Here is a 55975-nt window from a genome sequence, read left to right as displayed (position 1 = left end):
GGACGGTCCTGCCGGTCCTGGTGGGCGACGGGGGCGCCACGATCGCGCCGATGGCCTTCTTCTCGGCGGTGGCCCTGCTGGTGGTGACGGTCCGCAACACCCGCAAGGAGGCCCGGCGGGCGGTCATCGCCGAGCAGGAGGTGACGGCGGTCGAGCGGGACCGGCGGACGCTGCTGGAGGAGCGGACGACCATCGCGCGGGAGTTGCACGACGTGGTCGCGCACCACATGTCGGTGGTGGCGATCCAGGCGGAGGCGGCGCCGTACCGGGTGAAGAACCCGCCGCCGGAACTGGAGGCGGCCTTCGCCACCATCCGGGAGAACGCGGTGGCGGCCCTGACGGAGCTGCGGCGGGTGCTGGGGGTGGTGCGGTCCGCGGACTACGAGGCCCCGGACGCCCCGCAGCCGACGCTGGCCGACCTGGACGGGCTGCTGGCCAACGTCCGGGAGGCGGGGCTGAGTGTGGACAAGACCGTCACGGGTGCGGTGCGCGAGCTGCCGCAGGGCGTGGAGCTGTCGGCGTACCGGATCATTCAGGAGGCGCTGAGCAACAGCCTGCGGCACGCTCCGGGCGCGCCGGCCGGGGTGGAGGTCTCGTACGTGCTCGGCGGCCTGGGGATACGGGTGGTCAACGGTCCGGCGGCGGGGGACGTCCGGCCTTCGCCGGGGGCCGGGCACGGGATCACCGGGATGCGGGAGCGGGTGGCGATGCTGGAGGGGGAGATGACGGCCGGGGAGACCGCCGCGGGCGGGTACGAGGTGGCGGTGTTCATACCGGTGCGCAGCCGGCCGCAGCCCGAGGAGGAGCCGGCATGACGATCCGGGTGCTGATCGTCGACGACCAGATGATGGTCCGCGAGGGTTTCTCCGTCCTGCTGAACGCGATGGAGGGCATCGAGGTCGTCGGGGAGGCCGTCGACGGCAGGCAGGCCCTCGCCCAGGTGGCGGCGCTGAGGCCGGACGTGGTGCTGATGGACATCCGGATGCCGGAGATGAACGGCCTGGAGGCGACACGGCGGATCGTGGCGGCGGACACGGACGCGAAGGTGCTGGTCCTGACGACCTTCGACCTCGACGAGTACGTGTACCAGGCGCTGCGGGCGGGGGCGTCCGGGTTCCTGCTGAAGGACGCCTCCGCCCGGCAGCTGGCGGAGGGGGTGCGGGTGGTGGCGGCCGGGGAGGCGCTGCTGGCCCCGTCGGTGACGAAGCGGCTGATCGTGGAGTTCTCGAAGCTGTCGGATGTGCAGCGGACGACCGACCCGTCGGGGGTGGCCGAGCTGACGGAGCGGGAGACGGAGGTGTTGGTGCTGATCGCGCAAGGCCTGTCCAACGCGGAGATGGCCGACCGGCTGCTGGTGGCGGAGTCCACGATCAAGACGCACGTGAGCCGGATCCTGGTGAAGCTGGGGCTGCGCGACCGGACCCAGGCGGCGGTGTACGCATACGAGACGCGGCTGGTGACACCTGGTTAGGAAGAGGCACGCCCGGCCCGGGCAGCGCCTGCCGTGCCGGCCGCCCCGACCCGGTGAGCCTTCGCGGTCACCGGACTAGGGTGCTGGGATGCGCTTTGATCCTTGGGATGCCGCTTTCGTCGCCGATCCGTACCCCGCCTACCGGGAGTTGCGCGAGCAGGGGCGGGCCGTGTGGTGCGGGGCGACGGGGCAGTGGCTGGTGCCGCACTACGCCGATGTGAGCGCGCTGCTGCGGGACCGGCGGCTGGGGCGGACCTACCTCCACCGGTTCAGCCACGAGGAGTTCGGGCGGGAGGCGCCGCCGCCGGAGCACGAGCCCTTCCACGTGCTCAACGGGAACGGCCTGCTGGACCTGGAGGATCCCGCGCACGCCCGGGTGCGGCGGCTGGTGTCGAAGGCGTTCACGCCGCGGATGGTGGAGCGGCTCGCGCCGTCGGTGGAGCGGCTGGCCCGGGAGCTGGCCGGCGCGCTGCGGGACGCCGGGGGCGGGGACCTGCTGACCGCCGTCGCCGAACCGCTGCCGGTGGCGGTGATCGCGGAGCTGCTGGGTGTCCCGGAGGCGGACCGGGGGCTGCTGAGGCCCTGGTCGGCGGACATCTGCGGGATGTTCGAGCTGCGGCCGGACGCGGAGACGGCGCGGCGTGCGGTGACGGCGAGCGTGGAGTTCAGCGCCTACCTGCGGGAGCTGATCGCCGAGCGGCGCAAGGATCCCGGCGCGGATTTGATCTCCGCGCTGATCGCCGCCCACGATGAGGAGGGCCGGCTCAGCGAGCAGGAGATGATCTCCACCTGCGTCCTCCTGCTGAACGCGGGGCACGAGGCGACCGTGAACACCACGGTCAACGGCTGGTGGGCCCTGTTCCGCAATCCCGGGCAGCTCGCCGCCCTGCGCGCGGACCGGCCCGGACCGGCGGGCGCGGAAAAGTTGTCCACAGCTGTGGATGAACTGATGCGCTACGACACGCCCCTCCAGATGTTCGAGCGCTGGGTGCTCGACGACATCGAGATCGGGGGCACGGTCATCCCCCGCGGGGCCGAGATGGCGCTGCTCTTCGGGTCCGCGAACCGGGACCCCGCGCGCTTCACGAACCCGGACGTACTGGACATCGACCGGTCGGACAATCCGCACCTGACCTTCGGTGCGGGCATCCACTACTGCCTGGGCGCGCCCCTGGCCCGGCTGGAGCTGGCGGCTTCCTTCGCGGCGCTGCTCGACCTCCCGGGCCCGCCGATGCGGCTCGTGCGGGAGCCGCAGTGGCAGGAGGGCTACGTGATCCGGGGCCTGCGGGAGCTGCTGGTCGAGTTCTAGGCGGCCCCGGCGGCCGGGTTTGCGTCCGGTGGCGGGGGTGGCCGGTCCTGCCTAGCGTGAACCGAACGCAGCCCCCGCCCCACCGCGAGAAGAGGCATGCCCCCATGTCCGAGAAGCCCGCCGTCGTCCTGGTCCACGGATTCTGGGGCGGCGCCGCCCACTGGTCCAAGGTCATCATCGAGCTGCACCGTCGCGGCTTCCGCGATGTCCACGCGGTGGAGAACCCGCTGACCTCGCTGGCCGACGACGCCGAACGCACCCGCAAGATGGTCCGGCAGATCGACGGGCCCGTGGTCTTGGTGGGCCACTCGTACGGGGGCGCGGTCATCAGCGAGGCCGGCGACCTGCCGAACGTCTGCGGGCTGGTCTACGTCGCGGCCTTCGCGCCCGACGCCGGGGAAAGCCCGGGCGCGATCACCGAGCAGCACCCCCCGGCGGCGTTCGCGAACATCGCGCCGGACTCGGACGGCTACCTGTGGCTCCGGCAGGACAAGTTCCACGAGAGCTTCGCGCAGGACGTGACTCCGGACGAGGCCCTGGTCATGGCCGTGACGCAGAAGGCCCCGCTGGCATCCACCTTCGGTGACGCCGTCACCTCGCCGGCCTGGCGCGCGAAGCCGTCCTGGTATCAAGTGTCCACCCAGGACCACATGATCCACCCGGAGAACCAGCGGCGGATGGCCGAGCGGATGAACCCCCGCAAGACGATCGAGCTGGACTCCTCGCACGCCTCCCTGGCCTCCCAGCCGGGCCCCGTCTGCGACCTGATCGAAGCCGCCGCGAACGAAGCGACCGGCTCGTAGCCGACGGGCCCCCGCGGATGCGGGGCCGACGGGGCCCACCGGCCCCGCCCGCCCCGCCCCGGGGTCCTCACCGGGGCAGCGTCAGCGACCACGCCCCCCGCCGCACCGTCCACGTACGCCGCCGCACCGGACCGGCCAGGGCGTGGTCGGCGCGGTAGCGGAAGTCCTCGCCGGACGCCCCCGCGCAGCCGGACACCCCGGACACGGTGACCGCCTCGGCGGACCCCGTCAGCGGCGGCGCGCCGGACAGCCGGACGACCACCTCCGCCGGCCCCGCCCCGCCCCCGGCGGTCCGTACGGCGACGTCCTCCACAGGGCGGTCGCCGTCCGCCAGCACGACCCCGTCGACCTCCACCCGCAGCCGGTGCGCCGGCCACACCGGCGCCGCCGGGCCCGGCAGCAGCGTCCGCAGCAGCGAGCGGTAGCCCCCGCCGCGCCGGACGGCCGACACCGGCGGGCTGATCCGCAAGCCCCCCAGCACCACGCCGCCACCGTCGTCCACCAGCAGGTCCCGGGGCCGGGGCACCCCGTCCCGCGCCGCCCGGGCCGCGAGCACCGCCGACAGCGGCACCCCGAGCGAGCGGGCCAGCGCGAGCGACCCCGGCGGGCCCACCGGGACCAGCGCGACCACCCCGTCGCCCGCCTCCCGCTCCGGCCCCGGCCCCCGCTCCCGGTGCAGCAGCCCCACGGCCCGCACCAGCGCCCGGTCGTCGCCCACGATCACCGGCCGCCGATGACCCCGGCGGGCGAACGCCCGCGCGAATTCCTCCTGCGAATCCGGGAGGCAGATTTTCGCCTCTGCTCCCGCTGACAAGACATCCTTCGCGATTCGCACGGACTCGCCGTCAAGACGGCGGGCGACCGGGTCGACGAGCACGAGCAGGCCGCCTACCGGCGCGCCCGCATGGCTCATGGCGGGCTCTGGAGCCGACACCTCGGTCCTTCCTCGGGTAGCATCTTTGTGCAAGAGGCCCTTGCGCTATTGCGCCAGGGCCTTCGTCTATTCCGGGGCACCGGTCCGACGGCTCAGCCTGCGGTGTACATCGTCGTACGCCCCCTGACCTTGGACATGCCCCATCCGGAAGAGGTGTACGCCTGTGCCCGCTCTTGTGCTGCTCGGAGCTCAGTGGGGTGACGAGGGCAAGGGAAAGGCCACCGACCTGCTCGGTGGATCCGTTGACTATGTAGTGCGCTACCAGGGTGGCAACAACGCCGGCCACACGGTGGTCGTAGGCGACCAGAAGTACGCGCTGCACCTGCTCCCTTCCGGCATCCTCTCCCCCGGATGCACCCCGGTCATCGGCAACGGTGTCGTCGTCGACCCGGCCGTCCTGCTCTCCGAGCTGCGCGGCCTGAACGAGCGCGGCATCGACACCTCCAAGCTGCTCATCAGCGGCAACGCGCACCTGATCACGCCGTACAACGTCACCCTCGACAAGGTCGGCGAGCGCTTCCTCGGCAAGCGCAAGATCGGCACCACGGGCCGCGGCATCGGCCCGACCTACGCCGACAAGATCAACCGCATCGGCATCCGGGTCCAGGACCTCTACGACGAGTCGATCCTCACCCAGAAGGTCGAAGCGGCCCTCGAGGGCAAGAACCAGCTGCTCGCGAAGCTCTACAACCGCCGCGCCATCGAGGCCGCCGCGATCGTCGAGGAGATGCTGCAGTACGCCGAGCAGATCAAGCCGTACGTCGCCGACACCACCCTGATCCTCAACAACGCGCTGGACGACGACAAGGTCGTGCTCTTCGAGGGCGGCCAGGGCACCCTGCTCGACGTCGACCACGGCACGTACCCCTTCGTCACCTCCTCGAACCCGACCGCCGGCGGCGCCTGCACCGGCACCGGCGTGGGCCCGACGAAGATCAGCCGCGTCATCGGCATCCTCAAGGCCTACACGACCCGCGTCGGCGCCGGCCCGTTCCCGACGGAGCTCTTCGACGAGGACGGCGAGGCCCTGCGCCGCATCGGCGGCGAGCGCGGTGTGACCACCGGCCGTGACCGCCGCTGCGGCTGGTTCGACGCCCCGATCGCCCGCTACGCGACCCGCGTGAACGGCCTCACGGACTTCTTCCTCACCAAGCTGGACGTGCTGACCGGCTGGGAGGAGATCCCGGTCTGCGTCGCGTACGAGATCGACGGCAAGCGCGTCGAGGAGCTCCCCTACTCGCAGACGGACTTCCACCACGCGAAGCCGATCTACGAAACCCTCCCGGGCTGGTCCGAGGACATCACCAAGGCCAAGACCTTCTCCGACCTGCCGAAGAACGCGCAGAACTACGTGAAGGCGCTGGAGGAGATGTCGGGCGCCCCGATCTCCGCGATCGGCGTCGGCCCCGGCCGCACCGAGACGATCGAGATCAACTCGTTCCTCTAGTCCCGGCGACGGGTACGGCAGGCACACGCCCGGAGGGGCGGGGAGCGCACCGCGCCCCCGCCCCTCCGGCGCGTCCGGCCCGGGCGCGGCCGGCCTGTACCCGGCCGCGTGACCGCCGGAAAAGAAAGTTCTCCGGAGCTGTCACATCTCCCCGCTCCCCCGGGTCAGTGCTGTGAAGACACCGAGCAAGGAGAACAGACATGACGAACAGCACCTCGATCTCCCGGATGCCCAACCCCGGCGAGTTCGTGCCCGAGCTGGCCGACATCAGCGCCGCCCTGTTCCGCGCCACCGGCAACCGCTCGGTGCCGCGCACCACGATGAGCCTCGTCCACCTGCGCGCCGGCCAGATCGTCCACAACACCTACCTGACCGTCCTGAACACCGCCTTCCTCCGCAAGGCCGGCGAGACCGAGGAGCGGATCACCGCCGTCTCCTCCTGGCAGGACGCCCCGTACTTCACCGACGCCGAGCGCGCCGCCCTCGCCCTGGTGGAGGCCACCCTCCAGCCCGCCCCGCACGGCCGGGAACGGGTCACGGACGAGCTGTACGCCGAGGTGGCGAAGCACTACGACGAGAAGGCTCTGGCCACCCTGACCATCGCCATCGGCCAGATCAACTTCTTCATCGCCCTGGCCGTCATCGGCAAGCCGCAGCCGGTCGCCTCCCTCGCCGACGAGCAGTGGGACTGACGGGGCGGCGGCACCCGGTCAGGACACCAGGGTCTGCTCCTCCAGTTCGGTCAGCCGGACGGTGGTCAGCCCGCCCCGCTCGGTCGTCACGTCCGTCACCTTCAGCTGCGTACCCGGGGAGAGGATGAACTCCTCCTCCTCGGTGAACGCGGAGAAGTCGCGGATGCCCACCGCCCGGGCCGGGACCACCTCGAACAGCGTCCGCTTGCCGCGGCTGCCGAGGAACCCCCGGGCGACGCCGAGCTTGGGCGTGCAGGAGGACACGCCCCACCAGGTGACGGTGCGGCCCAGCGGGTACTGCGCCCGCAGGTCCAGCGCCACGCCCCGGTACAGCGGCTCGGTACGGGCGGGCAGCCCGGATACGGCCGAGAACAGCAGCCGCAGGTACGGCAGGTACGGGACGAGCCGGGAGCGGTCCGGGGAGCGGAGGACCGCGTTGATCTCGCGGTAGAACGCGGACTCGCAGGTGTAGAGGTACAGGGCGGACACCGCGTCGGCGGAGAGCCCGCCGGCCGCTCCTGCCGCCCGCGTCCTGCCGAACTCGTACGACCGGTCGACGTGCCTGCCGAGACCGGACAGCAGCTCCGCGACCGGCGCGACGGCGTCCCGGAACTCCACGAGCGGGGTGTCGAACACCCCGGTGATCGCGGGCAGGACGAGGCCCTCGTCCTTGACGCTGGAGAGGCGCTCCAGATACAGCTGGTGCAGCTCCATCGTGGACGCGATGAAGGCACCCATGCGCGCGGCCACCTCCTCGCGGCCCGGACCGCCCGCACCGCTCTGCTGTGCCGCGGCCTCGTTCCACCCCTTGGCCGGCAGCCAGTCGACCGGCTCCGCGCCCAGCGAGGCGAGGGCGTCGTTGACCGTGGCGAAGTGGTCGCCGTCGCAGAAGATGTCGCCCTGCGCAGCCGGATTGGCGTGGTCGATGTGCCGGACGTCGACCCCGGGGTACTTCTTCTGGAGTTCGAGGACGATCTTCTTCAGGCTGCGTGCGTGCGCCCCCCACCAGGCGAAGACGACCCCCCGGTCCTCCTCGTCGGCGTCCTGCTTGGCCTTGAGGATCTCCTCGACGATCCGCTCGGCGACCGGCCGCCAGAACGCGGTGTGCGGATCGGCCCCGCCCCGCGTGCCGTCGCTGCTCGCGGTGAGCGCGGCGTTCAGCAGGAGGACGCCCTGGGTGAGCATCGCCTGGAACCATTCCGGCGGCTGGACCGTTTCCCGCGTCTTCAGAAGCGCGCGTATGTCGGCGATCGGGGTCTTCTTCGGAATTCCGTACTTCCACATCGCCGCCGCCTTGATGATGCAGCGAATACTGACGACGCGGCCGAACTGGCTGTCCTTCCAGTCGTGGAAGGTGTTGTCGAACATGGCGATGCCGGTGGCGCTTTCCGGCCTCGGATAGGGGTTCTGCCCGAAGACGACGACCTTCCATTTGTGCGGCGGATTCGGTTTGAGCGCCTGGAAGGTCAGTTCGCGGACCGGTACGACCTCCTGTCCGCGGCCCGGACCTATGTACGCGGCGGCGTTCGGCTGCGCCTCGATGACCGGCTTGAGCAGCGGGAACCACGGCTCGCCGCCGCCCTTGAACAATTCGGCGAGAGCCAGCGGGTCATTCGGGTCGGGCTGCGCGGGAACGGCCGGGGAGTTGGCTTCGCTCATGGGGGAACTCCGAAATGTCGAACCGGACTTCGAATCTGATCGCAGGCTAACAGCGGCCACTGACAACGCTGATCCGTCGTCATGGACGGTCCGTCCGGGGCCGATTGTCAGTGGCCCCCGCTAGCGTGGTGAGTGGTCGGAAATGACCGTGACCGATTGGAGTGGATGATGTCCGAGGACCGCGCACTGCCCGCGCTCAGGGTCGTACTGACCGACGTCAACGCCGATGTGGTGAATTCCTGGCGGGCCGCCTTCGCCGACACCCCCGGGATCGAGATCCGCCAGGGGTCGATCCTCGACGAGGACGTCGACGCGTGGGTGAGCCCGACCAACTCGCGGGGCCGGATGGACGGCGGGGTGGACGCGGCCGTCAAGCGCTTCCTGGGCGCCGGCATCCAGCTGCGCGTGCAGCGGGCCATACGCGACGGGTTCGCGGGCAGCCTCCCGGTGGGCAGCGCGGTGTGCGTGCCGTCCGGGGCGGTCACCCCGCGTTTCCTGATCTCCACACCGACGATGGAGACGTCCTCGCAGAACGTCAGCCAGACGCTGAACGTGGCGCTGGCGTGCGCGGCCGCCTTCCAGGCGATCCACCAGCAGAACGAGAAGCAGCCCGGCAGCATCCGCTCGGTGGCACTGGTCGGCATGGGCGCCCGGACCGGCCGGGTGCCGGCGCGGGTGTGCGCGAACCTGATGTGGACGGGCCACACCCTCTTCAACGACCACCACTTCGCGGACTACGACGAGCTGCGCGCCACGATCACCGCGCAGCTGGACGACATAGAGCGGGCCCCCGCCGGGAAGCGGATACGCATCACCCCGCCGGCGCGGGCCGCGCGCGGCCGCTGACCCGCGGCTCCACGGCGGCGGACCTGCGGCGGCGGACCTGCGGCGGCGTCGCGTCACGGCGAATCGGCGCCGGGTCGGCGGCGGACCCGTGCTGCGGCGGCCGCGCACCGGCGGGTGTCACCAGGCCAGTTGGGAGATCTCCTCGGCGACGACCGCGCAGGCGTCGGCCGCCGGGTCGATCAGGGGGAAGTGGCCCACGCCCTCGACCAGGGTCAGGCCGACCATCTCGCCCGCCTTCGCCGCGGCGGCCACGTACGACTCCGCCACCGCCGGCGGGACCACGATGTCCTCCCGGCCGTGCACCACGGTCGTCGCGATGCCCGTCGGGAGCAGCGCCGCCGGATCGGCGGAGGGGAGCCGCGCCTCCCAGTGCTCCGGCCCGCCCAGCAGCTGCGCCGACGCGCCGCCGCACACGCCCAGCTCCTCGGCGACCTCGAAGTCGGCGATCGGGGCCAGCGCCACGACCCCGCGCAGCAGCGGCGGGGAGGCCAGCCGCCAGGGGGAGCCGTACGGGAGCACGTGCCGCGCCGCCGCCCACAGCGCGAGCTGTCCGCCCGCCGAGTGGCCGGTCACCACGGTCCGGCGGAAGTCGGCGGCGGGCAGGGCGGCGGAGACCAGGCGCGGCAGGGCGTCCATGGCGGCGGCCACGTCGTCGAAGGTCTCCGGCCAGCGCCCGGCCACCGGCCCCCCGGCGCCCTGGTGCGGCAGGGAACTGCCGCGCCGGTACTCGATGTTGGCGACGGCGAAACCCCGCCGGGCGAGGAAGTCCGCGAAAGGGGTGATGTGCTGACGGTCGTAGGGGGCCCGCCAGGCCCCGCCGTGCAGGACCACGACCAGCGGGGCGGAGCCCGCCGTGGCCTCGCCGCGCGGGGCGTAGAAGTCGACGACCTGGTCGGGGTGGTCCCCGTACGCGGCGCTCGCGTCGGGCCCGACCGGGGGGTGGGCGAAGGCCGAGGCGGCCTCGGCGGCGTCCCGTTCGACTGCGGGGTCCGTCATGGCTCAACCTCTCGGTAACGCGTGTGACAGGGGGGACAGATGTTCCGGTGTTCCGACAGAGCGGGACCGTATCAGGCTGTCACCCGCCGCTCGCCGCCGGAACGAGCCGGCACGGAGGCGGGCGGAGCCGTAGCCCCGCCCGCCCCGTGCTGTGACGTTTCGCTACCGCGTCACCCGAAAATGTGACCCAGTGTGCGTGCCGCGTGCTCCACATCGGCGAAACCGACGTAGAGCGGGGTGAATCCGAACCGCAGGACGTCGGGCGCCCTGAAGTCGCCGACGACCCCCCGGGAGACGAGCTCCGCCATCACCTCGCGGGCGCCCTCGGCCCGCAGCGAGACCTGGCTGCCGCGCCGGGCGTGCTCGGCCGGGGTGACCGGCTCGGCCTTGCCGTCCGGTACGTACGCCGCCACGCATTCGAGGAAGAAGTCCGTCAGCGCGAGCGACTTGGCGCGGACCGCCTCGACGTCCACGTCCTCCCAGGCGTCGAGGGCCGACTCCAGGGCCAGCATCGACAGGATGTCCGGCGTCCCGACCCGCATCCGGCCCGCGCCCTGTGCCGGGACGTAGTCCGAGGTCATCGCGAAGGGCTCGGCGTGACCGTTCCAGCCGGGGAGCGGGGAGTCGAACGCGCCCTGGTGCCGTTCGGCGACGTAGATGTACGCCGGGGAGCCGGGCCCGCCGTTCAGGTACTTGTACGTGCAGCCCACCGCGAGGTCGACGGCGTGCGCGTCGAGACCGACGGGCAGCGCTCCGGCACTGTGGCACAGATCCCACACGATCAGCGCGCCCGCGTCGTGCGCGGCCCGCGTGAGCGCGGGCAGGTCGTGCAGCCGGCCGGTGCGGTAGTCGACGTGGTTGAGCAGTACCACGGCGGTGTCGTCGCCGAAGGCCCCGGCCGCGTCGGCGGGGTCGACGGGGACGAGTTCGAGGCCGGTCATCCGGGCGGCGGACGCGGCGATGTATCCGTCCGTCGGGAAGGTGGTGGCGTCGACCAGCATCCGGGTCCGGCCGGGTTCCGCCAGACGGGCGGCGCCGACCAGGGCCTTGAAGAGGTTGACGCTGGTGGAGTCGCCGACGGTCACCTGGCCGGGGGCGGCACCGATCAGCGGAGCGATGCGGTCGCCGATCCGCTGGGGTGCCGTCCACCAGCCGCTCTCGTCCCAGGAACGGATGAGGAGCTCGCCCCACTGGCGGTGCACGACATCGGCCACCGCGCCGGGGACGCCGGCCGGCAGCGCGCCCAGGGAGTTCCCGTCGAGGTAGACGACCCCGTCGGGCAGGGTGAAGCGCTCGCGGAGCCTTCCGAGGCCGTCCTCGGCGTCGAGGCGCGCGGCCCGCTCCTGGAGCTCCGGTATCGGGTTCGGGGCGGCGTCAGACATGGCTGCGGGCCGTCCAGAGCTCGGGGAAGACGTTCTTCGTGGCGCGCTTCTCCAGCCAGGTCACCCCGGCCGAGCCGCCCGTGCCCGTCTTCGCGCCCATGGCGCGGCGCGTCGCGACCAGGTGGTCGTTGCGCCAGCGCCAGACCAGCTCGGCGACGTCCGTCAGCACCTCGCCGAGGCGGTGCAGGTCGGAGTGCGGGCCGGACGGGTCCGCGTAGAGGGCCGTCCAGACCGCCTCGACCTCGGCGGAGGGCTCGTAGCGCAGGGCGAGGTCCCGGTCCAGGACCGCCTTGGGGACGGCCAGGCCGCGCCGGGCCAGCAGGCGCAGGGTCTCGTCGTACAGGCTGGGCTCGTGGAGGGCCTTCTCCAGCTCGGCGTGGACCCGCGGCGCGCCCCGGTGCGGGACCAGCATCGACGCGGACTTCTCGCCCAGCAGGAATTCCATCCGGCGGTACATCGCCGACTGGAAACCGGAACCTTCGCCGAGGGCGGCGCGGTACGAGTTGAACTGCGAGGGGGTGAGCTGGGCCAGCGGCCGCCAGGAGGCGTTCAGGGCCTCCAGCTCCCGGAGGGATCGTTTCAGCGCGTCCATCGCGACCGGGATGTCGTCCTCGCGCAGGGCGCGGGCCGCGGTCTCCCACTCGTGGACGATGACCGTGAACCACAGCTCCATGACCTGGGTGGTCACGAGGAACACCATCTCGCCGGGGTCTTCCGAGCGCGGGTGCTGGAGGTGGGTGAGGACGTCCGCCTGGACGTAGTCCTCGTACGGAGTCGTGCCGGCGAAGTCGAGGTTCGGGGTGTCCGAACCGGCTCCGGAGGCATCAAGGGCGTGCGACATTTCTGTCTCCTCGACACGTGCTTCCGGGTAGCGGTCCGCTCCTTCCGGTGAGGTAAGTGGAGCCCCGGTCCCCTGCTCCGCATCATAAGCAGGGGATCCGGGACCCCTCTAGGGCGCTCCTCGAGAGCGTTATGCGAGCGTGTCCGCCGCCGTCGGCGAGGAATCGCGCAGGAAGGTCGAGCAGCGCTCGTACTCCTCCTTCTCGCCGATGGCCCCGGCGGCCCGCGCCAGGGCGTGCAGTGCGCGCAGGAAACCGCGGTTCGGCTCGTGCTCCCACGGCACCGGGCCGTGGCCCTTCCAGCCGGCGCGGCGCAGCGCGTCGAGGCCGCGGTGGTAGCCGGTACGGGCGTACGCGTACGACTCGACGGTGCGGCCGGCGGCGAAGGCCTGGTCGGCGAGGGCGGCCCAGGCGAGGGAGGACGTCGGGTGCGCGGCGGCGACCTCGGCCGGGTCGGCCCCGGCGGCGAGGGCCTCACGGGGCGCGGGCTCGTCGGGCAGGTGGGTGGGGGCGGGGCCCCCGAGCAGGTTCTGGTGAATCGACATGGGATCAGTGTGGCCGAAGGGGACGGCGATCAGCGGCCCGGTGCGGTCTCCGCACGGCGGTCAGCGGGGCGACGCGGCCTCCGGACCACGCTCGGGGGACGGTACCTACTCCGCACGGCGGGTCAGCGCGCCGGTGCCGGCTCCGCACGGCGGGTCAGCGCGCCGGGACCGCCCCCGCACCGCGGCCGGGCGCCGGTGCCGGCTCCGGGCGGCCGTCCGGTGCCGGTCCCGTCGCCGGGTGGCGGGGGCCCGGCGGGACGGCGGGCGGGCGGGACACCGCGAGCTCGCGGCGCAGCACCGGCACGATCCGCTCGCCCAGCACGTCCACCTGCTCCAGGGCCGCCTTCAGCGGCAGCCCGCAGTGGTCCACCGCGAAGAGCTGGCGCTGGTAGTCCCCGTACGCCTCCCGGAAGCCGAGCACCTTCTCGATGACCTGGTCCGGGCTGCCCACGGCCAGCGGCGTCCGGGCCGCGCACTCCTCCAGCGAGTAGCGCCCGCCGTAGTGCCGGGACCGGTCGAAGTACGGCCGGAACTCCCGCACCGCGTCCTGCGAGCGCGCCCGTACGAAGACCTGCCCGCCGAGCCCCACCACCGCCTGCTGGGCGGTGCCGTGGCCGTGCTCCTCGTACCCGGCGCGGTACAGCTCCACCAGCCGGGCGTACTGCTCGACGGGGCCGCGGAGGTTGTCCGCGAAGAAGCCGTCGCCGTAGTACGCGGCCTGCTCCGCGATCTCCGGCGAGCGCACCGACGCGTGCCACACGAAGGGCGGTACGCCGTCCAGCGGGCGGGGCACGGACGTGAACCCGTCGAGGCGGGCCCGGAAACGGCCCTGCCAGTCGACGTCCTCCTCCCGCCACAGGCGGTGCAGCAGGGCGTAGTTCTCCCGGGCCAGCGCGATGCCCTGGCGCAGGTCCTGGCCGAACCAGGGGTAGCAGTTCGGGGTGTCGCCCCGGCCCGCCATCAGGTCGAGGCGGCCGCCCGCCAGGTGCTGGAGCAGCGCGTACTCCTCGGCGACGCGGACCGGGTCGTTCGTGGTGACCAGGGTGGTGGCGGTCGAGAGGATCAGCCGCCGCGTGCACGCGGCCAGGTACGCGAGCAGGGTCGGCGGCGAGGAGGTCACGTAGGGCGGGCTGTGGTGCTCGCCGGTGGCGAAGACGTCGAGGTCCGCCTCCTCCGCCCGCAGCGCGAGGGCGGTCATGGCCGCGATCCGCTCGTGCTCGGTCGGCGTGCGGCCGGTCGCCGGGTCGGGGACGACCTCGCCGAGGGAGAAGACGCCGAACTGCACCCCGCTCCTCCCCGTCGAGACCGCCACCGTGCGGGGAGCGGCACCGGGGGGCAGGCCCCGGCGCCGCGGCTCATGGGCCCCGCGACACAGGACCGTGCCCGATTCGCGGCGGTCCGGCCAGGTCCGCCCGGGCAGTCCGTCAAGTCTCCGGGGTGGTGACGGCCCCACCACCTTCCGGCGAAGTGCGGTGACCGGCGCACCTCCCCGTAGGAGGGGTCCTCGGCCGACGGTAGAGGTGCAGTGGACGCACGCCGAGGGGGCATGTCGTGAAAGCGGTCATGAGCAGCATCAACAGCAGCGGTACGGGCACGGGGACGAGCCCGGGAACGGGAACGGGAACGGGAACGGGAACGGGAACGGCGACGCTGGTCCGGCGGGACCCGGCCCGCGAGGCGGCGGACGACCTGTGCGCGGCCGTCCTGTCCTCGCTGCGCCGCAAGGACCAGCGGGAGAAGGGCCGGCAGTACGTCCAGGGGCTCCTCGCGCTGCCCGGCCGCAAGTCGATGCGCGGGATCGCGGGGCAGGTCGGGGGCGGAGCCGCCGAACAGAGCATGCACCACTTCATCTCCGGCTCCACCTGGGACTGGGAGCCGATCCGCGCCTCGCTCGCGGGGTTCCTCCAGGCCGCCTCCCCGCTGACGGCGTGGGTGGCGCAGCCGATGGCCATTCCGAAGGGCGGGGAGCATTCGGTGGGGGTGGCGAACCGCTTCGACCCCCACCAGGGGCAGATGTTCCGGGGGCAGCAGGCGTTCGGGACCTGGTTCGCCTCGGCCGGTCTGGTCACTCCGGTCGGCTGGCGCATGTACCTTCCGGAGGCCGACGCCCAGGACGCCCCCGGCTCCTTCGACCCGGCCGACAGCCAGGCCGCGTACGAGGAGTCCGCGGCGGCCGCCGTCATCGAGACCGTGCGGCGCACCGGCAACCGCCGCCCGGTGGTGCTGGACATCCAGCGCATCGGCACCCGGTCGACGATGAACCGCTTCGCGGAGGCCGGGCTGCCCGTCATCGCACGCGTCGGCGCTTCCACCCCGCTGCTGGTCACGGACCCTGCGATGCCCGGCCACGGCGCGGGGGCGCGGCCCGCGCGGGACGTCCTCCAGGCGGTGAAGGGGCTGGCCACCCCGGTGGAGTGGACCGACCCGGACCCCGGGGTCCCGGGCGGCCGCCACCGCAGCACCCTGGCGGTCGCGGTGCGGGTGATGATGCCCGACCCGTCGCCGGCCCGACGCCGCCACCTGCTGCTGGTCGGCGAGTGGACGGACCCGCGCCGCCCTCCGGCGCAGATGTGGGTGACGGACCTGGTACGGCTGCCCGTGGGCCCGCTGCTGCGGCTGACGAAGCAGGGCCGGCGGGTGGGCTTCGCCGCCGAGCACAGCGGCCAGGAGGCCGGCCTGCGCGACTTCGCCGGGCGCGGCCTGCCCGGCTGGCACCGGCACGTCACGCTGGCCTCCGTCGCGCACGCCGCCCGCGCCCTGACCGGCGCGGAGCACTGCGCGGCGGCGGCGGTGGCGTAGCCCGGACGGGCCACCGGCCACCGGACCGGCCACAGCCCACGGGCCACCGCTCACGGGCCACGGGCCACCGGACCGGCGTCGGCTACTCGGCGGGGCGGGAGCGGTCGGCGGCGGTGCGGCGGTCGTGGAGGACCATGCGGGCCTTGCGCAGCCGCAGGGCCATCTGGATCTCCAGCGCCCCGGCAGGCTTCTGCCAGTCGGGGCCGAGGAGTTCCGCGATGCGGTCCAGGCGGCGGGAGACGGTGTTGGGATGCACGTGCAGGGCGTCGGCGGCGTGGGTGGGGCTGGCGCCCGAGGCGAAGTACGCCTCCAGCGTGCGGGTGAGCTCCGTCAGCCGGTCCGCGTCGTACTCCAGCACGGGGCCGATGGTCGCGGCGACGAAGGACTCCACGTCGTGGTCGGCGGACAGCAGCATGCCGAGGAAGCCCAGTTCGCGCAGGGAGGCGGTGCCGCCCACCCCGTCGAGCGCGGTCAGCGCGTCCAGGCAGCGCACGGCCTCGGCGTAGACCCGTGCCACCTCGCCCGGGCCCCCGGTCGGTCCGGCGGCCCCGGTGGACACGGCGTGGCCGAGCAGCGGCGACAGCTCCCCGGAGGCGCGGTGGGCCGCGGCGGAGGCGTCGGTGCCGGGCAGGACCAGCACGATGCAGCCCCGGCGGACGCCCTTGAGCCCGCCCATCCGGTAGGCGTACGAGGAGGCCCAGGCCACGGCCTTGCCCAGTTCGCCGCCCTCGGGGCGGGCGACGACGACCACGTGGGGGCCGTCGAGGTCGATGCCGAGCCGGCGGGTGCGCTCCAGCAGGTGGAGGTCGACGGAGTGCGGGCGGTCGAGCAGGTCGGCGAGGAGTTCGTCGTGGACGGGCCCCTCGGCGGCGGCCGTGCCCCGCTGGATCAGCATCAGGGAGGCCACGGACTGGGCCGCCAGCTGGAGCAGCCGTACGTCCTCGTCGGCGAGCGGGGCGGAGGCGCTCAGCAGCAGCACCCCGAGGTCCTCGGCCCCCGCCAGGACGGGCGCCAGCCACAGGTCGCCGGGCAGCCGTACGGGACGCCGGTCGGTGAGGGCCTGGAGGGCGCCCTTGGTCACCGCGTCCTCGTCCAGACCGGGCAGTTCCCCGGTGGCGGTCAGCGGCCGCCCGCCGGGGTCCCGTACCTGGAGCACGCCGTCCAGCGCGTCGGCGGTGGCCCGGGCGAGGGTGGCCAGGCCGGCGCCGTCCAGGACCAGCCCGGCCAGCCGGGCGTGGCACTCCCACAGGTAGCGGACCCGGGTGAGGGCGGTGTGGGTGCGCGAGCCGAACGCCTCCAGCTCGGTGACCTCGTCGCGGGTCTGCTCCAGCAGCCGGGCCTTCTCGATGGCGACGGCGGCCAGGTCGGCGAGGGAGAGCATGATCCCGATCTCGTCGGGGGTGAACTCCCTCACGGCGCGGTCGGACCCGTAGAGCGCGCCGAGGGTGGAGTTCCCGCGCCGCAGCGGGACGGCGATGATCGCGTGCAGGCCCTCCGCCTCGACGACGGCGTCGATGCCGGGGGCGTGGGCGATGGAGTCGTCCGCGAGGTAGTCGGAGGTCCACACGGGCGAGCGGCGGGCCTGGGCGATGCTGCCGAGGCCCCGGCCGGTGCCGAGTTCGAGGCCGACGTTGAGCGCGGTGGTCTCGCCCTCGGAGGTGCGGACGTACGCCGATCCGTCCGGGCGGCTCAGCGACAGCCAGGCCATGTCGAAGCCGAGGAGGCGCCGGGCCCGACGGGTGATCAGGCGGAGCAGCCCGTCGATGTCGTACGGGGAGGTCAGGTCGTGGGCGGTGTCGACGAGGGCGGTGAGGGCCGCCTCGCGCTGCTTGCCGCTGCTGGCGCGGGCCCGTACCGAGCGGGCGAGTTCCACGGCCCGGGTGAGGCGCGCGAGTTCGGCTTCGTCGGCGCCGATGCCGCGGGCCTCGGCGAGCAGGGTCTCGTACCGGCTCTGCGGGGCGTCCTCCGCGAGCAGTTCCAGAACGGCCAGCGGCCCGTCCCCGTCGCCGCGCATACCGCTGCTCCCCCCACCCCGACCAGCTGTTTTCCGTCCCCTGCACCGAACCTAGGTTCCGCCGGGCGAGGGGTCAAGCAGGACGCCGGGGGCCGCGCGGGTCAGCCGCGGGCGGCGCCGGTCAGGGTGAGCCCGGGGGCCGGTCGGGCGGTCCGCAGGGCCGCGACGCGGGCCTCGGCGCGGAGCAGCCCCGCCAGGTAGGCGCCACCGGGGCGGTCGGCTCCGGCGCCGCGCAGGCCCGCGAGCGCGAGGCGCAGCTCGCGGTGGCGTCCGAGGGCGAGTTCGGCCTCGACCCACTGGCCGAGGACCGAGAGCCGGTCGGCGTCCAGGCAGGAGATGCGGCCGCGGAGCCAGGGGCCGGCGTCGATGCCGTCCAGGGCGGGTCCGGTCCACAGGTCCAGGGCCCGGCGGAGGCGGGCGGCGGCCTGTTCGAAGTCCCCCCGGCTCATGGCGCGGTAGCCGGCGCCCGCCTCGCGTTCGAACTCGCGGACGTCGCAGCGGCCGCCGGCGGTGTCGAGAAGATACCCGCCGGGCCTCGTGGAGAGCACGGTCTCGGGAGTTCGTACCGAGCCGGCCCCCAGCGCCTCCGCGAACCGCTCGCGGAGCCGGCGCACGGCGGTGTGGAGGGCGGCGTGGGCGTGCTCGGGCGGGGTGCGCCGGGTCAGCTCGTCCGCGAGGACGGAAACGGGCACGACCCGGTCGGGACAGGCGGCGAGGAGCGCCAGGACGTGCCGGGACTCCGGCGTGGGGGCCGTGATGGGCACACCGTTCTCGGTGACCCGTGGTGAGCCGAGTACCTCAATGTCCACAGTGATCTCCCTGGGCAGGCGAGCAGAAAAATAATACCCGGAAGGATCTTTCAGGGAAGGGGTGGGGCGGTCAGGTGTCAGGCGGATGCCACGGAGGCCTTCCCGGCGCCCTCGCGGGCCCTCTCCGGCACGCTGTGCGGCGCGCCTTCGACCGGCACGCCGTCCGGCACGCCTTCGACCGGAGCGCCTGCGACCGGCGCGGCTACGACCGGAGCGGCTTCCTCCCTCGGCGGCACCCCGCCCGCGCAGCCCTGCCGGCACTCGTGCGCGCCCTGCTGCCCGAACAGTGCCCGCGCCCCCCGCCCGGGGGCCGTGTCCAGCCGGATCGCCACCGCCGGGACCACCACGCTGGGCATCACGTGCGTGTAGAGCTCCGAGACCTGCGCGTCCAGGTCCAGCCCCAGGGTGTACGACATGGTGTTCAGACCGGCGAAGGCGCCCACGATCAGCCGGGCCGGCACCCACGGGTCCACGTTCGGCAGCAGTTCCCCGCGCCGCTGGGCCTCCTCCAGCAACGGGATGTGCAGCTCGATCCAGGTCTGGTAAGGGGTCGCCCGGTCCAGGCCCCGGCCCGCGTGGTCCAGCGTGAGGCGGGTGCTGGCCCGCATCAGCACGTCGTGCCGCAGCTGGTGCGAGAAGACCATGCCGACGTCCACGAACTCCTGCGCCTTGTACTGCTGCGGCGGCAGATGCGGCTGCGAGGCGTTCTGCGCGTCGATGACGGCCTGGGCCAGGCCCTCCTTGGAGTCGAAGTGGAAGTAGAGCGCGCCCTTGGTGACCTTCGCGATGTTGACGATGTCCGAGAGCTTGGCCGTGTCGTAGCCGTGCTCCTCGAACACCACGGCGGCCGCTTCCAGGATCGCCTGACGCGTGCGCACCGCCCGGTCCTGCTTCACCTGGGGTCGCTCTGTCTTCATCTCTGGCGTCGCCTCTCCTGGCCCGCCGGTTTACATCCCCACGGGTACGTTTCTCTCAACAGATTCCACACCATCGCCCGGCCGTGCGTCCACCGGCGTATGTCACCTCGGGCCGATCCCTCCCGAATCCACCACGGAGGCGCACGGAAAAGGGGGTCCGCCGGTCCGTGACGGACCGGCGGACCCCCTCGGGTCCTCGCGGACCCTTCCAGGTCCTCGCCGCTTACTTCAGCTTGGTGCCCGTGGAGCGCAGGTCGGCACAGGCCTGGGCGACGCGCTTGGCCATGCTCGCCTCGGCGAGCTTGCCCCAGGTGCGCGGGTCGTAGGTGGACTTCTTGCCGACCTCGCCGTCGACCTTCAGGACACCGTCGTAGTTGCGGAACATGTGGTCCGCGACCGGGCGGGTGAAGGCGTACTGGGTGTCGGTGTCGAGGTTCATCTTCACGACGCCGTTCTCCAGCGCGGTGGCGATCTCCTCGGGCGTGGAGCCGGAGCCGCCGTGGAAGACGAAGTCGAACGGGGAGGCCTTGCCGAACTTCTCGGCGACGCCCGCCTGGAGGTCCTTCAGCAGCTCGGGCCGCAGGACGACGTTGCCCGGCTTGTAGACGCCGTGCACGTTGCCGAAGGAGGCGGCGAGCAGGTAGCGGCCCTTCTCGCCCAGGCCCAGGGCCTCGGCGGTGCGGATCGCGTCCTCGACGGTGGTGTACAGCTCGTCGTTGATCTCGTGGCTGACGCCGTCCTCCTCGCCACCGGTCGGGGTGATCTCGACCTCGAGGATGATCTTCGCGGCGGCGGCCTTGGCGAGCAGCTCCTGGCCGATGGCCAGGTTGTCGGCCAGGGTCTCGGCGGAACCGTCCCACATGTGCGACTGGAAGAGCGGGTTCAGACCGCGGGCGACGCGCTCGGCGGACACCTCCAGGAGCGGACGTACGTAGCCGTCCAGCTTGTCCTTGGGGCAGTGGTCCGTGTGCAGCGCGACCGTGACGTCGTACTTGGCGGCGACGACGTGCGCGAACTCGGCCAGGGCGACCGCACCGGTCACCATGTCCTTGTTGTACTGGCCACCCAGGAACTCGGCACCGCCGGTGGAGATCTGGATGATGCCGTCGCTCTCGGCCTCCGCGAAGCCGCGCAGCGCAGCGTGCAGGGTCTGGGTCGAGGTGACGTTGATGGCCGGGTAGGCGAACTTGCCTGCCTTCGCCCGGTCGAGCATCTCGTTGTAGACCTCGGGGGTTGCGATGGGCATCTGTCCGCTCCTTGGATGTGCGGGGAGTGTGCTTATTGCGGGCCCTGACCTGGGGGCGACGTCGCCGTCGCGCCTATCTTTCCAGACTCGGCGCAACACTCCACCCCGCCTGTCACCCCCCGCTGAACGGGGCGGGCGGAGTGTTTCACGTGAAACACTCCGCCCCTCCGAAAAGCCGCAGGTCAGGACCGGAGCCTGCACAACCGGGACCTTGGTCACCAGTTGCCCTGCGTCCGGTCCCCGACCCCGCCGTCACCCCGCCCCGACCACGATCCGAGACGGCCCGGGGGCGCGAGGGGCGCGAGGGGCGGAAGGGGCGGAAGGGCGGAAGGGGCGGGTCAGGCGAGACCCAGGTCCCCGAGCCGGTAGCCGGTGAGGTAGGGCAGGCCCGCCTCGGCGATCGCGTCGGCGGCGCCACGGTCCACGATGGTGGCGACGGCGACGACCTCGCCGCCGGCCTCGCGGACCGCCTCGACGGCGGTCAGCGGGGAGCCGCCGGTGGTGGAGGTGTCCTCGACGACCAGGCAGCGCTTGCCCTTGACGTCGGTGCCCTCGATACGGCGCTGCATGCCGTGGGCCTTCTGCGCCTTGCGGACGACGAAGGCGTCCAGGCGCTCGCCGCGCGCGGCGGAGGCGTGCAGCATCGAGGTGGCGACCGGGTCGGCACCCAGGGTCAGGCCGCCGACGCAGTCGAACGCGAGGTCGGCGGTCAGATCCAGCATGACCTGGCCGACCAGCGGGGCGGCCTCGCCGTCGAGGGTGATCCGGCGGAGGTCGATGTAGTAGTCGGCTTCCTTGCCGGAGGAGAGCGTCACCTTGCCGTGCACGACGGCCTTGTCCTTGATCTGCTGCAGAAGCGCATCGCGTACGTCAGTCATGGCCCCGAGCTTAGTTGCGGGTCAGCCGAGCCGCCGCCACGTCCAGGTCGTGGAGACCTCCAGCGGGTCCACCGGCGTGACCAGGCGCGGGAGGGTGTTGAGACCGTTCGGCGGGCCGGACTGCGGCTCGACGCAGACGGCCTCGGGCTGCTCGTCGTACACGACCACCCATTCGGCGGGGCTGGTGACCTTCAGCTCCAGCTGACCGGGCCAGGTGAGGGTGACGTCGACCCCGTAGGGCATCCCGAAGCAGTCGTCCCAGGGGCCGGGGCGGGGGTCGACGCGGCGGCCGGTGGGGATGTGGTCGTCGTCCCGCTCCTCCTGCCAGGCCGGGTCGAAGTCGATCCGGGCCGGCTGCCCGCCGTCGGTCAGCACCCGGTTGAACCAGGGGTGCCAGCCGGCCTGCGCCGGGAAGGAGTCCTGGTACGTCTCCACGCCCAGCCGGATCGTCAGCGCGTCCCCGCCCAGCTCGAAGACCTGCGTCACCCGGCCGGTGTAGGGCCAGGGGTCGGCGAGATCGTAGGTGAAGGCCGCGGTGGTCCCGGTGACGGAGGCCGCCTTCCAGGCCGCGTCGCGGGCGAAGCCGTGGATGGCGTGCGGCGGATGGTTGAGCGGCAGCTGGTGGACGGCCGCACCGTCGTGGAACCGCCCGTCCGCCGTCCGCCCGCACCAGGGGACCATCGGGAAGGCCCCGAACTTCGGGCCCTGCCGCAGCAGCTCGACGCCGTCGACGAGCAGACCGCTGATCCGGCAGCCGTTTTCCTGATCGATGGTGAGTTCGGCGCCGCCGGCGCTCAGTCGCGTAGTCATACGGCGACCCTACGGCTCGTCAGCGACGGCGGCGCAACGCCCTTCCGACCACGACCGCCGAGGCGAGGGCCAGGGCCGCCGCCGGTGCGATCCAGCGCAGGCCGTTCTGCCCGCCGCCGTCGGAGGGGGCCGGGACCGGGGCGTAACGGCCGCGCGGGGGCGCGTGGTCGACCTCCTCGGCACTGCGGCCGATCATCGTGCGGCGGGCGTGCGCGGCCTCGGCCGGCGGACGGACACCGCCCGCGAGGCCGGCGTCCGGCTCCTCCTCCTTCTCCGCCCCGGCGAAGGCGGCGAAGTCGGCGAACTCGCCCTCCAGGAAGGGGTCGAGGGACGGGGGCGGCACCTCGGTGTCGAAGACCGAAGCGCCGGACTCCGCCTCCCCGGCCTCCGCCACGGGGTCGCCCTCCCCCTGCGGCGCGCTCGCGATGCCCGCCAGGTTCGCGGCGAAGCGGCCGAGCAGCCGCCCCGCGGCGGTGGCGGTGGCCTCCGGCTCGAAGGCGGCGGCCCGTCCGTCGGCGGTGGCCCCGCCGCTGAACTCCAGCAGGGTCCCGCCGTCGTGCGGGAGCAGACGCAGCACGAGCGCGAGGGTGACGGTGCCGCTGCCGCGCACCTCGGTGCCCCCGCCCTCCGCCGCGAAGTGGTCCGGGTCCCGCTCGGTCAGGGTGACGGCACCCCGGTAGGTCACGGTGTGGCCGCCGACCCGCACCTTGAGCCGCCCGGCCAGCGGCCCGGAGGCGGTGTCGGCGTCCTGCTGGAGCCCGGGCACGCAGCGGGCCACCCGGGCGGGGTCGCGCAGCACGGCGCGGACGTCTTCTGCCGGTACCGGAACGAACACCTGATGCTCCATGCGGCCGAGCCTACCGAGGGGATCCGCCCGTGCACACGGACACGACGCCCCGACTCAGGAGTAGCGCGGATGCGGCAGCGTGGACGGCGGGAGTCCGGGGAGCCGGGTCCGGGCGGCGTCACGGGCCGCGTCCTGTAGCCCCCGGGTGGACACGGCGCGCAGCGCGGGGGTGTCGCGGTCCACCCGCAGCTCGGGCACCCGGTCGCGGGCGGCGAGTACGAAGCCCCAGTCCTGCGGCGGCGCGTCGGCGGCGCCCAGGGTGCGGTCGGGCCCGGCGGCGAAGCCGGAGAGCCGGCCGCCGGTGCTGTACGGGGTGGTCAGCAGCCCCGCCGCGCGCAGGGTGGACTCGACGGTCCAGTACGCGCGCGGCCGCGTGGCGAGGGGTCCGGCGTGCACGGCGATGCGGCCGCCGGGCTTCAGCGCCCGCGCGGCCAGCCCGTAGAACTCCTGCGAGTACAGCTTCGTGCTCGGGGTGATCCCGGGGTCGGGAAGGTCGGAGACGATGACGTCGAAGCGGTCGCGCGAGGCGGGCCCCCGCAGCCAGCGGAAGGCGTCCTGGGTGACGACGCCCAGGCGCGGGTCCTCGTACGCGCGGGCGTTGAGCGCGGAGAGCATCGGGTCGGTGCGGGCGAGGCGGACCACGCCGGGGTCGAGCTCGACGACGGTCACGGAAGCGACGTCCCGGTAGCGCAGCACCTCGCGGGCGGCGAGCCCGTCACCGCCGCCCAGGACCAGGACGCGGGAGTGCGGGCCGGTCATCGCGGGGTGGACCAGGGCCTCGTGGTAGCGGTACTCGTCGTAGCCGCTGACCCGCAGTCGCCCGTCCAGGAAGAGGTCGAGGGAGCGCGGGGAGCCCGTGGCGGGGCCGGTCAGCACCAGTTCCTGCACCCCGGTCTGCGTGGCGACGCGCACCTCCGCGCCGTAGACGGCGGTGCGGGCGGCCCGCTCGAAGTCGTCCACGAGGAGGGTCGCCGCGGCGAGCAGGGCGAGGACGGTCGCGTTGGCGGTGACCAGCAGCCAGCGGCAGCGTCTGCTGAGGTCGTGGCGGAACAGCCACAGGACGAGTCCACCGCCGACGACGGCGTTGACCGTGCCGGTGACCATGGCGCCGGTGAGCTGGCCGAGCAGGGGGAGCAGCAGGAAGGGGAAGGCGAGCCCGCCGACCAGGGCGCCCACGTAGTCGGCGGCGAAGAGGTCGGCGACGGCCCCGCCCGCGTCCTGTCTGCGGATGCGCTGGATGAGGACCATCAGCAGCGGGATCTCCGCGCCGATGAGCACGCCGATGGCGAAGGAGAAGGCGACGAGCGCGGGCCTGGACTCGCCCAGCCAGGCGAAGCTCGCGTACAGGGCCATGGCGGAGAAGCCGCCGAGCAGGGCGAGGGCGGCCTCGATGGCGCCGAAGCCGAAGGCGGGCCGGTGGCGCAGGCGTTTGGCGAGGAGGGAGCCGACCCCCATGGCGAAGACCATGACGGACAGCACGACCGACGCCTGGGTGACGGAGTCGCCGATGAGGTACGAGCCGAGCGCGAGCAGTTCCAGCTCGTAGACGAGCCCGCAGGCGGCACAGACGAACACCGTGGCCAGCACGAGGAGTCGGCCGGTCCGTGGGCGTACGGGCAGGGCGGCCTGGACGGTCTGCACGCCCCGCGGCTCCGCCGCCGGGAGCACCCCGCGGGGGGCGGAACGGTCGATCATGCAGCGAACCGTACGTCACCGCCCACCGACACCCTGTCACCCACATGGGTGCAAGTGCCGTGCGTATCGGGCCAGTTGGCGTAATCGGGACCGGCGCTCCGCCCGGTACGGCCCGGAGGTACGGCCCACCCGAACGGCCGCGGGGAGCGGTCTGGGGAGCCACCCGGGGAGCCCCTAGACGGGAGCGCCCATGCGTACGCCCACCCGGGTGCGGGTGGCGACCAGCTGGCCCTCCTGCGGATACGCGTGCCAGGTGCGCCAGCGCACCTGCCCCTCGTGGCGCTGCGCGAGCATCGCGGTGAACGCGTGCGGGTCACCCGGAAAGGTGCCGGCTAGCCCGTTCGGGTGGTCCGCGACCAGCGCGAGCAGCTCCTGGGCCCGCCCCGCGAAGGAACCCCGCGAAAGGGTCTCGACCCGCGCGGCGAACTCGTACTCCCAGTCACCCACCCGCTTCGCCACGCCGAGCGGCAGCGGCGTGCTGCTGCCGGGCATACAGGCGACCGTCTCCGAGCAGAGCACCTCGCCTTCCTCCAGGAGCACCTGATGAGAGGCCCCGAGCAGGCGCAACTCCACCTTCGCGTCCGCGAGCTGGAGGTTCAGTACGGCCAGGGCGGGCAGCCGGTCGCGTCCCAGGGCCCAGGCGAGATCGGCGGCACGCGTGTCGGTGTAGGTGGTCTGGAGGGTCGTGAGCATGAGTCGGCTCCGCAAACGCGCGAGGGAGATGGGCCGGGGCCCGCCAGCGGTAGTCAACGGGTGGGGGGACACCGGCACGGGTCCACAGGAAGTCCCGGGAGGTCCGGGGACTGGTCTACTCAACCGAGGGAATCATGAAAGGCACGGCACTCACAGCGTTTTTACCCAACTTGACGGGGTTTACATCCCCCCGGGGGCTTCACGGTTCACGTGTTCAACACGACGCCGCCCGTACGCCGTAGTCCCGGCCCGAACAAGAAGACGCCCGAAGGAAGTTGTCCCCGCCGGGCGCCCTGTCCACACGGGATCGGCACGCGCTTCCGCCGTACCAGTGTCAGCTGGACCCGCAGCCTCCGCCACCGCAGGAGGACGAGGACCCGCACGACGAGGAGGAGGAACCGCAGGACGAGCCGACGGACGAGGAACCGCTGCTCGCCCACCAGCTGGAGCCGGAACCCGAGCCGGAACCGGAACCGGAGCCCGAACCGGAGCCCGAACCACCTGCGCCCGACTTGGCCAGACGCACCGCGAGGATCACGAACCCCACGACCACCACGACACCGACGACCACCAGGACGAGGGACACGGCCCCCACCCCCTTTCCCACACCCGGACGCCCGGGCCGCGGCACCCCCGTGGCCCGCGTGCAGGGGGGATGCCCGCAGGCCAACGCCTCGAAAGCACACTTGAGCAACTCCAGAGGTTCACCCCAGGATGGCGCTCATGAGCGCACCCGCGGGCAGCAGCCGCCCCCTCCTCAACCGCAGCCTGGCCTCGTTCGGCACCACGATCTTCGCGGAGATGTCGGCACTCGCCGCCCGCACCGGGTCGATCAACCTGGGCCAGGGCTTCCCCGACACCGACGGCCCCGCCGAGATCGCCGAAGCCGCCGTACGCGCGATCCGCGACGGCCGCGGCAACCAGTACCCGCCCGCACCCGGCATCCCCGAGCTGCGCACCGCGATCGCCGCCCACCAGCAGCGCTTCTACGGCCTGTCCTACGACCCGGACACCGAGGTCCTCGTCACCGCCGGGGCCACCGAGGCCATCGCCGCCGCCCTCCTCGCCCTCCTCGAACCGGGCGACGAGGTCATCGCCCTGGAGCCGTACTACGACTCCTACGCCGCCTGCATCGCCATGGCGGGCGCCACCCGCGTCCCCCTCACCCTGCGCGCCCCGGACTTCCGCCCCGACCTGGACGCCCTGCGCGCCGCCGTCACCCCCCGCACCCGGCTGCTGCTGCTCAACACCCCGCACAACCCGACGGGCACCGTCCTCACCCGCGAGGAACTGGCCGCCATCGCCGAACTCGTCGTGGAACGCGACCTCCTGGTCGTCACCGACGAGGTCTACGAACACCTCGTCTTCGAGGGCGGGCACGTGCCGCTGGCCTCCCTGCCCGGCATGCGCGAACGCACCGTCACCATCTCCTCCGCCGGCAAGACCTTCTCCTTCACCGGCTGGAAGGTCGGCTGGGTCACCGCCCCGCCCGCACTGGTCTCGGCGGTCCGCTCGGCCAAGCAGTTCCTGACGTACGTCTCCTCCGGCCCCTTCCAGTACGCCGTCGCCGAGGCCCTCGCCCTCCCCGACACCTACTTCGAGGACTTCCGCGCCGACCTCGCCGCCAAGCGCGACCTCCTCTCCGACGGACTCGCCGCCGCCGGCTTCGAGGTCTACCGCCCGCAGGGCACCTACTTCATCACCACCGACATCTCCCCTCTGGGCGAGGAGGACGGCCTCGCCTTCTGCCGCGCCCTGCCCGAGCGCTGCGGCGTGGTCGCCATCCCCAACCAGGTCTTCTACGACGACAAGCCGGCCGGCGCCACCCAGGTCCGCTGGGCCTTCTGCAAGCAGACCGGCGTGCTCCAGGAGGCAGTGGACCGCCTCCGCCGGCTCTGAGGCCCGGCATGGACGTGACGACGAGACGGACCCTGCCCGCGCCCGCGCGGACGGGACGAAGACAGGGAGCCCCGAAGGACCGGGGAGTCCCGGGCACGCGGGGGGCCGCCTGGTCGGCCGGGCTCGCGCTCGGGGTGTTCGCCTCCGTGCGCGGGATCGGGGCCCTGGTGGTCGCCGGCGGGGCCTGGTGGGCCGGACGGGATCCGGTCAAGGTGCTCGGCGGGTCCTGGGACTCCTTCTGGTACCTCTCCATCGCCGCCAACGGCTACGGCCGCACCCACATGTGGCCCGCCTCCGACTCCATCCAGAGCGACCACGCCTTCTTCCCGCTCTACCCGGTGCTGGTGCACTTCCTCGGCGGCGGCCCCGTCGCCGGCCTCGTCGTGGCCTGGACGGCCGCGGCGGCCGCCGCCGTCGGGGTGTACCGGATCGGGGAGCGGCTGCTCGGGGCGCGGGCGGGGGTGCTGCTCGTCGCGCTGTGGGCCTCGCTGCCGCACGCGGTGGTGCTGACCCTCGCCTACACGGAACCGCTGCTGTGCGCGCTGGCCGCCTGGTCCCTGTACGCGCTGCTGCGGGAGCGATGGCTGTGGGCGGCCTCCCTGGCGGCGCTCGCCGGGCTGACCCGGCCCACCGGGATCGCCGTCGCCGCCGCCGTGACCGTGACGGCCCTGCGGGAGCTGGTACGGGGCAACCGCACGCCCGCGGTGTGGGCGGCCGGGCTGCTCGCGCCCGCGGGCTGGGCCTCGTACGTCGTGGCCGTCGGGGTGCGCCGGGAGGACCCCTTCGGCTACTTCACCGTCCAGCGGCAGTGGGGCTCGCGCTTCGACTTCGGCGGCGGGACCCTGGAGACGGTCTGGAAGGTGCTCTCCGGCGGGCCCGTGACGATCCCGGTCGCGGTGACGATGGCCGTACTGGCCGCCGCCGGGCTGCTCACCGCGGCCGCCGTGCTCGACCGGACGCCGCTTCCGCTGCTGGTGTACGCGGGGACCCTGCTGGTGATCACCTTCGGCGGGGCGGGCTTCTTCGAGTCGAAGCCCCGGTTCCTGCTGCCCGCGTTCCCGCTGCTGCTGCCGGTGGCGGCCGTCATGGCGAGAGCCCGGCCGCGCACGGCGGTCGTACTGACCGCCTGCGCCGCCGGGCTCTCGTACGGCTACGGGGCGTACCTGCTCCTGATGGCCAAGGTGCCCCTGTGACCGCGGGGAGGGGGACGGCTACTCGCCGTCCTCCTCCTTCTTGTCCTCGCCCTCGGCGGAGTCGACGTCCTTCTCCAGGCCGAGCTGCTCCAGCAGCCACTTGTCGAACTCGATCGACGCGCGGACCCAGCTGACCGTGGAGGACACGAAGTGCTCCAGGCTGACGCCGGTGCCGATCAGCATCTGCGCCTCGCCGATGAGGCGGACGGAGCCGTCGTCGTGGGTGTGGCTGTAGACCTTGGGCCACAGGGTGCGGCGGTTCCAGTCGTCGATCGACTCCAGCAGCTGGGGCTTGTCGTCGAGGGCGTGGGGGCGGTCGTAGAAGGTCCGCACGGAGAAGACCTGCTGCTCGCCCTCGCCGCGGAACATGAAGTACGTGCGGAAGTCCTCCCACGGCGCCGCGAGGTCACCCTCGTCGTCGACGACGTACTTCAGCTCCATCTGGTCCAGGAGCTGCTTCACCAGGTCCTGGTCGGGGACGACGGGGCCCGCCGGTCCTTGGCCTTGCGGTTCGGGCTTACCCCCGAAGTTCGGAATCGAGGCCGGGTCGATGCTCACCGTGTACTTCCCTTCGTGCGGATACCGCCATCCTCCCCCATCGCGCCCACCCCGTGTCCAGCCCCGCACCCGCGATCCGCTCCGGGCGGACACGGGGGCGGGGCGACCCTTACGGGAAGGGGCTACAGGGCGCGGCCGACCAGCAGGTCCTCGCCGGCGACGTCGACCCGTACGGTGTCCCCCTCGCGGACCTCGCCGGAGAGGATCTCCTTGGCGAGCCGGTCCCCGACCGCCGTCTGGATCAGGCGGCGCAGCGGGCGGGCGCCGTACGCCGGGTCGTTGCCCTTGTCCGCCAGCCAGGCCAGGGCGTCGGGGGTGACGTCCAGGGTGAGCCGGCGGTCGGCGAGGCGCCTGGCGAGCCGGGCGATCTGGAGCTCGGCGATGTGCGCCAGCTCGTCGCGGGTCAGCGCGGAGAAGACCACGAGGTCGTCGAGGCGGTTGAGGAACTCCGGCTTGAAGCTCGCCCGGACCACCTCCAGGACCCGCTGCTTCTTCTCGTCCGCGCTGGTCAGCGGCTCCACCAGGAACTGGCTGCCCAGGTTCGAGGTGAGGATCAGGATGGTGTTGCGGAAGTCGACGGTGCGGCCCTGTCCGTCGGTGAGGCGGCCGTCGTCGAGGACCTGGAGCAGGATGTCGAAGACCTCGGGGTGGGCCTTCTCGACCTCGTCCAGCAGGACCACGCTGTACGGGCGGCGGCGGACGGCCTCGGTGAGCTGGCCGCCCTCCTCGTAGCCGACGTACCCGGGAGGGGCGCCGACGAGCCGGGCCACGCTGTGCTTCTCGGAGTACTCGGACATGTCGATGCGGACCATGGCCCGCTCGTCGTCGAAGAGGAAGTCCGCGAGGGCCTTGGCCAGCTCGGTCTTGCCCACGCCCGTCGGGCCCAGGAAGAGGAACGAGCCGGTCGGCCGGTCCGGGTCGGCGATGCCGGCGCGGGTGCGGCGTACGGCGTCCGCGACGGCGCGCACGGCCTCGGTCTGCCCGATCAGGCGGCGGCCCAGCTCGTCCTCCATCCGCAGGAGCTTCTGGGTCTCGCCCTCCAGGAGGCGGCCGGCCGGGATGCCGGTCCAGGCGCCGACCACGTCGGCGATGTCGTCGGGGCCGACCTCGTCCTTGACCATGGAGTTCTTGGACGCTCCGGCCTTCGAGGCCTCCGCCGCCGCCTCGGCCTCGGTGGCCTCGGCGAGCTCGCGCTCCAGCTGCGGGATCTCCCCGTAGAGCAGCTTGGAGGCGGTGTCGAAGTCCCCGTCGCGCTGGGCGCGCTCGGCCTGGCCGCGCAGGTCGTCCAGGCGCTCCTTGAGCTCGCCGACCCGGTTGAGGGACTGCTTCTCCTTCTCCCAGCGGGCGGTCAGGCCGCGCAGCTCCTCCTCCTTGTCGGCGAGGTCCTTGCGGATCTTGTCGAGGCGTTCGATCGAGGCCGGGTCGGACTCGTTCTTCAGCGCCAGCTCCTCCATCCGCAGCCGGTCGACGGAGCGCTGGAGCTCGTCGATCTCCACGGGCGAGGAGTCGATCTCCATGCGGAGCCGGGAGGCCGCCTCGTCGACGAGGTCGATGGCCTTGTCGGGCAGGAAGCGGGAGGTGATGTAGCGGTCGGAGAGGGTGGCGGCGGCGACGAGGGCGCTGTCGTTGATGACGACCTTGTGGTGGGCCTCGTAGCGGCCCTTCAGCCCGCGCAGGATCGCGATGGTGTCCTCGACGGTGGGCTCGGCCACCAGCACCTGCTGGAAGCGGCGCTCCAGGGCCGGGTCCTTCTCGATGCGCTCGCGGTACTCGTCCAGGGTGGTCGCGCCGACCATGCGCAGCTCGCCGCGGGCCAGCATGGGCTTGAGCATGTTGCCCGCGTCCATGGCGGAGTCCCCGCCGGCTCCCGCGCCGACGACGGTGTGCAGCTCGTCGATGAAGGTGATGATCTGGCCCTCGCTCGACTTGATCTCGGCGAGGACGGTCTTGAGCCGCTCCTCGAACTCGCCGCGGTACTTGGCGCCGGCCACCATCGCGCCGAGGTCGAGGGAGACGAGCCGCTTGCCCTTGAGGGACTCGGGGACGTCGCCCTTCACGATGCGCTGGGCCAGGCCCTCGACGACGGCGGTCTTGCCGACGCCGGGCTCGCCGATGAGCACCGGGTTGTTCTTGGTGCGGCGGGAGAGGACCTGGACGACGCGCCGGATCTCGTGGTCGCGGCCGATGACGGGGTCGAGCTTGCCGTCGCGGGCGGCGGCCGTGAAGTCGGTGCCGAACTTCTCCAGGGCCTTGTACTGGCCCTCGGGGTCGGGGGTGGTCACCCGCCGTGCTCCTCGTGCGTTCTGGAAGGCGTCGAGCAGCTTCTTCGCCGTCGCGCCCTGGGCGGAAAGGACCTCACCGGCCGGTCCGCCCTTGGCGGCGATGGCGATGAGGAGGTGTTCGGTGGAGAGGTACTCGTCGCCGAGGCGGCCGGCCTGGGAGTCGGCCTCGGCCAGGACGGCGAGCAGGTCGCGGCTGGGCTGCGGGGGCGCGACGGTGGAGCCGGTGACGCTGGGCAGGGCGGCGAGCAGCCGCTCCGCCCCGGTGCGGACGGCGGCCTGGTCCGCCTCGGTGGCGATCAGCAGGTCGATGACGTTCTCGTTGTCCTCGCCGGCGAGCAGGGCCAGCAGGAGGTGCGCGGGGGTCAGGTCGGCGTGGCCGTCCTTGACGGCCCTGCTCGTGGCCGCGTTCAGGGCGTCGCGGCTCTTGTTGGTCAGCTCGGCGTCCACTCTCGGTTTCTCCTCTCCGGCGGGTGTACGTGACCCGTGGCGCGCCAGGGTCGGCGCACTCACTCTGACAGATTCAGCATCTGCAAAGTTGAGTCTATTCCACTCAAGGCCGTTCTCCCGCCGGATCCGGGAGAACGCGGGCGTACGCTTCGGCCCATGGCCCATGACGTACTCAACCCGACGTCCGAGTACCTCGCCTTCTGGCGGGAGCGGCACGTCTGCACCCTGACCACCCCGCGCCCCGACGGCACCCCGCACGTGGTGCCCGTGGGCGTGACCTACGACCCGGAGGCGGGGGTGGCGCGGGTGATCAGCAACAAGCACAGCAAGAAGGTCCGCAACGTCCTGGCGGCGCCCGGCGGCGGCGCGCGGGCGGCGGTCTGCCAGATGGAGGGCCGGCGCTGGGCCACCCTGGAGGGGCGCGCGGTGATCCGTACGGACGAGGCCTCGGTCGCGGAGGCGGTGGCGCGCTACGCGGAGCGGTACGGGCGGACGCCCTCGCCCAACCCGGACCGGGTGGTCCTGGAGATCACCCTCGACCGGGCCATGGGCCGGGCCTGAGGCCGGGGACCTGGGGCCTGAGGCCATGGGCCGGGCCTGGAGCCGGGGACCCGAGGCGCGGGGCCGGGGACCCGAGGCGCGGGGCCGGGGGCGGCCCCGGCAGGCGATTGTCCGGTTCGGCCACTGGACGCGGACATCACAACGGCGCCATCGTGGTCAGGTCCACGATGGCGCCGTTGTGTGGGGGTAGCACCTGGAGCGATCTGCAACGACGGGGGAATCGCCTCAGGCACTGCGGGGGGTGGCGGTGGTGATATCGGGCTCGAACAGCTGGTGGTCCCGCTGGTCGAGGTTGACGAAGACCATGCCGTACCGCACTTCGCAGCGGACGGGCTGCGGTGCGCCCCGGGGGCGGCGCAGGCAGCGGTAGGCACGGACGTCCTCGTCCTCCTCGCGCACGACGACGATCGGCTGGCCGAAAAGAGTGACCATCAACGAGTCGCCGGCGTACGGAATCGCCGTGGCGAGATCGATGAACTGCCAGCCGGAGCGGTACGCGGAGGCCATTTCACGTCGGAAGTCGCGGTCGTCTGGGGTCATCAGGAGACCTGCGCAGGCGTGCTGTTCCAGCCGAAATCGCTCTCGGCCGTCGTCTTCGCCGACGAACCGGCACCAGCCTGAGCGCTTCCCGCGTCCCCGTTGGCGGCGACGGCCGCACCAAAGACCGCGACGGCGGAGAAAACAACGGCAAGCGCCGAGCGAAGCATTCTCTTATACATGGTCGGCTTCGTCCTCACTTGATGGAATCCTCTCCCCCGCACTGTCAGACGATGGCTCATTCAGGCACGTCAGTGCCACAGGGACGATGCATCATGTTCTTACATGTTCAGGACCCTGGGGGGTGGAGATTTGCCCAAGAGCGACATAAACCCGACACATCGCCACCCCGTCACCGAGATGTGCGCCGAAGGCGCCCGACTCTACGCGGCGGCCCTGAGCACCGGCCGCGTCGCCCGCGGCGAGGTGGCGAACGCCCCCTGCCTGCTCGAATTCGCCCTTCTGCGACCCGACCCGGATGACGCCAACCAACTGCGGGCGGTTCCCCCGTCCATCGCACTCGCCCAACGGCTCCATCCGCTCGAACGTGAGATCCAGGAACGCAGGCGCACCGCCGTAGATCTCACCGATGCATTCGAGCCGTTCCTCACCATCAGCGCCCAGAGCCCCGCCAACACCCACGCCATCACGGTGCTGGAGGGGTTCGACCAGATCAACGCCGCCATCGACCTGGCCACCTCCGAGTGCCACACCGAGGCCCTGACCATCCAGCCGGGTGGCGCCCGGCCGACGTTCGTCCTCAGCGAGTCCCTGGAGCGCGCCACCCCGATGATCGACCGCGGGGTGAGCATCCGGACGCTCTACCAGCACACCGTGCGGCACAGCCAGGGCACGCTCGCCTACGTGGACCGGATATCCGTCGGCAAGGTCGAGATACGCACGCTCGAGGAACTGATAGAGCGTCTCATGATCTTCGACCGCACCGTGGCCTTCATCCCCGCCAGCGACGACCGGCGGGTGGCCCTGGAGCTGCGGCACCCGGGCCTGGTGGACTACCTCATCAAGGTCTTCGAACAACTCTGGCGCAGGGCCGTGCCGCTGGGCGACGAGGTCACCTACGCGCACAGCGCGGACGGCATCTCCGGGGTGCAGCGTTCCATCGCGCAGCTGCTCATCGAGGGGCACGTGGACGAGGCCATCGCCCGCCGGCTGGGAATGAACGTACGCACCTGCCGCGCGCACATCGCGAAGCTGGCCGCCGCCCTGGGCAGCGGCAGCCGGGCCCAACTGGGCTACCTCATCGCCCAGTCCGGGATCCTGCACGGCCCGGGCCCGGCGGAGGCCCCGGAGGGCTGACGGGCCCCCGGAGGCCCGCAGGGCCCCGCAGCGGCCCCCGGAGGGCCCTGGAGGGGCCGGGACGCGCGGAAGGCCCCGTCCGGCCGCCTCCTGCGCGGGAGGGGCCGGACGGGGCCTTCACGGCGTACGCGGTCCGGTCAGTCGCCCGGGCGCTTGGTGGGCCGCCAGACGACCAGCGCGCTGCCCGGCACCGGCGGCTGGTACGGGACCAGGTCGCGGCGGTACGAGGCGTGCACCTGGGCCTCGCGGGCCTGGAGGGCGGCGGCCGCCCCGTCCACGGCCGCGGACAGCTCGGCGACGCGCTGCTGGAGCGCGGCCACCTGGTTCTCCAGTTCGATGATCCGCTTGATGCCCGCCAGGTTGATGCCCTCGTCCTGGGACAGCTGCTGCACCGTGCGGAGCAGTTCGATGTCCCTGGCCGAATACCGCCGGCCGCGGCCGGCCGTCCGGTCCGGGGAGACCAGGCCGAGGCGGTCGTACTGGCGCAGGGTCTGCGGATGCAGGCCCGAGAGCTGGGCGGCCACCGAGATCACGTAGACCGGGGTCTCGTCGGTGAGCTGGTACGCCCCCTCGCCGAAGCGGGGCTGTCGTCGGCGGCCGTCCATGTCATGCTCCCTTCGCGGACTCGAACAGGAGGGCGCGCGGGTCCTCGGACCCGGTCGCGTCCCGGTACATCTCCAGTGCCTCGCGGGCCTTGTCGGACAGCTCCGCCGGAACCGAGACCTCCACCGTGACGAGCAGGTCGCCTCGGGTGCCGTCCTTGCGGACCGCGCCCTTGCCCCGGGCCCGCATGGTGCGGCCGCCGGGGGTGCCCGGGGGCAGCTTCAGGGTGACCGCGGGCCCGCCGAGGGTCGGCACCTTGATGTCGGCGCCCAGGGCGGCCTCCGCGAAGGTCACCGGGACCGTCACCGTGAGGTTGTCGCCCTTGCGGCCGAACACCGGGTGCGTACCGACGTGGACCACCACGTACAGGTCGCCCGCCGGGCCGCCGCGCTCGCCCGGCGCGCCCTTGCCGCGCAGCCGGATCCGCTGGCCGTCGGAGACGCCCGCCGGGATCCGGACCTGCATGGTGCGGGAGCTGCGGGCGCGCCCGCTGCCCTTGCAGACCTCGCAGGGGTTCTCCGCGATCAGGCCGCGGCCCTTGCAGTCCGCGCAGGGGTCGGTCAGCGAGAAGCCGCCGCCGCTGCCCCGCGAGACCTGGCCGGTGCCGACGCAGGTCGGGCACACCCGGGGGGTGCCGTTCTTGTCGCCGGTGCCGGAACAGGCCTTGCAGGGGGCCTGCGAGGACATCCGCAGCGGGACGGTCGCGCCGTCGACGGCCTCCGTGAAGGAGAGCGTGACCTCCGACTCGACGTCCTGACCGCGGCGCGGCTGGGTGCGGGTGCCCGCACCGGCGCCGGCGCCGCGGTTGAACAGGCCGCCGAAGACGTCGCCGAGGCCGCCGCCGAAGCCGCCCTGGCCGCCCTGCTGCGTACCGCCGAACAGGTCGCCCAGGTCGAAGTTGAACGAGCCGCCGCCCGGGCCGGGGCGGAAGCCGCCGTTCCCGAACAGCGCGCGGGCCTCGTCGTACTCCTTGCGCTTCTTGGCGTCGCCGAGGACGTCGTTCGCCTCGGAGATCTCCTTGAAGCGCTCCTCCGCCGAGGCGTCGCCCTTGTTGGCGTCCGGGTGGAACTCGCGGGCGAGCTTCCGGTACGCCTTCTTGATCTCCGCCTCGGTGGCGTCCTTCGGGACACCGAGGACCTTGTAGTAGTCCTTCTCGACGAAGTCCTTCGTGCTCATCCCCGGTGTCCCTCCTCTCGGATCCCTACATGGTGTGCGTCAGCCCTTGTCGGGGGCATCCGTGTCCTTGTCGGACGGCGTGTCGCCGTCACCGGACTCGGACTTCGCGGCGGGCGCCGCGCCCGGCTGGGGCTCGGCCACCGCGACCCGCGCGGGACGGATCGTACGCTCGCCGATCCGGTACCCCGGCTGCAGGATCGCCACGCAGGTCGTCTCGGTGACGTCCGGCGCGTACGAGTGCATCAGGGCCTCGTGGATCGTCGGGTCGAAGGGCTCGCCCTCCTTGCCGAACTGCTGCAGCCCCATCTTGGCGGCGGCGGTCTCCAGCGACTCGGCCACCGACTTGAAGCCGCCGACCAGCTCGCCGTGCTCCCGCGCCCGGCCGATGTCGTCCAGGGTCGGGAGGAGCTCCGTCAGCAGGCTCGCGACCGCGATCTCCTTGACGGCGACCCGGTCCCGCTCCACGCGGCGACGGTAGTTCTGGTACTCGGCCTGAAGCCGCTGGAGGTCCGCGGTGCGCTCGCCGAGCGCGGTACGGGCCTGGTCCAGCTGGGCCAGCAGGGCCACATCCTGAGCCGCGTCCCCGGCCGGGGCCGCCTCGTCCTCCTTCTTGGAGGAGTCGGCGGCCTTCGGCTCCGCGTCGTCGCCGGCGCCGGTGGGGACTTCAGGCTTCTCGTCGAAACCCGGGGTCTCCTCCGACATCAGGCAGCGCCGCCCTTCGGCTTCTCGTCGTCGACGATCTCGGCGTCGACGACGTCGTCGTCGGCCTTCGCCTGGCCCGCGTCACCCGCGCCGCCGGCGGCCTGGGCGGCCTGGGCGTCGGCGTAGATGGCCTGGCCGAGCTTCTGGCTCACCGCGGCGAGCTTCTCGGTCGCGGTGCGGATCTCGGCGGTGTCCTCGCCCTTGAGCTTGTCCTTCAGCTCGGTGACGGCCGTCTCGACCTCGGTCTTGACCTCGGCCGGGACCTTCTCCGCGTTGTCCGCGAGGAACTTCTCCGTCTGGTAGACGAGCTGCTCGCCCTGGTTGCGGGACTCGGCCGCCTCCTTGCGGCGCAGGTCCTCCTCCGCGTACTGCTCGGCCTCCTGGCGCATGCGGTCGACCTCGTCCTTGCCGAGCGAGGAGCCGCCGGTGACGGTCATCTTCTGCTCCTTGCCCGTGCCAAGGTCCTTGGCCGTGACGTGCATGATGCCGTTGGCGTCGATGTCGAAGGAGACCTCGATCTGCGGGACGCCGCGCGGGGCCGGCGGCAGGCCCGTCAGCTCGAACATGCCGAGCTTCTTGTTGTACGCCGCGATCTCGCGCTCGCCCTGGTAGACCTGGATCTGCACGGACGGCTGGTTGTCCTCGGCCGTCGTGAAGATCTCCGACCGCTTGGTCGGGATGGTCGTGTTGCGCTCGATGAGCTTGGTCATGATGCCGCCCTTGGTCTCGATGCCGAGGGACAGCGGGGTCACGTCGAGGAGCAGGACGTCCTTGACCTCACCCTTGAGGACACCGGCCTGGAGGGTGGCGCCGATGGCGACGACCTCGTCCGGGTTGACGCCCTTGTTGGCGTCCTGACCGCCGGTGAGCTCCTTGACGAGCTCGGCGACGGCCGGCATGCGGGTGGAGCCGCCGACCAGGACCACGTGGTCGATCTCGGACAGCGCGATGCCGGCGTCCTTGATGACGTTGTGGAACGGGGTCTTGCAGCGGTCGAGCAGGTCCGCGGTGAGCTGCTGGAACTGCGAGCGCGTGAGCTTCTCGTCCAGGTGCAGCGGGCCCTCGGCGGAGGCCGTGATGTACGGCAGGTTGATCGTGGTCTCCGTGGAGGAGGACAGCTCGATCTTCGCCTTCTCGGCGGCCTCGCGCAGGCGCTGGAGCGCCATCTTGTCCTTGGACAGGTCGACGCCGTGGCCGTTGGCGAACTGCTTCACCAGGTAGTCGACGACGCGCTGGTCCCAGTCGTCGCCGCCGAGGTGGTTGTCACCGTTGGTGGCCTTGACCTCGACGACGCCGTCGCCGATCTCCAGGAGCGACACGTCGAAGGTGCCGCCACCGAGGTCGAAGACGAGAATGGTCTGGTCGTCCTTGTCGAGACCGTAGGCCAGGGCGGCGGCCGTCGGCTCGTTGACGATGCGCAGGACGTTCAGACCGGCGATCTCGCCGGCCTCCTTCGTCGCCTGGCGCTCGGAGTCGTTGAAGTACGCCGGGACGGTGATGACCGCGTCCGTGACCTTCTCGCCCAGGTACGCCTCGGCGTCGCGCTTCAGCTTCTGCAGGATGAAGGCGCTCATCTGCTGCGGGTTGAAGTCCTTGCCATCCAGGTTGATCTTCCAGTCAGTGCCCATGTGGCGCTTGACGGAGCGGATGGTCCGGTCAACGTTCGTGACCGCCTGGCGCTTGGCCACCTCGCCGACGAGGACCTCGCCGTTCTTGGCGAAGGCGACGACGGACGGCGTGGTCCTGGCACCCTCGGCGTTGGTGATGACGGTGGGCTCTCCGCCTTCGAGAACGCTGACGACGGAGTTAGTGGTGCCCAGGTCGATGCCGACCGCACGTGCCATTTCGATTCCTCCAGCTGACTTGAGTGGAACGGACTCAAGAATGCCGCAACGCCGCCACGGCGTCAACAGAGGTGAGTCGAGGGGGCTCAACCTTTAGGCGGCCCTTACGCTCAGGGCCGCACCCCGGGCCGCACCCCGGCCCGGATCGGGCGCTCCGCGCCCGCAGCCCGCCGGCCGGGCCGGGTTCACGGCGCGGCACCCGAACGGGTTCCCGGCACGAGGCGCGGCCGCGCGGCGCCCCGCCCTCGGGGCAGGCGTCCGGCAGCGTGCCGGACATGCCCCTCCTGCCAACCCACCCCGCCCGACCGGGGCCACGGTGCCGGACCAGGACCGGGACCGGACTCCGCATCCGGGTCCGGCTCCCGCTCCGGCCCCGGCTCCGGCCCCGGCCCCGGCTCCGGATGCCGGCACGATGGCCGGCCCGGCCGCCCGCCAAGCGGGTCTTCGACCTCGTCGGCGCGGCGGTCCTGCTGCCCCTGTGCGCCGGCCCGGCGCTCCTGGCGGCCGCCGCGCTGTACGGGGCCACCCGCGCGCGCGTCCTCGTACGCGAGCCCGCGCTCGGGCTCGGCGGCCGGCCGATCGGCGTCTGGCGGCTGCGCACCGAGGGCGCGGGGCGGACGGGGGCGCTGGTCCGGCGGTGCGCGCTGGAGGGGCTGCCGCAGCTGCTGGGCGTGGTGCGCGGGGAGATGTCCCTGGTCGGGCCGCGCCCGGAGTCTCGTACGGACCACCCCGAAAGGCTGCTCGTACGTCCCGGAATGACCGGATTGTGGCAGGTCAGCGTGCGTTCCGACCTCCCCTGGGAGGAAGAGGCCCTGCTGGACCGGCACTATGTGGAGAGCCATTGGCTGGGGATGGATCTCGCGATCCTCGCGCAGACCCCTCGGGCGGCCTACCGACAGAGGCATGCCTGAGCGACACAGATCACCGCACGCTCACCTACAGTGCGGCGCGGGAACTGGGTAACCTCAAGCCTTGACTCAATAAGTTACCGCTTAGTAAGTCCCGCCCGAGGAGCCCTCCCATGCAACTCGCCGCGATCATCGTGTCGCTGGTCCTGACCGTGGTCGGCGTCGCGCTGATCGCCCGAGCCGTGGCGCAGATCTACCGGTTCGTGAAGCTCGGCCAACCGCTACCGGCGGGCAGCCGCACGGACCGCCCGAAGGACCGAACGATCACCCTGGTCAGGGAGTTCCTCGGCCACACCCGGATGAACCGCTGGGGCATCGTCGGCTTCGCCCACTGGTTCGTCGCGATCGGCTTCCTGACGCTGCCGCCGACCCTGGTGCAGGCCTTCGGCCAGCTCTTCCAGGCGGACTGGCTGCTGCCGATCGTCGGCGACTTCCTGCCCTTCGAGCTCTACACCGAGTTCATCGGCGTGATGACCGTCGTCGGCATCGTCGTCCTGATGGTGATCCGCCTGCTCAACCTCCCCTCGCGGGCCGGTCGCAAGTCGCGGTTCGCCGGCTCGAAGGCCTGGCAGGCGTACTTCGTCGAGTACGTCATCCTCACCATCGGCCTCGCGATCCTGGCCCTGCGCGGCCTTGAGGGCGCGATCCACGGCGTCGAGTCGTACGAGCCGGCGTACTTCGCCTCGTACCCGCTGGTGCTGGCCTTCAAGGGGCTCTCCTACAGCGGCATCCAGAACGCCATCTACTTCACCGCGATGGTGAAGATCAGCGTCTCCTTCATCTGGATGATCACGGTCTCGCTCAACACCAACATGGGTGTGGCGTGGCACCGCTTCCTCGGCTTCCCGAACATCTGGTTCAAGCGCAACGCCGACGGTTCGACGGCGCTCGGCGCCCTCCAGCCGATGACCTCGGGCGGCAAGGAGATCGACTTCGAGGAGCCGGGCGAGGACGACGTTTTCGGCGTCTCCCAGGTCGAGCAGTTCTCCTGGAAGGGCATCCTCGACTTCTCCACCTGCACCGAGTGCGGCCGCTGCCAGTCGCAGTGCCCCGCGTGGAACACCGGCAAGCCGCTGTCCCCGAAGCTCCTGATCATGTCGCTGCGCGACCACGCGCACGCCAAGGCCCCGTACCTGCTCGCGGGCGGCGGCAAGACGATGGAGGGCGAGGAGAAGGCGACCGCCGAGCAGCTCGCCGGCGTCCCCGCGGCCGCCCTGGCGGAGGCCGAGCGCCCGCTGATCGGCACCGTCGAGGAAAACGGCGTCATCGACCCGGACGTGCTGTGGTCCTGCACCACCTGCGGCGCGTGCGTGGAGCAGTGCCCGGTCGACATCGAGCACATCGACCACATCGTCGACATGCGCCGCTACCAGGTGATGATCGAGAGCGCGTTCCCGTCGGAGGCGGGCACGATGCTCAAGAACCTGGAGAAGAAGGGCAACCCCTGGGGCCTGGCCAAGAAGCAGCGCGTCGAGTGGACGAAGGAGGTCGACTTCGAGGTCCCGATCATCGGGAAGGACGCGGAGGACCTCTCGGAGTTCGACTACCTGTACTGGGTCGGCTGCGCGGGCGCCCTGGAGGACCGGGCGAAGAAGACCACGAAGGCCTTCGCGGAGCTGCTGAACATCGCGGGCGTCAAGTTCGCGATCATGGGCGGCGACGAGAAGTGCACCGGTGACTCGCCGCGCCGCCTGGGCAACGAGCCGCTGTTCCAGCAGCTGGGCCAGGAGAACGTCGCGATGCTGAACATGGCGTTCGGCGAGGACGACGACGACCCGTCGACGAAGAAGCCGAAGTCGGCGAAGCGGATCGTCTCCACCTGCCCGCACTGCTTCAACACCATCGCGAACGAGTACCCGCAGCTGGGCGGCGAGTACGAGGTCATCCACCACACGCAGCTGCTCCAGCACCTGATCGACGAGGGCCGGCTGACGCCGGTGACGCCGGTCGAGGGCCTGATCACGTACCACGACCCGTGCTACCTGGGCCGTCACAACAAGGTCTACACGCCGCCGCGCGAGATCATGTCCGCCGTGCCGGGCCTGCGCCAGCAGGAGATGCACCGCCACAAGGAGCGGGGCTTCTGCTGTGGCGCGGGTGGCGCGCGGATGTGGATGGAGGAGCGGATCGGCAAGCGCATCAACAACGAGCGCGTCGACGAGGCCCTCTCGCTCAACCCGGACATCGTGTCGACGGCGTGCCCGTTCTGCCTGGTGATGCTGACCGACTCGGTGAACGGCAAGAAGAACGACGGGCAGGCGAAGGAGTCCGTCCAGGTCGTGGACGTGGCGCAGCTGCTGCTGGAGTCGGTGAAGGCCCCGGAGCCGACGGAGGAGGAGCTGGCGGCCCTGGCGGCGGAAGCCGAAGCCGCCGAGGCCGCCGAGGCCGCTGCCGCGGCGGAGGCCGAGGCGAAGGCGGCTGCGGAGGCGAAGGCGAAGGCGGCTGCGGAGGCGGAGGCGAAGGCCAAGGCGGAGGCGGAAGCCAAGGCGAAGGCCGAGGCGGCTGCCGCTGCGGAGGCGAAGGCCAAGGAGGAAGCCGAGGCGAAGGCGAAGGCCGAAGCCGAGGCGGAGACCGAGGACGCCGCCGAGTCCGACGCGAAGGCGGAGGCCGAAGCCGAGGCCAAGGCAGAGGCCGAGGACGCTACCGAGCCCGACGCGAAGGCGGAGGCCGAAGCCGAGGCCAAGGCAAAGACCGAGGACGCTACCGAGCCCGACGCGAAGGCGGAGGCCGAAGCCGAGGCCAAGGCCGATGACGCCGACGCCGCGAAGGCCGAGTCCGCGGCCGAGACGGCCACCACGGACGAGCCGAAGGCGGAGTCCGAGGCCGAGGGCGACGCCGAGGAAGAGCCGGCCGCGGAAGCCGCCGCTGACGCGGAGTCCGGGTCGACGGACCCGAAGGCCCCCGAGGCCGAGGCCAAGGCTGAGGACGACTCCAAGGCCGAGGACGAGGCAGTCGAGCCGAAGGCGGATGCCCCGGCCGAGTCCGAGGCCAAGCCCGAAGCCGGGACCGAGGCGAAGGACGACGCCGAGCCCGAGGCTGACGCCAAGGACGACGCCAAGCCCGAGGCTGCCAAGTAGCCGCAGGCCCGTCACCATCGAGGAACGGCCGGTCCCCGTGCGGGGGACCGGCCGTTCTCGTGGGTCCGGGCCGTCCGGGCCGTCCGGCGTCAGCCGTCGGTGCGGTTCCGGCGGAGCATCGCGAAGCCGAGGCCCGCCGCGCCCGTCGCGGCCATGCCGCCACCGGCGGCGAGCAGCAGCGGGGTGTCGGTGGTCTGCGGGTCGGAGACGCCCTCGGCGCCGGCGTTCACGCCGCCCTTCGGGACGACCCGCTCCCCCTTCGCCCCGGCCGTCGCGTCCGTCTTCACGTCCACCTTCTTCACCGGCTTCTCCGGCTTCTCCGCCCGGTACTTCTCGATCAGCTTGCCGGTGGCGAAGTCGTACACCCAGCTGTCCCCTCCCCCCTTGCCGTCGATGACGACGAACTTCACGCGCTTCCCGTCCTGGACGAGCTTGTACGTCCAGCCGTCGTTCACCGCGCTCGGGTTCTTCAGGTCGATCGTGCCGAGGTGGTGGCCGTTCGGCATGGAGATCTCGGCGCGCTTGCCCTTCGGGCCGTCGACCAGCTTCGCGATCCGCCCGTCCGGCATCGTGATCCGCACCGAGGTCTCCTTCCTGACCTGCGGCTTCGGCTGCGGCTTCGGCTTCGGCTTCGGCTTCTCGACAGGCTTGCGCGATCCCCCTTCGACCCACGAGGTCACGGTGCCGTCCGGCCGGAGGACCACGTGCAGGCCGTTGTTCTGCCCGTACGCCGGCCTGCCGTTCTTGCTGACCAGGGTGTCCAGCTTCGTCTTCCCGGCGTAGACGTCCGCCTCGAAGTGGTCGTCACCGAGCTTGTAGACCTTCGCGACCGTCCCGTCGGCCAGCTTCACGCTGGTGACGTACGTCCGGCTCTTCGCGGTCCGCTGGGCGGGCCGGTCCGCCGGCCGCTCCACCGGCGGCTTCACGCTCGGCTTCACCGACGGGTCCACCGACGGGTCCACCGACGGCTGCTCGATCCCGGGCAGCACCTCGGGCTGCGGCGCCGTCGGCGAGTCCGCGAAGGCGGAGCCGACGGGCAGCGCCAGCACGGCGGCGGCGCCGGTGAGGACTGCGGCGGTACGAAGGGTGGTGCTGCGGCGGGTGCGGCGCATGTCTCGACATCCGTTCTGGTTCGTTGCTCCGTGGCGGTGACACTCACGAAGCTACGGATCCGATACGTACGCATTCCGTCGGCTACGTAACGAACCAGAACACAACCTGACGCAACCGTGTAAATCACCCCTCCCCCATTCCCCCTAGGGGATGTCACAGGTCAGCCGCAAAGGGTGCCTGTTCCGGTGGCCCGGCCACGGGCGCCCGGCGGAGCAGGTACTTTCGATCACGTGGCTGGATTCAGGATCGGACGCGGCAGGGACGACAACCACCCTCCGCAGCAACCCCCGCACACCCCGCGGCAGCAGCCGTACGGTCAGCAGCAGCAAGCGCCGCAGGCACCGTACGGCCATCAGCCGTACCCGCCCGCCGGGCCGCCGCCGCAGCAGCACTGGCCGGCCCAGGGCGCCGCGGGCGACCACGGCGAGCCGGAGTACTTCGACCCGTACGGCCAGGGCGGCCACGGGGGCCACGGCGGCGGCCAGTACGCGCAGCCGCAGCACCCGCAGCCGCCGCAGACCCCGTACGCGGGCCCGCAGGGGTCCTCGTACGCGAACGACCCGGGGTACACCCAGGCCTTCTCGGTCGGCGAGGACCCGTACGGCCAGGGCGCGAGCTACCAGGCCGGCGCCGCCCCCGCGGCCCCCGCCGGGCCGCGGCTGCACTGGAAGGACCTGCTGCGCGGCATCGTGATGCGGCCCGGGCCGACCTTCCTCCAGATGCGCGACTACGCCGTCTGGGGTCCCGCGCTCACCGTGACCTTCATCTACGGCATGCTCGCGGTCTTCGGCTTCGACAAGGCCCGCGAGGACGCCATCAAGGCGACCCTCACCCAGGTGATCCCGATCACCCTCAGCGCCGGTGTGGCCTTCGTCCTCTGCGGCCTGATCCTCGGTGCGGTCACCCACACCCTGGCCCGCCAGCTGGGCGGCGACGGGGCGTGGCAGCCGACCGTGGGCCTGTCGATGCTGGTCATGTCCATCACGGACGCGCCGCGGCTGCTGGTGGCGGTGTTCCTGGGCGGCGACAACATGTTCGTGCAGGTGCTGGGCTGGGTGACCTGGCTGGCGGCCGGCGCGCTCTTCACCTCGATGGTCGGCAAGTCGCACGACCTGCCCTGGCAGAAGGCGCTGGGCGCGTCCGCCATCCAGCTGGTGGCCCTGCTGTCGATGATCAAGCTGGGCACGCTCTAGACGCGACACGCACGCGACTCGCGACACGAAGAACGGGAAGGGCCCGCCGCGCTTGGTGCGCGGCGGGCCCTTCCCGTCGTCCGTACGCCCTGCTCAGGCGTCGAGTACCTGGCCCTCGCGCTTGACCACGGGCGGCTGGACCGACCACGGGAACTCGATCCAGTCGTCGGTGCGCTTCCACACGTACTCGCACTGCACGAGCGAGTGGGACTTCTCGTAGATCACGGCCGAGCGCACCTCGGCGACGTGGCCGAGGCAGAAGTCGTGGACGAGCTTGAGCGTCTTCCCGGTGTCGGCCACGTCATCGGCGATGAGGACCTTCTTGTCGGTGAAGTCGATCGCCTCGGGCACGGGTGCCAGCATGACCGGCATCTCCAGCGTGGTGCCCACACCGGTGTAGAACTCCACGTTCACCAGGTGGATGTTCTTGCAGTCGAGCGCGTACGCCAGACCGCCGGCGACGAACACGCCGCCACGGGCGATGCTCAGGATGATGTCGGGCTCGTAGCCGTCGTCGGCGATGGTCTGCGCCAGCTCGCGGACGGCGCGGCCGAACCCCTCGTAGGAAAGGTTCTCGCGTACTGCGTCAGTCATGCCTCGTGCCTCACCTGGGTGCGGTGGAAGTTCTGGAAGGAGCGCGAGGCGGTCGGCCCGCGCTGCCCCTGGTACCTGGAGCCGTACCGCTCACTGCCGTACGGGAACTCCGCGGGCGAGCTGAGCCGGAACATGCACAGCTGCCCGATCTTCATGCCCGGCCAGAGCTTGATCGGAAGGGTGGCCAGGTTCGACAGCTCCAGGGTCACGTGCCCCGAGAACCCGGGGTCGATGAACCCGGCCGTCGAATGCGTCACCAGACCCAGACGCCCCAGGCTGGACTTCCCCTCCAGCCTGGAGGCGATGTCCTCGGGCAGCGAGATGACCTCGTACGTCGAGGCGAGCACGAACTCACCCGGATGCAGGATGAAGGCCTCGTCGCCCTCGGGCTCGACCATGCGGGTCAGGTCGGGCTGCTCGATGGCGGGGTCGATGTGCGCGTAGCGGTGGTTCTCGAAGACCCGGAAGAACCGGTCGAGACGCACATCGATGCTGGAGGGCTGCACCATCGACTCGTCGAACGGGTCAATGCGAACCCGTCCGCTGTCGATCTCGGCCCGGATGTCTTTGTCGGAGAGAAGCACGTCCCGAGGATACGCAGAGCGCGCGGGCCACCCCCAATCGAGAAGGGGGCCCCGCGCGCCGGTCCTGCCGTACCGCTTACCGCCGTCCTAGCGCTTGACGCCGCCGACGGGCACCGCGTGCCTCAGCCGCGCGCACCGCGGACACCGCAGCAGCCGCCCGGGTCCGATCCGGCCGGCACCGAGGTGCTGCAACGGGAACGAAGCGGTGTTGAAAACATGCCCTTCGGCACAACGGACGACTGTGTGCTCCATCGAGTCCCTTTCCCCAACGAGCCGTACTGCGATGAATCGCCACATTAGGGGATGAACGGGACCCCGCTCCAGCCGCCGCTCCGCACCCCCACGGTACGCCCCAACTCCCGCCCCCACGAACCCTCCTGCACCCCGGAAACGAGAACGCCCCCGGGGGAGAATTCACCGGGGGTCGATCATGGGGTACAGTGTGCAACGGTAGGGATCCAGGCAGCTGGACCTCTGTGCGGATGTAGTTTAATGGTAGAACATGAGCTTCCCAAGCTTATAGCGCGGGTTCGATTCCCGTCATCCGCTCTTGAAAGAAGGCCCAGGTCAGCGACCTGGGCCTTCTTCGTTGTCTAGACCTCTCGGCCCTCGCCGTGCCCTCCGCGTGCCCCAGCTCCCGTGAATGCCCTGCCCGGAGGCTGCTTGGCGCACCACATCGCCAGGTCGGCACCTCGAATCACGAGAGGCACCTCAAGTGAACCGCGCACCATCCGGCACGGATACGCCAATTCGCCGACCTGAACGCAGCAGCCAACCGTCACCGCAGGAGCACCGGCTGCTACACCGAACCCAAAGGCGCGCCCACCACACGAAGCCCGTCTCCGCCAGGCAGTGAGGGCCGCCGACGCGCTCCGGGCCGCCGACGGCGACACCACACCCGCCCTCGTCCAAGGCGTTGCCCCCCCCCGAGGGAAACCTGCCTGAGCTCATCGCACCCCAGGCATCATGACGATAATAGTGCTACGCTCATTAGCATCATGCTGCTGAGACTGGACACCACGGACAGTCGCCCTCTCCATGAACAGGTGGCGGGGGCGATCCGGCGCGCCATTGCAGAGGGTGAGTGCGCGCCGGGGGACCGGCTGCCTCCGGCCCGGGATCTTTCCCAGGCGCTCGGGGTGAACGCCAACACGGTCCTGCGCGGGCTGCGGGCTCTGCGAGACGAGGGGGTGCTGGAGTTCCGGCGGGGTCGCGGGGTCACCGTCACCGAGGGCGCAGGCCAGCGGTCCGAACTGCTGAGCAGGACTCGGCAGTTGGTGGCCGATGCCGCGCGCCTCGGATACAGCAAGAACGATCTCATTGAAATGATCAGGGGGCTTTCGTGACTGACCGTACGAAGCGGACGAATGCCACGCGCTGGGGAGCGGCGGCCTGGGCGGCGGGCGTACTGGCTGTGCTGGCGGGACTTCCACCGGCCGCGAGCAGCCGGCTGCCGAAGCGCCTTGCCACGCATTGGGGCGATGGGGCTCCCGACGGTTCGATGCCCTTGTGGGCGGCGGCCGTGTTCCCGGCGCTGATCTGGGCCGTTCTGGCGCTTTCCATCGCCATAGCGGGCCAGCGCGGAGGCGCACCCGCACGGGCGTGGATCGGAGTGTCCCTGCTGTCCGGCGGTGTGTTCCTGGCCGGCGCCCAGGCTTCGATCGTCCGAGCCAATCTGGACCGAACCGACTGGCGGGACGCCGGTTCAGTGGGTGTGGGGATGGCCATCACGGCGGCGGTCGCGGTCGTGGCCGGTGCGCTCGGGTGGTTCGCCGGCCGGCGCGCGGCACTCCCGGTCCAAGCCCAGCAGGACGGGAGCGGCGGGGTGATGGAGATTCCCGAGGGCGAGCGCCGCGTCTGGCTCTCCCGGACCACGAACCCCTGGCTCCACCTGACCGCCGCCCTCACCGGCCTCGTGGCGGCAGCCGCCGTACTCGCGGCCGCGGGCGGTCTGATTGGCCTGCAGTGGGCGCTCATCGCCCCGTTCGCGATCGCTTCGGTGCTCGTACTGTTCTGCGCATCGGTGCAGGCTCGGGTGACCGAGTCCGGGCTGGAGGTGGCCTTCGGTCCGCTCGGCTGGCCGGTGCGCCGCTGGCCGGCCCAGAACATTATTTCGGCGCGTGCCGAGACGCGGACCCCGGCACAGGTCGGTGGGTGGGGCTACCGGCTCAGCGGCCTGGGCACCACGGTGATGCTCAGGGCCGGCGAGTGCCTGGTCATCCGCCCGGCCAAGGGCACGGAGTTTGCCGTGAGCGTCGATGACGCCGAACGCGGCGCCGCACTGCTCAACGCACTTTCGACCCGACACGCCAGCTAACCCATTAAGCCATTCTGGCGAAATTCATTCGTCAGAATCGCCCTGATTTGACGCCCCCTCGGACACCCCGAGTCAAGCATCTCCGCCACTACTGGCCGGAAAGAAGCAAAAAATCACCGGAAGACATCTTTCCACTTAGATCGCCTGTGAGTGCGGTCATATTTGCTCGACTCATGATCATTCCCTATGCGAATATCGCGAAGGCAGTTCACGCATCGGGGGGCGAGTGACCAAAAGCCTGTCCGCTCCCTGATGTTCTTCTAACGAGGGGAATGAAGTTGAACATCAAGCAGCGCGGCATCCTGGTGGTCGCGGGCGTTACGGCAGCGGCCCTTTGCGTGGCCGCAGCCCCGTCGGCGATGGCCGACGCGGGCACCAAGCCCGTCGCCGCCGTCTCCGTCGCGTCGCCGGCCTCGGCCAAGGCCGATGGCGAGAAGGTCTTCCGGGGCCTGTTCTTCGGCCAGGGTGAGGTCGGCAGCAACCTGTCGAAGCTCGACCTGTTCGCGGAGGCCCGCCAGCACGTCGACAACGAGGACCTCGACGAGGTGCGGGCTTCGAACGCTGTCATCGACCTGATCAACAAGCGGTCCCCCGCCTTCTTCGCGGAGCTCAGCGCGAAGACCCGCAGCGGCGACCCCCGCCAGGTCGAGAAGGCCGTCACGGACGCCCAGAACATGCTGATGGCAGTGGCACAGAAGGACGACAAGGCCACTCCCGTCGAGAACGGCCAGCTGTGCGGCGTCACCGTCGCGGTCGGCGCCGCGGTCGTCCATATCGCCGCCGTCGTGACCGCGGCAGGCGCCGTGGTGACGGTCACCGTCGCGGTGGGAGCGAACTTCGTCAAGGGCAAGAACTGGTTCTGGAGCCCGCAGCCCACCACCGGTGACGGCACCCCGCTGTCGAAGGACGAGGCCGTCGCCCAGGTGACGAAGGCGCTCAAGGCCGCCTAAGCGAAAGGGGGCGGAGAGGCTGCAGACTCTCCGCCCCCGACGCTGCGTTCCCGTCCCAGCGGCAGAGGACCCTCCCCTCCATCATGAACAGCAAAATCCGGACGGCCTGTACCGCATTCACCCGCAGCGGTAATGGCGCCGTCTCCGTATCCCTCAAATCGGTCGTCATCGTGTGCGCCATCTGGTCGGTGATCGTGCTCTATTCAGTGCAAGAGCAGGTCCCGAAAAACGTCATCACATTGCCAGCGCAAAACAAGGTGAAGCATGCGGTAGTTAATATCGCACCACAAGGCTGGGCTTTCTTCACCAAGTCCCCGCGCGATCCCGAGGTCGTCCCCTACAAGAAGACGCCCGAAGGCTGGCAGGCACTCTCCCTCACCCCGCACGCCTCTCCACACAATGCCTTCGGGCTCAACCGCGAATCACGCGCTCAGGGCATCGAAATCGCCATGCTGCTCGGGGCCGCCCAGAAGTCGGACTGGCGTGACTGCACCGACAGCGGGCCGACCTGCCTGTCCAGCTCCGGTGACGCCGCCCGCCGGTTGGAGAACAGCTCCCCCGACCCCACACTGTGCGGAACCGTCGGCCTGCTGCAGGAACGCCCCACGCCCTACGCGTGGCGAGACCTCGTGCCCGAGACCCACTCCACCGAACGCGTCATGGTGCTCGAGGTGACCTGCTGATGCGAAAGCGCACCGTCACCCTCCCCTGGGCCGCCGGCTACGGCCTGGCCCGCACCCTCTTGGCGCTCGGCACCCTGGGCACGCTCGCCTTCAGCGACAGCGCGACCCTCTTCCGGGAAGTCTCCACTGTCGGCCAGTACCCGCTGTGCCGGGGCGTCACCGGAGCAGGAGCCTTCTGCCTGGTGTCCCCCGACCATTTCGAGACGATGCGCTGGGTGTGCTGCCTCGTCCTCGTCATCGCAGCCAGCGGCTGGCGCCCCCGGTTCACTGCCATCCCCCACGCCTACGTCGCGTTCAGCGTGTTCACCGGCATCTCCATCCCCGATGGCGGAGACCAGATCACCTGGATCCTCGCCCTGATCCTCGTCCTGGTGGCCATCGGCGACCCACGACGCTGGCACTGGCAGCCACAGCCGTCCGAACCCACGGAGAACCGCCGCCCAACCCTGGCTCTGATCGGGGTCAGCGCGATCACCGTGGCCCGTATCCAGATGTCCGTCGTCTACTTCCAGTCCTGCGTGGCCAAACTGCCCCACGCCGAATGGGCAGACGGCAGTGCCCTGTACTACTGGATCAACAACTACGCCTTCGGAGCCCCGGACTGGCTCCGCCCCGCCCTGAACGCCGTGGTGGACAACCCCCTCGGCGTCGCCGCGCTCACATGGGGCCCCCTCGTACTGGAGATCGTTCTCGCCGCTGCGCTCCTGCTGCCGCAGAAGGTGCGGTGGGCCCTCCTGCCTGCAGGCATCCTCTTCCACCTCGGCATCGCCGTCGTCATGGGCCTGTGGAGCTTCGCCTTCGCCATGTGGGCCGGCCTGCTGCTGCTCCTCGCCCCCTACGGACACGACCCCCGTCTCACACGGTTGTGGCGCAAGCGTGCACAGCCCGCCGAGCCTGAACACCCGGCCGTCGAGACACCTGTGAACGAGCCCGTCCACGTCTGACCGACGGCCCACGTACAAACCTGCCGAACACTCCACGGAAGGACCGCTGCCCATGCACTCCAGCACCCGGAAGACCCTCACTGTCGCCCTCGGCTCGGCCGCCGCGATCCTTCTGGCCGCGTCCCCGTCCTCCGCCGCCGGACTGCCGTGGTCAGTCGACCACACCACCGCCACCGCCAGCGGCACCCGATGGCTCGAAAAGGGCAGCGGCATCCTCACCTCGACGCTCGCCGTCGAGGGCGAGCTGAGGAACACCGGACCCGGGTGCTACTCCCTGTGGTCCATGACGATCCACGACTTCGCCCCCCTGCCCGCCCGCAAGATCGCCACGCAGTGCGGCCCTGGTACCAAGCCCGTCAGCTTCAAGACCCACTACGCTCCCACCACCACCAGCAGTGTCTACGTCTGCAAGGGCGAGGTCGCCCAAGACTGCGGCCAGCAGGTCTCCGTCACCACCTGGCCCATCCAGAAGCCGACCTCACCGACCACCGCCGCCAAGTAGCCGGCAACACCCACGGGCGGGGTCGCAGACAGACTCCTCAGCCCCAACAGCTCCTCAAGGCAACAGCCGTCGTACGACCAAGTGCCCACACCAGCCGACGGCGCAGACGGTACTGGCGCTGACGCCAGTACCGTCTGCGCCTGAAGCGCGCCGATCCGGACAGACACCCAAGCCTGCACCGAGGAGTGAACGGCATGTCTCCGGACGCGGTAATCGTCGGCACTGGCCCCAATGGGCTGGCCGCCGGCGTCACCTTGGCGCGCGCAGGGCTCTCCGTCGGACTGTACGAAGCACGCGACACCGTCGGAGGAGGCCTGCGCACCGAGGCCCTCTTCGACAGCGACATCGCGCACGACATCTGCGCCACCGTCCACCCGATGGCCCTGGCCTCCCCCTTCTTCCGCGAGTTCGACCTCACCGAACGGGGGGTGCAGATGCTGCACGCCCCGGCCAGCTACGCCCACCCCCTGCCCCACGGAGCCGCAGGCATCGCCTACCGCGACCTCGACGCCACGTGCGCCGGTCTGGGAATCGACGGTCGGCGCTGGCGCAGCCTCATGCAGCCCCTCCTTGACCACTCCGACGGCGTTGTCAGCCTCCTGCTGTCCGGTCACCGCGCCCCTCTCCGGGACCCGATCGCACCGCTGCTTCTGGCGCGGGGCGTCCTCAACCACGGCACGCGCCTGTCCCCAGCGCAGTTCACGACGCAGGAGGCACGCGCCTTGCTCACCGGCGTTGCCGCGCACGCCGTCGGCAGGCTCCCCTCACTCGCCTCCGCTGCGGTCGCCATACTGCTGGGCCACCTGGCGCACGGGAGCGGATGGCCGGTCGTCGGCGGCGGCAGCGCACGCATCGCTGACGCCCTGGCCGCGGAAATCACGGCGCGCGGGGGAACGTTCCACACCGGCCACCTGGTCTCCGACTTGGCCGAGCTTCCCCGGTCCACAGCCGTCCTCCTGGACGTCAGCCCCAAGACACTCGCCCGCATCACAGCAGGCCGCCTACCCACCACCTATGAGCGCGCGCTCACCCGCTACCGGTACGGTCCCGGCGCTGCCAAGGCGGACTTTCTCGTCACCGAGCCCATCCCCTGGACCAACAGCAGCGTCGGCCAAGCCACCACCGTCCATCTCGGCGGCACTCAGGCCCACATGTTCCGCAGCGAGACCGCCACGGCGGCCGGCATCCTCGCCGACGAACCGTTCGTCCTCGTCGTCGACCCCGCCATCGCCGACCCGGGAAGGGCGCGTCCCGACAAGCGTCCGATATGGGCATACGCCCACGTCCCCAACGGCGACACCACCGATCCGGTCGAGCTGATCAGCGCACGCATCGAGCAATACGCCCCCGGGTTCCGTGACACCGTCATCGCAAGCAGAGGGATCCCAGCCGCAGGGTACGAGACCTACAACCCGAACTACGTGGGCGGAGACATCGGCACCGGCGCCATGACCATCCGCCAGTCCCTTCTACGGCCCGCTCCGCGCCTCACCCCCTACCGAGTCCCCATCCCCGGCGTGTACCTGTGCTCCGCCGCAACACCACCCGGACCCGGCGTGCACGGAATGTCCGGCTACTACGCCGCCCGCGCGGTGCTGCGGCGCGAATTCGGCATCCACGTACCGCCTCCGCTCAGCCCCCACCCGTATCGCAGCCGATCAAGGTCGGCTCGGAGCTCAGCGCCGTGCACGCACCCGACCTCGCACGAGGGGGGCGTGCCATAACGTGCCAGTAGGGGCGGTAAGCAGCGGTCAACAAGGGTGACACCGAAGGAGCCGGAACGGCATCGTCAGCGGGCATTTTCGCAGGTCAGCGACTAGGCACTTACCCGAGTACCGAGTGATTCCCAGGCTTATAGCGCGGGTTCGATTCCCGTCATCCGCTCTTGAAAGAAGGCCCAGGTCAGCGACCTGGGCCTTCATCGTCGTCCAGACCAATTCAGGTGCCGCGCACCACCGCACCACTTGCCCCCGGGCGGCCCTTCGCGGCCTTTGCCGCACCGCTTGAACCATGGCGTCCAGCCCGCCAGCGACCTCCTTCTGCCGCCCATGAACGAAGGGCAGGTCAGTGCTCTGCTCCTTCGTCGTGCGTATCGTTGCCGCAGCCTTGGCGAGGGAGCCGACCGCACAAGGCCAGAAGGGGGCGGCATGCGGGACACCGTGGCACCAGGGGCGACGGACAGGCTTGAGGAGTACCGGGGGGAACTGACCGGGTACTGCTACCGGATGCTCGGCGCATATGCCGAGGCCGAGGACGCCGTGCAGGAGACCATGGTCCGGGCCTGGCGGAACGTCGGGCGGTTCGAGGGACGTTCGTCGTTGCGGTCGTGGATCTACCGCATCGCCACCAACGTCTGTCTCGACGCCCTGGCCGCAGGCAGGCGGCGGGCTCTGCCCATGGACCTCTCAGCGCCTTCGTCCGGAGCCTCGTCCCCAGGCGCCCCGGAGGACGCCACCGTATGGGTCGGGCCCTGCCCCGGCGGAAACCCCGAGGACGCGGCGACGGCGGGCGAATCGGTGCGGCTGGCGTTCGTCGCCGCGCTCCAGCACCTGCCGCCCAAGCAGCGAGCCACGCTGATCCTCCGGGACGTGCTGAGCTTCTCGGCCCGCGAGGTCGCCGAGCTGCACGGCTCGACCGTCGCCTCCGTCAACAGCGCTCTGCAGCGGGCCCGTGCCACGCTCGCCGCACATCGCGGCCCCTTCGACGACCCTGGTACCCGGCCGGCGGACGCCGTCCGCCGGATGCTGGCGGAGCGGTATGCCATGGCTTTCTCCCGCTACGACATGGAGGAGTTGAACATGCTGCTCCACGTCGACGCCACGCTGTGCCTGCCCCCGTACGCGAAGTGGATGCGTGGGATCCCCGACATCCAGGCGTGGCTGACCGGACCCGCCGTCGACTGCCGCGGTTCCCGCCTGATCCCGACCATGGCGAACGGCACCCCTGCCTTCGGCCAGTACCGGCCCAGCCCCGACGGGACGGGCTACGAGCCCTGGGCACTCCAGGTCATCGAGTTCTCCGGCCACCACATCACCGGCATCAACGCCTTCCGCGAAACCGAGCGCCTGTTCCCGCTGTTCGGCCTGCCCGCACGCATCGGCCCGGACGCCGCCACGCCCCCGGCCCGACCCACCGCCTGAGGGACCTGTATGACCTGGTCAGAGCACACCGTCATCCGTGAGAGTGTCCGCATTTCCTGCCATGACTGGGGCGGATCAGGAGCACCTGTCGTCCTGCTGCACGGGCTGGCCGGCCACGCGGGCGAATGGGACACCATTGCCCGGGACCTGAGCCCCCACTACCGGGTCATCGCCGTCGACCAGCGCGGTCATGGCGCCAGCGAGCGCCGCCCGCAGGACGTGTCCCGGGCGGCGTACGTCGCAGATGTCGTCGCCATACTCGAACAGCTCGGCCTCCGGCAACCCGTCCTGGTGGGCCAGTCACTGGGCGGCCACACGGCCATGCTCGCCGCTGCCGCGCACTCTGAGCTCTTCCGCGGGCTGGTCCTGGTGGAGGCCGGTCCGGGCGGGCCGAACCGTGACGTGCGAGCAGAGATCTCAGGGTGGCTCGATTCCTGGCCCAGACCGTTCGCGTCACGGGACGATGCCGTCGAATTCCTCGGCGGCGGTCCGGTCGGCGAGGGCTGGGCGGCCGGCCTGATGGAACGCGACGGCGGCTGGTGGCCCCGCTTCGACCGCGATGTGATGGTCGAGTCGCTCGCGGAGATCGCCCAGCGGTCCTTCTGGAACGAGTGGTCGAGCGTGACCTGTCCGACCCTGGCTGTCCTCGGCCAGTCCGGCATCATCCCGCCCGGGGAGATCGACGAGATGCTCCGGCGGCGGCCGGAGGCCGTGGCCTTGAGCGTCCCCGGGACGGGACACGACGTTCATCTGGAGCGGCCGGACGTCCTGCGGCACCTACTCCATGGGTTCCTCGGAGAAGTCACGTGATCTGCCGTCAGCCGAACGACGGGGACGCATTTCCCTTCACTGACCGCTGTTCTCGGCGAGGGTGTGGGCGACGAGTGCGTTGGCGTGGCCGTGGCCCAGGCCGTGCTCGGACTTGAGCCAGTTCACCAGCTCCATGTGCTTGGTGAGCGGGGAGGTGCGGATGAGGTCCTTCCATTCGGCGATCGGACGGCCGTACTCCTTCTCGATGGAGGGGAAGTAGCTGACAGGACCCTTCACGGCGTCGGTCATGGGTGCCCCCGTTTCGTAGCGTAATGATCTTGGTGATGTCGATGACGCCTGCGGGAGGGGCGGTCGGCTAGATGAATGAGTCCGATGTTGGTGCTGGTCGCGACCATGGCGAAGGGCGCCCGTTGGTCAGTGTGTGAAGACAAACCTGGACGCCCTTCTGG

Annotated in this window: 53 protein-coding genes and 1 tRNA gene (1 of these 54 cut by a window edge); 25 read left to right on the top strand and 29 right to left on the bottom strand. The window is 71.5% G+C overall.

Annotated elements, in window-relative coordinates:
- From AC069X_RS33765 to AC069X_RS33750, 4 genes are all read left to right on the top strand, one after another.
- Window positions 1-815 carry the 3' portion of a sensor histidine kinase gene (locus tag AC069X_RS33765; protein ID WP_478734741.1) on the top strand. Its footprint begins 511 nt before the window's first position, so the window shows 815 of its 1326 coding nt (coding positions 512-1326); its start codon lies off the left edge, out of view; the stop codon is at window positions 813-815.
- Complete coding sequence (locus AC069X_RS33760) at window positions 812-1471, top strand: response regulator (RefSeq protein WP_478734739.1); 660 nt, start codon at window positions 812-814, stop codon at window positions 1469-1471. Before AC069X_RS33765 ends, AC069X_RS33760 begins: the two co-directional genes overlap by 4 nt.
- An 88-nt stretch (window positions 1472-1559) precedes the next feature.
- Window positions 1560-2780 (top strand): cytochrome P450, encoded by a 1221-nt coding sequence (locus tag AC069X_RS33755; protein WP_478734737.1) that lies wholly within the window; start codon window positions 1560-1562, stop codon window positions 2778-2780.
- A gap of 104 nt (window positions 2781-2884) precedes the next feature.
- Window positions 2885-3583 (top strand): alpha/beta hydrolase, encoded by a 699-nt coding sequence (locus AC069X_RS33750; RefSeq protein WP_478734735.1) that lies wholly within the window; start codon window positions 2885-2887, stop codon window positions 3581-3583.
- Window positions 3584-3650: 67 nt separating this feature from the next.
- On the opposite strand, the gene AC069X_RS33745 is transcribed toward AC069X_RS33750, so the two are convergent.
- A complete protein-coding gene (locus AC069X_RS33745) occupies window positions 3651-4496 on the bottom strand; it encodes a diacylglycerol kinase (protein WP_478734792.1) in 846 nt (281 codons plus the stop codon).
- A gap of 184 nt (window positions 4497-4680) precedes the next feature.
- Here AC069X_RS33745 and AC069X_RS33740 point away from each other — a divergent pair, with 184 nt between their 5' ends.
- The gene (locus AC069X_RS33740) at window positions 4681-5964 is read left to right on the top strand and encodes an adenylosuccinate synthase (protein WP_478734733.1); all 1284 of its coding nucleotides are present in this window, start codon (window positions 4681-4683) and stop codon (window positions 5962-5964) included.
- A gap of 200 nt (window positions 5965-6164) precedes the next feature.
- Window positions 6165-6656 carry a carboxymuconolactone decarboxylase family protein gene (locus AC069X_RS33735; protein WP_478734731.1) on the top strand — a complete coding sequence of 164 codons (492 nt, stop codon included), beginning with the start codon at window positions 6165-6167 and terminating at the stop codon, window positions 6654-6656.
- A gap of 18 nt (window positions 6657-6674) precedes the next feature.
- Here AC069X_RS33735 and AC069X_RS33730 read toward each other — a convergent pair whose 3' ends face one another.
- Window positions 6675-8315, bottom strand: a complete 1641-nt coding sequence (locus tag AC069X_RS33730) for an ADP-ribosyltransferase domain-containing protein (RefSeq protein WP_478734729.1) — start codon at window positions 8313-8315, stop codon at window positions 6675-6677.
- A 168-nt stretch (window positions 8316-8483) separates the two neighbouring features.
- Between AC069X_RS33730 and AC069X_RS33725 the strand changes: the two genes are divergently transcribed.
- Window positions 8484-9161 carry a macro domain-containing protein gene (locus tag AC069X_RS33725; RefSeq protein ID WP_478734727.1) on the top strand — a complete coding sequence of 226 codons (678 nt, stop codon included), beginning with the start codon at window positions 8484-8486 and terminating at the stop codon, window positions 9159-9161.
- 117 nt (window positions 9162-9278) lie between these two features.
- Here the strand turns inward: AC069X_RS33725 and AC069X_RS33720 are convergent, their stop codons facing one another.
- From AC069X_RS33720 to AC069X_RS33700, 5 genes are all read right to left on the bottom strand, one after another.
- Complete coding sequence (locus AC069X_RS33720; RefSeq protein WP_478734725.1) at window positions 9279-10157, bottom strand: alpha/beta hydrolase family protein; 879 nt, start codon at window positions 10155-10157, stop codon at window positions 9279-9281.
- 170 nt (window positions 10158-10327) lie between these two features.
- Window positions 10328-11539 carry a kynureninase gene (gene kynU, locus AC069X_RS33715; RefSeq protein ID WP_478734723.1) on the bottom strand — a complete coding sequence of 404 codons (1212 nt, stop codon included), beginning with the start codon at window positions 11537-11539 and terminating at the stop codon, window positions 10328-10330.
- Entirely contained in the window at window positions 11532-12380 is an 849-nt protein-coding gene (locus AC069X_RS33710) for a tryptophan 2,3-dioxygenase family protein (protein ID WP_478734721.1), read from the bottom strand. The genes kynU and AC069X_RS33710 overlap by 8 nt, the downstream gene beginning before the upstream one ends.
- Before the next feature lie 129 nt (window positions 12381-12509).
- Complete coding sequence (locus tag AC069X_RS33705; protein ID WP_478734719.1) at window positions 12510-12923, bottom strand: DUF3151 domain-containing protein; 414 nt, start codon at window positions 12921-12923, stop codon at window positions 12510-12512.
- A gap of 154 nt (window positions 12924-13077) precedes the next feature.
- Window positions 13078-14208, bottom strand: a complete 1131-nt coding sequence (locus AC069X_RS33700; RefSeq protein WP_478734717.1) for a CE1758 family FMN-dependent luciferase-like monooxygenase — start codon at window positions 14206-14208, stop codon at window positions 13078-13080.
- A gap of 278 nt (window positions 14209-14486) precedes the next feature.
- On the opposite strand from AC069X_RS33700, the gene AC069X_RS33695 reads away from it, so the two are divergent.
- The gene (locus AC069X_RS33695; RefSeq protein ID WP_478734715.1) at window positions 14487-15722 is read left to right on the top strand and encodes an IS701 family transposase; all 1236 of its coding nucleotides are present in this window, start codon (window positions 14487-14489) and stop codon (window positions 15720-15722) included.
- 82 nt (window positions 15723-15804) lie between these two features.
- Here AC069X_RS33695 and AC069X_RS33690 read toward each other — a convergent pair whose 3' ends face one another.
- From AC069X_RS33690 to AC069X_RS33645, 10 genes are all read right to left on the bottom strand, one after another.
- Window positions 15805-17736, bottom strand: a complete 1932-nt coding sequence (locus tag AC069X_RS33690) for a helix-turn-helix domain-containing protein (RefSeq protein WP_478734713.1) — start codon at window positions 17734-17736, stop codon at window positions 15805-15807.
- A gap of 101 nt (window positions 17737-17837) precedes the next feature.
- Entirely contained in the window at window positions 17838-18545 is a 708-nt protein-coding gene (locus tag AC069X_RS33685) for an AfsR/SARP family transcriptional regulator (protein ID WP_478734711.1), read from the bottom strand.
- Window positions 18546-18622: 77 nt separating this feature from the next.
- Window positions 18623-19462, bottom strand: a complete 840-nt coding sequence (locus tag AC069X_RS33680; protein ID WP_478734709.1) for a ScbR family autoregulator-binding transcription factor — start codon at window positions 19460-19462, stop codon at window positions 18623-18625.
- Window positions 19463-19685: 223 nt separating this feature from the next.
- Window positions 19686-20708: a class II fructose-bisphosphate aldolase gene (gene fbaA / locus AC069X_RS33675; RefSeq protein ID WP_478734707.1), complete on the bottom strand. Its 1023-nt coding sequence runs from the start codon at window positions 20706-20708 to the stop codon at window positions 19686-19688.
- 338 nt (window positions 20709-21046) lie between these two features.
- Complete coding sequence (pyrE, locus tag AC069X_RS33670; protein ID WP_478734705.1) at window positions 21047-21586, bottom strand: orotate phosphoribosyltransferase; 540 nt, start codon at window positions 21584-21586, stop codon at window positions 21047-21049.
- A gap of 21 nt (window positions 21587-21607) precedes the next feature.
- Entirely contained in the window at window positions 21608-22396 is a 789-nt protein-coding gene (locus AC069X_RS33665; RefSeq protein ID WP_478734703.1) for an aldose epimerase family protein, read from the bottom strand.
- Between the two features lie 19 nt (window positions 22397-22415).
- Window positions 22416-23243 (bottom strand): SRPBCC domain-containing protein, encoded by an 828-nt coding sequence (locus AC069X_RS33660; protein ID WP_478734701.1) that lies wholly within the window; start codon window positions 23241-23243, stop codon window positions 22416-22418.
- A gap of 54 nt (window positions 23244-23297) precedes the next feature.
- On the bottom strand, window positions 23298-24938 hold the full coding sequence (locus AC069X_RS33655; protein ID WP_478734699.1) for a polyamine aminopropyltransferase: 1641 nt from the start codon (window positions 24936-24938) through the stop codon (window positions 23298-23300).
- A gap of 174 nt (window positions 24939-25112) precedes the next feature.
- Window positions 25113-25631, bottom strand: coding sequence for a DUF2617 family protein (locus AC069X_RS33650; RefSeq protein WP_042801168.1), 519 nt, complete (start codon window positions 25629-25631; stop codon window positions 25113-25115).
- A gap of 334 nt (window positions 25632-25965) precedes the next feature.
- The gene (locus AC069X_RS33645) at window positions 25966-26217 is read right to left on the bottom strand and encodes a hypothetical protein (protein WP_478734697.1); all 252 of its coding nucleotides are present in this window, start codon (window positions 26215-26217) and stop codon (window positions 25966-25968) included.
- Between the two features lie 128 nt (window positions 26218-26345).
- Here AC069X_RS33645 and AC069X_RS33640 point away from each other — a divergent pair, with 128 nt between their 5' ends.
- Window positions 26346-27530 carry a pyridoxal phosphate-dependent aminotransferase gene (locus tag AC069X_RS33640; RefSeq protein WP_478734695.1) on the top strand — a complete coding sequence of 395 codons (1185 nt, stop codon included), beginning with the start codon at window positions 26346-26348 and terminating at the stop codon, window positions 27528-27530.
- An 8-nt stretch (window positions 27531-27538) separates the two neighbouring features.
- Window positions 27539-28723, top strand: coding sequence for a hypothetical protein (locus AC069X_RS33635; protein ID WP_478734693.1), 1185 nt, complete (start codon window positions 27539-27541; stop codon window positions 28721-28723).
- Window positions 28724-28741: 18 nt separating this feature from the next.
- On the opposite strand, the gene AC069X_RS33630 is transcribed toward AC069X_RS33635, so the two are convergent.
- Together AC069X_RS33630 and clpB are read right to left on the bottom strand one after the other, a co-directional pair.
- Window positions 28742-29281 carry a type III secretion system chaperone family protein gene (locus AC069X_RS33630; RefSeq protein ID WP_478734691.1) on the bottom strand — a complete coding sequence of 180 codons (540 nt, stop codon included), beginning with the start codon at window positions 29279-29281 and terminating at the stop codon, window positions 28742-28744.
- A gap of 122 nt (window positions 29282-29403) precedes the next feature.
- Window positions 29404-32010, bottom strand: coding sequence for an ATP-dependent chaperone ClpB (gene clpB, locus AC069X_RS33625; RefSeq protein ID WP_478734689.1), 2607 nt, complete (start codon window positions 32008-32010; stop codon window positions 29404-29406).
- A gap of 156 nt (window positions 32011-32166) precedes the next feature.
- Here clpB and AC069X_RS33620 point away from each other — a divergent pair, with 156 nt between their 5' ends.
- Window positions 32167-32571: a pyridoxamine 5'-phosphate oxidase family protein gene (locus AC069X_RS33620; protein ID WP_478734687.1), complete on the top strand. Its 405-nt coding sequence runs from the start codon at window positions 32167-32169 to the stop codon at window positions 32569-32571.
- 225 nt (window positions 32572-32796) lie between these two features.
- Here AC069X_RS33620 and AC069X_RS33615 read toward each other — a convergent pair whose 3' ends face one another.
- Both AC069X_RS33615 and AC069X_RS33610 read right to left on the bottom strand, forming a co-directional pair.
- Window positions 32797-33111 carry a Rieske (2Fe-2S) protein gene (locus AC069X_RS33615; RefSeq protein WP_030228709.1) on the bottom strand — a complete coding sequence of 105 codons (315 nt, stop codon included), beginning with the start codon at window positions 33109-33111 and terminating at the stop codon, window positions 32797-32799.
- Window positions 33111-33308, bottom strand: coding sequence for a hypothetical protein (locus tag AC069X_RS33610; RefSeq protein ID WP_478734684.1), 198 nt, complete (start codon window positions 33306-33308; stop codon window positions 33111-33113). Before AC069X_RS33610 ends, AC069X_RS33615 begins: the two co-directional genes overlap by 1 nt.
- An 85-nt stretch (window positions 33309-33393) precedes the next feature.
- Between AC069X_RS33610 and AC069X_RS33605 the strand changes: the two genes are divergently transcribed.
- Entirely contained in the window at window positions 33394-34425 is a 1032-nt protein-coding gene (locus AC069X_RS33605; RefSeq protein ID WP_478734682.1) for a helix-turn-helix transcriptional regulator, read from the top strand.
- A gap of 137 nt (window positions 34426-34562) precedes the next feature.
- On the opposite strand, the gene AC069X_RS33600 is transcribed toward AC069X_RS33605, so the two are convergent.
- Genes AC069X_RS33600 through dnaK form a run of 4 tightly spaced genes read right to left on the bottom strand, consistent with a single transcriptional unit; the run spans window position 34563 to window position 38750 of the window.
- Window positions 34563-35030, bottom strand: a complete 468-nt coding sequence (locus AC069X_RS33600) for a heat shock protein transcriptional repressor HspR (RefSeq protein ID WP_125813228.1) — start codon at window positions 35028-35030, stop codon at window positions 34563-34565.
- A 1-nt stretch (window position 35031) separates the two neighbouring features.
- Window positions 35032-36204 carry a molecular chaperone DnaJ gene (dnaJ, locus tag AC069X_RS33595; protein ID WP_478734680.1) on the bottom strand — a complete coding sequence of 391 codons (1173 nt, stop codon included), beginning with the start codon at window positions 36202-36204 and terminating at the stop codon, window positions 35032-35034.
- Window positions 36205-36243: 39 nt separating this feature from the next.
- Entirely contained in the window at window positions 36244-36906 is a 663-nt protein-coding gene (gene grpE / locus AC069X_RS33590) for a nucleotide exchange factor GrpE (RefSeq protein WP_478734678.1), read from the bottom strand.
- Entirely contained in the window at window positions 36906-38750 is a 1845-nt protein-coding gene (dnaK, locus tag AC069X_RS33585; RefSeq protein WP_007265038.1) for a molecular chaperone DnaK, read from the bottom strand. Before dnaK ends, grpE begins: the two co-directional genes overlap by 1 nt.
- A 401-nt stretch (window positions 38751-39151) precedes the next feature.
- On the opposite strand from dnaK, the gene AC069X_RS33580 reads away from it, so the two are divergent.
- Window positions 39152-39661 carry a sugar transferase gene (locus AC069X_RS33580; RefSeq protein WP_478734676.1) on the top strand — a complete coding sequence of 170 codons (510 nt, stop codon included), beginning with the start codon at window positions 39152-39154 and terminating at the stop codon, window positions 39659-39661.
- A gap of 110 nt (window positions 39662-39771) precedes the next feature.
- On the top strand, window positions 39772-42735 hold the full coding sequence (locus AC069X_RS33575; RefSeq protein ID WP_478734675.1) for a heterodisulfide reductase-related iron-sulfur binding cluster: 2964 nt from the start codon (window positions 39772-39774) through the stop codon (window positions 42733-42735).
- An 89-nt stretch (window positions 42736-42824) separates the two neighbouring features.
- Here the strand turns inward: AC069X_RS33575 and AC069X_RS33570 are convergent, their stop codons facing one another.
- The gene (locus tag AC069X_RS33570; RefSeq protein WP_478734674.1) at window positions 42825-43847 is read right to left on the bottom strand and encodes a hypothetical protein; all 1023 of its coding nucleotides are present in this window, start codon (window positions 43845-43847) and stop codon (window positions 42825-42827) included.
- A gap of 231 nt (window positions 43848-44078) precedes the next feature.
- Between AC069X_RS33570 and AC069X_RS33565 the strand changes: the two genes are divergently transcribed.
- Window positions 44079-45041 carry a Yip1 family protein gene (locus AC069X_RS33565; RefSeq protein ID WP_478734673.1) on the top strand — a complete coding sequence of 321 codons (963 nt, stop codon included), beginning with the start codon at window positions 44079-44081 and terminating at the stop codon, window positions 45039-45041.
- A 93-nt stretch (window positions 45042-45134) separates the two neighbouring features.
- Here the strand turns inward: AC069X_RS33565 and AC069X_RS33560 are convergent, their stop codons facing one another.
- Together AC069X_RS33560 and dcd are read right to left on the bottom strand one after the other, a co-directional pair.
- The gene (locus AC069X_RS33560; RefSeq protein WP_478734672.1) at window positions 45135-45635 is read right to left on the bottom strand and encodes a phosphoribosyltransferase; all 501 of its coding nucleotides are present in this window, start codon (window positions 45633-45635) and stop codon (window positions 45135-45137) included.
- Entirely contained in the window at window positions 45632-46219 is a 588-nt protein-coding gene (dcd, locus tag AC069X_RS33555; RefSeq protein WP_007265045.1) for a dCTP deaminase, read from the bottom strand. Before dcd ends, AC069X_RS33560 begins: the two co-directional genes overlap by 4 nt.
- Before the next feature lie 478 nt (window positions 46220-46697).
- Between dcd and AC069X_RS33550 the strand changes: the two genes are divergently transcribed.
- The 10 genes from AC069X_RS33550 to AC069X_RS33505 all read left to right on the top strand — a co-directional run bounded on the left by AC069X_RS33550 (window position 46698) and on the right by AC069X_RS33505 (window position 55565).
- A tRNA-Gly gene (locus tag AC069X_RS33550) sits at window positions 46698-46768 on the top strand.
- Window positions 46769-47217: 449 nt separating this feature from the next.
- Window positions 47218-47565: a GntR family transcriptional regulator gene (locus AC069X_RS33545; protein ID WP_478734671.1), complete on the top strand. Its 348-nt coding sequence runs from the start codon at window positions 47218-47220 to the stop codon at window positions 47563-47565.
- Window positions 47562-48536, top strand: coding sequence for a DUF1648 domain-containing protein (locus tag AC069X_RS33540; protein ID WP_478734669.1), 975 nt, complete (start codon window positions 47562-47564; stop codon window positions 48534-48536). The genes AC069X_RS33545 and AC069X_RS33540 overlap by 4 nt, the downstream gene beginning before the upstream one ends.
- 272 nt (window positions 48537-48808) lie before the next feature.
- A complete protein-coding gene (locus AC069X_RS33535) occupies window positions 48809-49486 on the top strand; it encodes a sporulation delaying protein family toxin (RefSeq protein WP_478734667.1) in 678 nt (225 codons plus the stop codon).
- A gap of 83 nt (window positions 49487-49569) precedes the next feature.
- Complete coding sequence (locus AC069X_RS33530; RefSeq protein ID WP_478734665.1) at window positions 49570-50169, top strand: SdpA family antimicrobial peptide system protein; 600 nt, start codon at window positions 49570-49572, stop codon at window positions 50167-50169.
- Window positions 50169-51113 carry a sporulation-delaying protein SdpB family protein gene (locus AC069X_RS33525; protein WP_478734663.1) on the top strand — a complete coding sequence of 315 codons (945 nt, stop codon included), beginning with the start codon at window positions 50169-50171 and terminating at the stop codon, window positions 51111-51113. Before AC069X_RS33530 ends, AC069X_RS33525 begins: the two co-directional genes overlap by 1 nt.
- Before the next feature lie 52 nt (window positions 51114-51165).
- The gene (locus AC069X_RS33520; protein ID WP_478734661.1) at window positions 51166-51615 is read left to right on the top strand and encodes a hypothetical protein; all 450 of its coding nucleotides are present in this window, start codon (window positions 51166-51168) and stop codon (window positions 51613-51615) included.
- 194 nt (window positions 51616-51809) lie between these two features.
- Complete coding sequence (locus AC069X_RS33515) at window positions 51810-53339, top strand: phytoene desaturase family protein (RefSeq protein ID WP_478734659.1); 1530 nt, start codon at window positions 51810-51812, stop codon at window positions 53337-53339.
- Window positions 53340-53762: 423 nt separating this feature from the next.
- A complete protein-coding gene (locus AC069X_RS33510) occupies window positions 53763-54755 on the top strand; it encodes a sigma-70 family RNA polymerase sigma factor (protein WP_478734657.1) in 993 nt (330 codons plus the stop codon).
- Between the two features lie 9 nt (window positions 54756-54764).
- Entirely contained in the window at window positions 54765-55565 is an 801-nt protein-coding gene (locus AC069X_RS33505; RefSeq protein ID WP_478734656.1) for an alpha/beta fold hydrolase, read from the top strand.
- Between the two features lie 36 nt (window positions 55566-55601).
- On the opposite strand, the gene AC069X_RS33500 is transcribed toward AC069X_RS33505, so the two are convergent.
- The gene (locus AC069X_RS33500; protein WP_478734654.1) at window positions 55602-55814 is read right to left on the bottom strand and encodes a DUF4287 domain-containing protein; all 213 of its coding nucleotides are present in this window, start codon (window positions 55812-55814) and stop codon (window positions 55602-55604) included.
- Window positions 55815-55975: the final 161 nt, after the last annotated feature.

Source organism: Streptomyces sp. NPDC043896 (assembly GCF_056435605.1).
The sequence above is the reverse complement of the archived record's forward strand: the minus strand, read 5'-3'. Positions and strand labels throughout refer to the sequence as shown.

Coding starts and splice junctions, on each gene's coding strand:
- AC069X_RS33760 (WP_478734739.1), top strand. CDS start 812: ATGACGATCCGGGTGCTGATCGTCGACGACCAGATGATGGTCCGCGAG.
- AC069X_RS33755 (WP_478734737.1), top strand. CDS start 1,560: ATGCGCTTTGATCCTTGGGATGCCGCTTTCGTCGCCGATCCGTACCCC.
- AC069X_RS33750 (WP_478734735.1), top strand. CDS start 2,885: ATGTCCGAGAAGCCCGCCGTCGTCCTGGTCCACGGATTCTGGGGCGGC.
- AC069X_RS33745 (WP_478734792.1), bottom strand. CDS start 4,496: ATGAGCCATGCGGGCGCGCCGGTAGGCGGCCTGCTCGTGCTCGTCGAC.
- AC069X_RS33735 (WP_478734731.1), top strand. CDS start 6,165: ATGACGAACAGCACCTCGATCTCCCGGATGCCCAACCCCGGCGAGTTC.
- AC069X_RS33730 (WP_478734729.1), bottom strand. CDS start 8,315: ATGAGCGAAGCCAACTCCCCGGCCGTTCCCGCGCAGCCCGACCCGAAT.
- AC069X_RS33725 (WP_478734727.1), top strand. CDS start 8,484: ATGTCCGAGGACCGCGCACTGCCCGCGCTCAGGGTCGTACTGACCGAC.
- AC069X_RS33720 (WP_478734725.1), bottom strand. CDS start 10,157: ATGACGGACCCCGCAGTCGAACGGGACGCCGCCGAGGCCGCCTCGGCC.
- kynU (WP_478734723.1), bottom strand. CDS start 11,539: ATGTCTGACGCCGCCCCGAACCCGATACCGGAGCTCCAGGAGCGGGCC.
- AC069X_RS33710 (WP_478734721.1), bottom strand. CDS start 12,380: ATGTCGCACGCCCTTGATGCCTCCGGAGCCGGTTCGGACACCCCGAAC.
- AC069X_RS33705 (WP_478734719.1), bottom strand. CDS start 12,923: ATGTCGATTCACCAGAACCTGCTCGGGGGCCCCGCCCCCACCCACCTG.
- AC069X_RS33695 (WP_478734715.1), top strand. CDS start 14,487: ATGAGCAGCATCAACAGCAGCGGTACGGGCACGGGGACGAGCCCGGGA.
- AC069X_RS33690 (WP_478734713.1), bottom strand. CDS start 17,736: ATGCGCGGCGACGGGGACGGGCCGCTGGCCGTTCTGGAACTGCTCGCG.
- AC069X_RS33680 (WP_478734709.1), bottom strand. CDS start 19,462: ATGAAGACAGAGCGACCCCAGGTGAAGCAGGACCGGGCGGTGCGCACG.
- fbaA (WP_478734707.1), bottom strand. CDS start 20,708: ATGCCCATCGCAACCCCCGAGGTCTACAACGAGATGCTCGACCGGGCG.
- pyrE (WP_478734705.1), bottom strand. CDS start 21,586: ATGACTGACGTACGCGATGCGCTTCTGCAGCAGATCAAGGACAAGGCC.
- AC069X_RS33665 (WP_478734703.1), bottom strand. CDS start 22,396: ATGACTACGCGACTGAGCGCCGGCGGCGCCGAACTCACCATCGATCAG.
- AC069X_RS33660 (WP_478734701.1), bottom strand. CDS start 23,243: ATGGAGCATCAGGTGTTCGTTCCGGTACCGGCAGAAGACGTCCGCGCC.
- AC069X_RS33655 (WP_478734699.1), bottom strand. CDS start 24,938: ATGATCGACCGTTCCGCCCCCCGCGGGGTGCTCCCGGCGGCGGAGCCG.
- AC069X_RS33650 (WP_042801168.1), bottom strand. CDS start 25,631: ATGCTCACGACCCTCCAGACCACCTACACCGACACGCGTGCCGCCGAT.
- AC069X_RS33640 (WP_478734695.1), top strand. CDS start 26,346: ATGGCGCTCATGAGCGCACCCGCGGGCAGCAGCCGCCCCCTCCTCAAC.
- AC069X_RS33635 (WP_478734693.1), top strand. CDS start 27,539: ATGGACGTGACGACGAGACGGACCCTGCCCGCGCCCGCGCGGACGGGA.
- AC069X_RS33620 (WP_478734687.1), top strand. CDS start 32,167: ATGGCCCATGACGTACTCAACCCGACGTCCGAGTACCTCGCCTTCTGG.
- AC069X_RS33615 (WP_030228709.1), bottom strand. CDS start 33,111: ATGACCCCAGACGACCGCGACTTCCGACGTGAAATGGCCTCCGCGTAC.
- AC069X_RS33605 (WP_478734682.1), top strand. CDS start 33,394: ATGTTCAGGACCCTGGGGGGTGGAGATTTGCCCAAGAGCGACATAAAC.
- AC069X_RS33600 (WP_125813228.1), bottom strand. CDS start 35,030: ATGGACGGCCGCCGACGACAGCCCCGCTTCGGCGAGGGGGCGTACCAG.
- dnaJ (WP_478734680.1), bottom strand. CDS start 36,204: ATGAGCACGAAGGACTTCGTCGAGAAGGACTACTACAAGGTCCTCGGT.
- grpE (WP_478734678.1), bottom strand. CDS start 36,906: ATGTCGGAGGAGACCCCGGGTTTCGACGAGAAGCCTGAAGTCCCCACC.
- dnaK (WP_007265038.1), bottom strand. CDS start 38,750: ATGGCACGTGCGGTCGGCATCGACCTGGGCACCACTAACTCCGTCGTC.
- AC069X_RS33580 (WP_478734676.1), top strand. CDS start 39,152: ATGCCGGCACGATGGCCGGCCCGGCCGCCCGCCAAGCGGGTCTTCGAC.
- AC069X_RS33575 (WP_478734675.1), top strand. CDS start 39,772: ATGCAACTCGCCGCGATCATCGTGTCGCTGGTCCTGACCGTGGTCGGC.
- AC069X_RS33570 (WP_478734674.1), bottom strand. CDS start 43,847: ATGCGCCGCACCCGCCGCAGCACCACCCTTCGTACCGCCGCAGTCCTC.
- AC069X_RS33560 (WP_478734672.1), bottom strand. CDS start 45,635: ATGACTGACGCAGTACGCGAGAACCTTTCCTACGAGGGGTTCGGCCGC.
- AC069X_RS33545 (WP_478734671.1), top strand. CDS start 47,218: ATGCTGCTGAGACTGGACACCACGGACAGTCGCCCTCTCCATGAACAG.
- AC069X_RS33535 (WP_478734667.1), top strand. CDS start 48,809: ATGAAGTTGAACATCAAGCAGCGCGGCATCCTGGTGGTCGCGGGCGTT.
- AC069X_RS33530 (WP_478734665.1), top strand. CDS start 49,570: ATGAACAGCAAAATCCGGACGGCCTGTACCGCATTCACCCGCAGCGGT.
- AC069X_RS33525 (WP_478734663.1), top strand. CDS start 50,169: ATGCGAAAGCGCACCGTCACCCTCCCCTGGGCCGCCGGCTACGGCCTG.
- AC069X_RS33520 (WP_478734661.1), top strand. CDS start 51,166: ATGCACTCCAGCACCCGGAAGACCCTCACTGTCGCCCTCGGCTCGGCC.
- AC069X_RS33515 (WP_478734659.1), top strand. CDS start 51,810: ATGTCTCCGGACGCGGTAATCGTCGGCACTGGCCCCAATGGGCTGGCC.
- AC069X_RS33510 (WP_478734657.1), top strand. CDS start 53,763: ATGCGGGACACCGTGGCACCAGGGGCGACGGACAGGCTTGAGGAGTAC.
- AC069X_RS33505 (WP_478734656.1), top strand. CDS start 54,765: ATGACCTGGTCAGAGCACACCGTCATCCGTGAGAGTGTCCGCATTTCC.
- AC069X_RS33500 (WP_478734654.1), bottom strand. CDS start 55,814: ATGACCGACGCCGTGAAGGGTCCTGTCAGCTACTTCCCCTCCATCGAG.